Annotated in this window: 40 protein-coding genes, 1 tRNA gene and 1 pseudogene; 29 read left to right on the forward strand and 13 right to left on the reverse strand. The window is 39.8% G+C overall.

Going from position 1 to position 48,286, the window contains the following annotated elements; translation table 11 throughout:
- The 3 genes from J655_RS21895 to J655_RS21905 all read left to right on the forward strand — a co-directional run.
- Nucleotides 1-407, forward strand: a 407-nt coding sequence (locus tag J655_RS21895; protein ID WP_032053131.1) for a bifunctional ornithine acetyltransferase/N-acetylglutamate synthase, incomplete at its 5' end; no start/stop codon positions are given.
- 144 nt (nt 408-551) lie between these two features.
- On the forward strand, nt 552-1,616 hold the full coding sequence (gene nadA, locus J655_RS21900; RefSeq protein WP_002115913.1) for a quinolinate synthase NadA: 1,065 nt from the start codon (nt 552-554) through the stop codon (nt 1,614-1,616).
- A 142-nt stretch (nt 1,617-1,758) separates the two neighbouring features.
- Nucleotides 1,759-1,835, forward strand: a tRNA-Pro gene (locus J655_RS21905).
- 246 nt (nt 1,836-2,081) lie between these two features.
- Here the strand turns inward: J655_RS21905 and add are convergent.
- Complete coding sequence (add, locus tag J655_RS21910; RefSeq protein WP_032053133.1) at nt 2,082-3,077, reverse strand: adenosine deaminase; 996 nt, start codon at nt 3,075-3,077, stop codon at nt 2,082-2,084.
- Nucleotides 3,078-3,480: 403 nt separating this feature from the next.
- On the opposite strand from add, the gene J655_RS21915 reads away from it, so the two are divergent.
- Nucleotides 3,481-4,656: a zinc-binding dehydrogenase gene (locus tag J655_RS21915; protein ID WP_005071199.1), complete on the forward strand. Its 1,176-nt coding sequence runs from the start codon at nt 3,481-3,483 to the stop codon at nt 4,654-4,656.
- A gap of 102 nt (nt 4,657-4,758) precedes the next feature.
- Here J655_RS21915 and J655_RS21920 read toward each other — a convergent pair whose 3' ends face one another.
- Complete coding sequence (locus J655_RS21920; RefSeq protein ID WP_032053135.1) at nt 4,759-5,706, reverse strand: LysR substrate-binding domain-containing protein; 948 nt, start codon at nt 5,704-5,706, stop codon at nt 4,759-4,761.
- Between the two features lie 245 nt (nt 5,707-5,951).
- On the opposite strand from J655_RS21920, the gene J655_RS21925 reads away from it, so the two are divergent.
- The 3 genes from J655_RS21925 (at nt 5,952) to J655_RS21935 (ending at nt 10,003) form a co-directional block, all read left to right on the forward strand.
- Nucleotides 5,952-7,172 (forward strand): acyl-CoA dehydrogenase, encoded by a 1,221-nt coding sequence (locus J655_RS21925; protein ID WP_005071193.1) that lies wholly within the window; start codon nt 5,952-5,954, stop codon nt 7,170-7,172.
- Nucleotides 7,173-7,397: 225 nt separating this feature from the next.
- Complete coding sequence (locus J655_RS21930; RefSeq protein ID WP_032053137.1) at nt 7,398-8,744, forward strand: MFS transporter; 1,347 nt, start codon at nt 7,398-7,400, stop codon at nt 8,742-8,744.
- A 29-nt stretch (nt 8,745-8,773) separates the two neighbouring features.
- Nucleotides 8,774-10,003 carry a CaiB/BaiF CoA transferase family protein gene (locus tag J655_RS21935; protein ID WP_032053139.1) on the forward strand — a complete coding sequence of 410 codons (1,230 nt, stop codon included), beginning with the start codon at nt 8,774-8,776 and terminating at the stop codon, nt 10,001-10,003.
- Nucleotides 10,004-10,088: 85 nt separating this feature from the next.
- On the opposite strand, the gene J655_RS21940 is transcribed toward J655_RS21935, so the two are convergent.
- Entirely contained in the window at nt 10,089-10,748 is a 660-nt protein-coding gene (locus tag J655_RS21940; RefSeq protein WP_032053141.1) for a VOC family protein, read from the reverse strand.
- A gap of 14 nt (nt 10,749-10,762) precedes the next feature.
- Nucleotides 10,763-11,311 carry a TetR/AcrR family transcriptional regulator gene (locus J655_RS21945; protein WP_032048087.1) on the reverse strand — a complete coding sequence of 183 codons (549 nt, stop codon included), beginning with the start codon at nt 11,309-11,311 and terminating at the stop codon, nt 10,763-10,765.
- 98 nt (nt 11,312-11,409) lie between these two features.
- On the opposite strand from J655_RS21945, the gene J655_RS21950 reads away from it, so the two are divergent.
- Complete coding sequence (locus tag J655_RS21950; RefSeq protein ID WP_032053143.1) at nt 11,410-11,943, forward strand: HPP family protein; 534 nt, start codon at nt 11,410-11,412, stop codon at nt 11,941-11,943.
- Between the two features lie 78 nt (nt 11,944-12,021).
- On the opposite strand, the gene tcuB is transcribed toward J655_RS21950, so the two are convergent.
- The 6 genes and pseudogenes from tcuB to J655_RS21980 form a co-directional block, all read right to left on the reverse strand.
- Entirely contained in the window at nt 12,022-13,155 is a 1,134-nt protein-coding gene (gene tcuB / locus J655_RS21955; RefSeq protein ID WP_032053145.1) for a tricarballylate utilization 4Fe-4S protein TcuB, read from the reverse strand.
- Nucleotides 13,145-14,550: pseudogene (gene tcuA / locus J655_RS21960) on the reverse strand (FAD-dependent tricarballylate dehydrogenase TcuA). Before tcuA ends, tcuB begins: the two are co-directional and overlap by 11 nt.
- Nucleotides 14,551-14,653: 103 nt before the next feature.
- Nucleotides 14,654-15,583, reverse strand: coding sequence for a LysR family transcriptional regulator (locus J655_RS21965; protein ID WP_032053147.1), 930 nt, complete (start codon nt 15,581-15,583; stop codon nt 14,654-14,656).
- 132 nt (nt 15,584-15,715) lie between these two features.
- Nucleotides 15,716-16,510, reverse strand: a complete 795-nt coding sequence (locus tag J655_RS21970; protein WP_032053149.1) for a substrate-binding domain-containing protein — start codon at nt 16,508-16,510, stop codon at nt 15,716-15,718.
- Between the two features lie 91 nt (nt 16,511-16,601).
- Entirely contained in the window at nt 16,602-17,912 is a 1,311-nt protein-coding gene (locus tag J655_RS21975) for an MFS transporter (RefSeq protein ID WP_017387501.1), read from the reverse strand.
- 277 nt (nt 17,913-18,189) lie between these two features.
- Nucleotides 18,190-19,119 (reverse strand): LysR family transcriptional regulator, encoded by a 930-nt coding sequence (locus J655_RS21980; protein ID WP_002115857.1) that lies wholly within the window; start codon nt 19,117-19,119, stop codon nt 18,190-18,192.
- Between the two features lie 793 nt (nt 19,120-19,912).
- Between J655_RS21980 and J655_RS21985 the strand changes: the two genes are divergently transcribed.
- From J655_RS21985 to J655_RS22010, 6 genes are all read left to right on the forward strand, one after another.
- Nucleotides 19,913-20,965 carry a Bug family tripartite tricarboxylate transporter substrate binding protein gene (locus tag J655_RS21985; protein WP_005071167.1) on the forward strand — a complete coding sequence of 351 codons (1,053 nt, stop codon included), beginning with the start codon at nt 19,913-19,915 and terminating at the stop codon, nt 20,963-20,965.
- A 52-nt stretch (nt 20,966-21,017) separates the two neighbouring features.
- The gene (locus J655_RS21990) at nt 21,018-21,464 is read left to right on the forward strand and encodes a tripartite tricarboxylate transporter TctB family protein (RefSeq protein ID WP_080750045.1); all 447 of its coding nucleotides are present in this window, start codon (nt 21,018-21,020) and stop codon (nt 21,462-21,464) included.
- A 12-nt stretch (nt 21,465-21,476) separates the two neighbouring features.
- Nucleotides 21,477-22,976 (forward strand): tripartite tricarboxylate transporter permease, encoded by a 1,500-nt coding sequence (locus tag J655_RS21995; protein WP_032053153.1) that lies wholly within the window; start codon nt 21,477-21,479, stop codon nt 22,974-22,976.
- Between the two features lie 49 nt (nt 22,977-23,025).
- Nucleotides 23,026-24,072: an AbrB family transcriptional regulator gene (locus tag J655_RS22000; protein ID WP_032053155.1), complete on the forward strand. Its 1,047-nt coding sequence runs from the start codon at nt 23,026-23,028 to the stop codon at nt 24,070-24,072.
- Nucleotides 24,073-24,232: 160 nt separating this feature from the next.
- Nucleotides 24,233-25,618, forward strand: a complete 1,386-nt coding sequence (locus tag J655_RS22005) for an outer membrane protein transport protein (RefSeq protein ID WP_032053157.1) — start codon at nt 24,233-24,235, stop codon at nt 25,616-25,618.
- 33 nt (nt 25,619-25,651) lie between these two features.
- Nucleotides 25,652-27,019, forward strand: coding sequence for an amidohydrolase (locus J655_RS22010; protein WP_017387507.1), 1,368 nt, complete (start codon nt 25,652-25,654; stop codon nt 27,017-27,019).
- A 57-nt stretch (nt 27,020-27,076) separates the two neighbouring features.
- Here the strand turns inward: J655_RS22010 and J655_RS22015 are convergent, their stop codons facing one another.
- Nucleotides 27,077-28,084 (reverse strand): AraC family transcriptional regulator, encoded by a 1,008-nt coding sequence (locus tag J655_RS22015; protein ID WP_032053159.1) that lies wholly within the window; start codon nt 28,082-28,084, stop codon nt 27,077-27,079.
- Between the two features lie 215 nt (nt 28,085-28,299).
- Between J655_RS22015 and J655_RS22020 the strand changes: the two genes are divergently transcribed.
- Nucleotides 28,300-29,325 (forward strand): fatty acid desaturase, encoded by a 1,026-nt coding sequence (locus tag J655_RS22020; protein WP_081403816.1) that lies wholly within the window; start codon nt 28,300-28,302, stop codon nt 29,323-29,325.
- A gap of 101 nt (nt 29,326-29,426) precedes the next feature.
- Here J655_RS22020 and J655_RS22025 read toward each other — a convergent pair whose 3' ends face one another.
- Entirely contained in the window at nt 29,427-30,035 is a 609-nt protein-coding gene (locus tag J655_RS22025; RefSeq protein WP_005803295.1) for a LysE family translocator, read from the reverse strand.
- Nucleotides 30,036-30,290: 255 nt separating this feature from the next.
- Between J655_RS22025 and J655_RS22030 the strand changes: the two genes are divergently transcribed.
- The 9 genes from J655_RS22030 (at nt 30,291) to hxsA (ending at nt 39,305) form a co-directional block, all read left to right on the forward strand.
- Nucleotides 30,291-31,163 (forward strand): LysR family transcriptional regulator, encoded by an 873-nt coding sequence (locus J655_RS22030; RefSeq protein ID WP_017402932.1) that lies wholly within the window; start codon nt 30,291-30,293, stop codon nt 31,161-31,163.
- Nucleotides 31,164-31,530: 367 nt separating this feature from the next.
- Nucleotides 31,531-32,517 (forward strand): DUF1852 domain-containing protein, encoded by a 987-nt coding sequence (locus J655_RS22035; RefSeq protein ID WP_000031350.1) that lies wholly within the window; start codon nt 31,531-31,533, stop codon nt 32,515-32,517.
- A gap of 21 nt (nt 32,518-32,538) precedes the next feature.
- Nucleotides 32,539-33,582, forward strand: a complete 1,044-nt coding sequence (locus J655_RS22040) for a methionine synthase (protein WP_017400049.1) — start codon at nt 32,539-32,541, stop codon at nt 33,580-33,582.
- A gap of 185 nt (nt 33,583-33,767) precedes the next feature.
- Nucleotides 33,768-34,259, forward strand: coding sequence for a flavin reductase (locus J655_RS22045; protein ID WP_000249487.1), 492 nt, complete (start codon nt 33,768-33,770; stop codon nt 34,257-34,259).
- 674 nt (nt 34,260-34,933) lie between these two features.
- Nucleotides 34,934-35,488: a TetR/AcrR family transcriptional regulator gene (locus tag J655_RS22050; protein WP_032053166.1), complete on the forward strand. Its 555-nt coding sequence runs from the start codon at nt 34,934-34,936 to the stop codon at nt 35,486-35,488.
- Between the two features lie 189 nt (nt 35,489-35,677).
- Nucleotides 35,678-35,950 (forward strand): hypothetical protein, encoded by a 273-nt coding sequence (locus J655_RS22055; protein WP_032053168.1) that lies wholly within the window; start codon nt 35,678-35,680, stop codon nt 35,948-35,950.
- Nucleotides 35,919-37,373 carry a His-Xaa-Ser system radical SAM maturase HxsB gene (gene hxsB / locus J655_RS22060; protein ID WP_228132279.1) on the forward strand — a complete coding sequence of 485 codons (1,455 nt, stop codon included), beginning with the start codon at nt 35,919-35,921 and terminating at the stop codon, nt 37,371-37,373. Before J655_RS22055 ends, hxsB begins: the two co-directional genes overlap by 32 nt.
- Nucleotides 37,374-37,380: 7 nt before the next feature.
- The gene (hxsC, locus tag J655_RS22065; protein WP_032053172.1) at nt 37,381-38,571 is read left to right on the forward strand and encodes a His-Xaa-Ser system radical SAM maturase HxsC; all 1,191 of its coding nucleotides are present in this window, start codon (nt 37,381-37,383) and stop codon (nt 38,569-38,571) included.
- Nucleotides 38,572-38,618: 47 nt separating this feature from the next.
- Nucleotides 38,619-39,305, forward strand: coding sequence for a His-Xaa-Ser repeat protein HxsA (gene hxsA / locus J655_RS22070; RefSeq protein ID WP_000032760.1), 687 nt, complete (start codon nt 38,619-38,621; stop codon nt 39,303-39,305).
- A gap of 121 nt (nt 39,306-39,426) precedes the next feature.
- Here hxsA and J655_RS22075 read toward each other — a convergent pair whose 3' ends face one another.
- The gene (locus J655_RS22075) at nt 39,427-39,774 is read right to left on the reverse strand and encodes a darcynin family protein (protein WP_032053174.1); all 348 of its coding nucleotides are present in this window, start codon (nt 39,772-39,774) and stop codon (nt 39,427-39,429) included.
- Between the two features lie 121 nt (nt 39,775-39,895).
- On the opposite strand from J655_RS22075, the gene J655_RS22080 reads away from it, so the two are divergent.
- From J655_RS22080 to J655_RS25820, 5 genes are all read left to right on the forward strand, one after another.
- Nucleotides 39,896-40,495, forward strand: coding sequence for a TetR/AcrR family transcriptional regulator (locus tag J655_RS22080; protein WP_032053176.1), 600 nt, complete (start codon nt 39,896-39,898; stop codon nt 40,493-40,495).
- 504 nt (nt 40,496-40,999) lie between these two features.
- The gene (locus tag J655_RS22085; protein ID WP_032053178.1) at nt 41,000-42,532 is read left to right on the forward strand and encodes a TolC family outer membrane protein; all 1,533 of its coding nucleotides are present in this window, start codon (nt 41,000-41,002) and stop codon (nt 42,530-42,532) included.
- Nucleotides 42,529-44,670, forward strand: coding sequence for a type I secretion system permease/ATPase (locus J655_RS22090; RefSeq protein WP_032053180.1), 2,142 nt, complete (start codon nt 42,529-42,531; stop codon nt 44,668-44,670). The genes J655_RS22085 and J655_RS22090 overlap by 4 nt, the downstream gene beginning before the upstream one ends.
- Complete coding sequence (locus J655_RS22095) at nt 44,667-45,863, forward strand: HlyD family efflux transporter periplasmic adaptor subunit (RefSeq protein ID WP_005071130.1); 1,197 nt, start codon at nt 44,667-44,669, stop codon at nt 45,861-45,863. The genes J655_RS22090 and J655_RS22095 overlap by 4 nt, the downstream gene beginning before the upstream one ends.
- Nucleotides 45,864-46,238: 375 nt before the next feature.
- Nucleotides 46,239-48,286, forward strand: a 2,048-nt coding sequence (locus tag J655_RS25820) for a BapA/Bap/LapF family prefix-like domain-containing protein (RefSeq protein ID WP_416201986.1), incomplete at its 3' end; no start/stop codon positions are given.

The following is a 48,286-nucleotide window of genomic DNA, read 5'->3' on the forward strand; positions in this document are numbered from 1 at the left end:
TTGTCCGTGATGGTGAAGGTGCGACGAAATTTATTACTGTTGCTGTAGAAGGCGGCGCAAATACTCAAGAATGTTGTGACATTGCATATAGCATTGCGCATTCACCACTTGTCAAAACTGCACTCTTTGCATCGGACCCGAACTGGGGACGTATTTTAGCTGCGATTGGCTATGCAGGGGTTAAAGACTTAGACGTGTCTAAAATTCAAGTGTGGTTAGACGATGTACAAATCTGTAAAGATGGTGGCGCAGCTGAGGAATATACCGAAGAAGCGGGTGCGCGTGTTATGGCTCAAACCGAAATTACCATTCGTGTTGATTTAGGACGTGGTCAGGCCAAAGACACGGTATATACCTGTGACTTATCTTACGACTATGTCAAAATTAATGCTGATTACCGTTCTTAAATATCAGTTATAATCAAGCCTCGACAAAGAGGCTTTTTTATTAGCCCCATCTTTTGATATTAAATGATTCAATCCGTAAATCATTTAAGCAGTAACGTTATATGCGAGCAGGTATGCCAGCATGAAGGATAGAGAAGACGTTTTATGAGTGATGCGACTTTAATTGCCAACGATGCAAAAAACATTGTACAAGCGCATTTAGACCGTTTAGGTGAGCCAAAAGACAATCGCTTAAGTGAAGAAGCAAAACAACAAAAGTTTGCACAGATCGAAGCAGAGCTCAAAAAACGTGATGCTGTCCTTGTTGCTCATTACTATTGCGACCCTGAAGTACAAGAACTTGCCGAAAAAACAGGTGGATGCGTTTCTGACTCTTTAGAAATGGCCCGTTTCGGACGAGATCATGCTGCCTCAACACTGGTTGTTGCTGGGGTCAAATTTATGGGAGAAACAGCAAAAATTCTGTCTCCTGAAAAAACAATTTTAATGCCGACACTTGAAGCAACCTGCTCACTAGATTTGGGCTGTCCTGTCGATGAGTTCACGGCATTTTGTGATCAGCACCCTGACCATACCGTAGTTGTTTATGCCAACACATCGGCTGCTGTTAAAGCACGTGCCGATTGGGTTGTGACTTCGAGCTGTGCTGTTGAAATTGTTGAACATCTAGACAGCTTAGGCGAAAAAATTATTTGGGCGCCAGATCAGCACTTAGGTCGCTATATCCAAAAGAAAACTGGTGCAGATATGTTGCTTTGGGATGGGGCATGTATTGTGCATGAAGAATTCCGTGCACGTGGCATTGCCAACATGAAAGCACTGTACCCAGACGCTGCTGTATTAGTACATCCAGAATCGCCAGAATCGGTTGTAGAAATTGCAGATGCGGTAGGTAGTACTTCTCAACTCATTAAAGCTGCGCAGACTTTACCAAACGAAAGACTCATTGTGGCAACTGACCGCGGTATTTTCTACAAAATGCAGCAAGCAGTACCCAATAAGATTTTAGTTGAAGCGCCAACAGCGGGTGAGGGGGCAACTTGTCGTTCATGTGCCCACTGTCCGTGGATGGCAATGAATGAACTCGACGGAATTTTAGAAGTTTTACAAAAAGGTGATCAGGAAATACACGTTGATCCAGCACTTGCTGAACGTGCCAAAATGCCTTTAGATCGAATGTTAGCCTTTAGTGCATCGTTAAAACGTTAAAAAACCTCAAAATGCTTGTTAAATATACATTTGATAAGGATTTTTAACTTTTTTTGAGAATAGGTGTTGACGTCTGAGGGCGTCACGCCTAGAATGCACACCGTACCGCACGATGTGCGATACAGCAAAAGCTGAGATAGATCGGAGCATAGCACAGCCTGGTAGTGCACCTGGTTTGGGACCAGGGGGTCGTAGGTTCGAATCCTACTGCTCCGACCATATTTGAAAGCGTTCAAGCTTTGAAAATATCCCAAATATTGAAAAGAATTTCTTCTAGTCTTACAGGTGGAAGGAATTTTTTTGTTTTTATATATTTAAATTTTAATTCAAACGTCTCCAATATTTGAGCTTGTTTAAATAAGCTCTGTTCTCTGTTCTCTGTTCTCTGTTCTCTGTTCTCTGTTCTCTGTTCTCTGTTCTCTGTTCTCTGTTCTCTGTTCTCTGTTCTCTGTTCTCTGTTCTCTGTTATTGATATTTCTGCCTTAACTCATCTTTTTCTTGTTCTGATAAAAATGCGATTTTTAGGCCGTTTTTTTGAGCTGTATAAATTTGCTCAGGGCTTAAACCTGCCAGTGGGGCAGCAGTTAAATATTCATGTTGTATCTCAATGCCTTCTACCGCTGGGTCATCTGTATTAATGGTGGCAAGCACACCATGTTCTAAAAAAGTCTTTAATGGGTGCTCTGCTAAAGAAGGCACTGTGTTGGTTTGAATATTTGAGGTGAGACAAGATTCAATACCAATCTGGTGTTTTGCTAAATAATCTAAAAGTTTTAAATCTTGAACCGCTTTAACACCATGCCCAATTCGTTCAGCACCTAATTCTTCAATGGCTTGCCAAATACTTTCTGGGCCGGCAGCTTCACCTGCATGTACCGTAATGTGCCAACCTGCATCACGCGCTTTTTTAAAGTGATCAATAAATAAATTACCTGGAAAACCAAGCTCATCTCCAGCGAGATCCAACGCTTTAATATCATTTTTATGGGCAAGTAGAGCATTTAATTCTATTTCACAGGCTTCCTGACCAAAAGTACGGCTCATAATGCCAATTAAATTCGCTTTTACCCCATATGCCTGACTGCCTTCTTTTACGCCAGCAATAACTGCTTCAACAACGCCTTCAAGTGGAAGTTGATGAGTCATTCCCATATAACCCGGTGAAAAACGTAACTCTACATAGTCTAGGCCTTGGTGTGCTGCATCTTGCATATTTTCAAATGCAATACGCTTACAGGCATCTAAACTGGCTAATACTTTTACGCCCCAATCGAGCTTAGATAAAAAACTTAATAAGTCAGGTTGGTTATCCATAACTTGTACGTGTGGTCGTAAAGATTCAATGTCGTAAGCAGGCAAATCTAGATTGTATTGTTGCCCCAATTCTAAAATGGTTTGAATGCGGATGTTGCCATCAAGATGGCGGTGTATATCTGTAAGTGGAAGTGTTTTTGTAATCATGGATTTCTTCTTGTCTGTTACTATTAATTCATCATGCCTGTTTAAGACTGCTGATAAAAGTTTGGATTTGCTATGTTTTTGTGAAAAGCGTTGAGTTGAGTTTTTTGAACTTACTATATTTGTATAAGTTTTAATTTTGATGACGTTGTTCTGGCCTAAGAAGACAACGCAGTCTGTGTAAGATACAAGCACCAAGATTTTTATTGTTTTTAATTTCGCTGAGCCTGTTTTTTGGTTGACTCTTCAAGAGTGGATTGGCTGAAGAATGGTCATTGGTATTTTGCCTTTTACTTGTAAAGATGAATAAAGGCTTGCTAAAGACCAAACTGATAAAGCGATTAATTTATCTGTAGAAATCTATTTCTGGCAAGTAAATGAAAAAGAAGAAATAGGAAGCGCTCAAATGAAGTCGGTACTTTGTCATCAAGCAACATTGCAAGTCGTGGACCAACCGAACTTAACGCCTGCAAAAGGGCAGGTTTTATTGGAAGTGGTGCGATGTGGGATCTGTGGTTCAGATTTACATATGCAACACCACTGCGACCACATGCATGATTTGGCTGCACGTGTCGGGTTTAATGGTTTAGCCAAGTCTACAGATCCGTTTGTATTGGGACATGAGTTTTGCGGTAAGGTTTTAGACTATGGCCCAAAAACACGTCATAAATTTAAAGCGGATACACTCGTTTGCGCAATGCCGCTTTTAAATGTAGATCAGCATGGTTATTTGTCTACAGGGCTTTCACCAAATGCTTCGGGCGGTTATGCTGAGCAGGTACTTGCTCAGTCGAGCTTGATGTTTGAAGTACCCAACGGTCTAGATGCCGATAGTGCTGCCATGACTGAACCAATGGCAGTTGCATTGCATGCTGTTCGCCGTAGCCGTGTGAAAACTGGTGAACCTGCGATTGTGATTGGCTGCGGTCCTGTTGGGCTAGGTGTCATATTAATGCTTAAAGCGGCTGGGGTTAAAACTGTAGTTGCCAGTGATTTTTCACCAAACCGCCGTAAGCTTGCCGAGCAATGTGGTGCGGATATTGTGGTAGACCCTAAAGAGACATCGCCATTTGCCAACTGGAAAGAGTTTGGTTTGCTTGGCAATGTTTCTGATGCAATTAACATGGGTATGGGGCTGTTTGATAAGTTACAAGCAACTCGCTTACCGTGGTGGCATGGATGGCGCATGATTGACAAATTAGGCGCTCTACCAAAACGTCCTGTTATTTTTGAGTGTGTAGGCGTACCGGGTGTTTTGCAGCAAATTATTGAAGGTGCACCTTTGTTTTCCCGAATTGTTGGGGTGGGTGTCTGCATGCAAAGTGACAAAATCGAACCAGCACTTGCGATTAATAAAGAGTTAGAAATTCAGTTCGTGTTGGGCTATACACCGCTTGAGTTTCGAGATGCGCTACACATGATTGCAGAAGGTAAAGTGAATTGCTCACCGCTCATTACCGGTGTTGTTGGCCTAGAAGGGGTTACGAGTGCATTTGAAGCATTACGTGATCCTGAACAGCATGCCAAAATCTTGATTGATCCGAAGCGTAGTGGTTCAGATATTCAATTGATGAGTCATTAATTCAAAGTCATTTACGCTTAACTAAAAAGATTGTGATCTCATCAATCACAATCTTTTTTTGAGTATAGTTCGCAATATTGAGTATAAATAAAACCTGCTGAGCTAATTTGTATTGCTCTTTAGTTGTTCTAGTTCTTGGTAAATCCACTCAACAAATTTTTGAATAGTCGGTGAGATATCTTGGCTCGAATGAATGAGATAGTACTTTCGGCTGCCTTTTAGTTTCTTATTGGAAACAATCACCAGTTCCTTTTTTTGTAGTTCAGACTCAATCAACATTTGTGGAATTAGAGCCATTCCCATGTCATGACTGGCGGCAACCGCAAGCATTGAAAATAACTCATGGCGTTGTCCATCAAAAGGTTTCGGGTGCTGCATCTGATGGGTTAGAAACCATTCTTGCCAAATGCTAGGCCGAGTGGTTTGTTGTAGTAGGGGGATTTTCAGTAAATCTTCCGAGCTTAAATCATAGGTATTTTCATTAATCATCAAAGCATCTGGAAAATACTTCTCGATGAGCCTTGGTGAGCACACAGGTACAATTTCTTCATCCATTAAATAATGCGCTTGTATGCCGGGCCAGTGGTCAATTTGCTGCTGCGTACCTGCAAAAATTGCAGCGTCAAAAATATTGTCATTAAATAAAAAAGGCTTGGTACTGGTTTCTAAGTGAACTGTAATTTCAGGGTGTTTTTGATTTAAAAGATGGAGCTTGGGTAATAGCCAGCGTGTTGCAAAGGTAGGAACTACACCTAATTTTAGTGTGCCACCTAAACCTTTATGAGAAATCACATCGGCCGTACATTTCTCTAGACCTAATAGGTAGGGCTTAATACTTTTAAAATACTGCTGACCTGCAATGGTGAGTTCAACGCCATGCCGAGTACGTATAAAGAGTTCAACCCCTAGGAAATCTTCTAACTGCTGAATTTGGCGAGAGACGGCGCTTTGAGTAATACATAGCTCTTGCGCAGCATAGGTATAACTTAGATGTTTTGCTGCACTTTCAAAGCAAATCAGGCCCTGAATAGACGGGATACTTCTTCGCATAAATAAATCCTTTTATTTGTCATCATATTTCAAAACAGCATATGACCTAAATGCAGATATCTGAGTTTAGTATAAAAATAAGCCATTTTTAATGAAATACAACGAATTAAATATCTAAATTTAATACCTCTTATTTTAAATATGCGTAATTCGCATATCTGCATGAACATTTATCGTTTGATTACTGCATTTTTCACGCATAACATCGAGTTAAATAAAGAAGATCAAATCAAGCAGAGGATGCGATGAATCACATGGTGACAACAAAAAAAGCAAAAGTTCAATTTAACTGGCAAGACCCATTTTTAATTGAACAACAGCTTACCGAAGATGAGCGCATGATTCGTGATGCTGCTCACGCCTATTGCCAAGAACGTTTGCAACCACGTGTACTTGAACAATTTCGTCATGAAACAACAGATCCATCTATTTTCCGTGAAATGGGAGAGCTAGGCTTACTGGGTCCAACCATTCCTGAGCAATATGGCGGCGCGGGGTTGAACTATGTGAGTTACGGTTTGGTTGCACGTGAAATTGAATATGTCGATTCGGGTTACCGCTCTATGGCGAGCGTGCAAAGCTCATTGGTCATGGTTCCGATTCATGAATTTGGTACCGAAGAGCAAAAGCAAAAGTATTTACCTAAACTTGCCACGGGTGAATACATCGGCTGTTTTGGTTTGACTGAACCTGACCATGGCTCAGACCCAGGCAGTATGATTACTCGTGCTAAAAAAGTTGACGGTGGTTACCGTTTAAGTGGCGCAAAAATGTGGATTACCAACAGTCCAATTGCCGATGTATTTGTGGTCTGGGCAAAAGAAGTTTCTGCTGAAGGTAATGTGGGTGATATTCGAGGCTTTATTTTAGAAAAGGGTTGGGAAGGGCTATCTGCGCCTGCCATTCATGGCAAGGTTGGTTTACGTGCATCGATTACAGGTGAAATTGTAATGGATAACGTTTTTGTACCTGAAGAAAATGCGTTCCCTGAAATTCGAGGTTTAAAAGGCCCATTTACCTGTCTAAATAGCGCCCGCTATGGCATTGCATGGGGCGCAATGGGTGCTGCCGAGTTCTGCTGGCATACTGCACATCAATACACCATGGACCGCAAACAATTTGGTCGTCCGTTGGCTGCAAATCAGTTGATTCAAAAGAAACTGGCAGATATGCAAACTGAAATTGCATTAGGCTTGCAAGTAGCTTTACGTTTTGGCCGTATGAAAGATGAAGGCATTGCGTCAGTTGAAGGCACATCTCTAATTAAGCGCAACAATTGTGGAAAGGCGCTCGATATTGCTCGTATGGCGCGTGACATGATGGGTGGAAATGGGATTAGCGACGAGTTTGGCGTAGCACGTCATTTGGTTAACCTTGAAGTCGTAAATACCTATGAAGGCACACATGACGTTCATGCCTTAATTTTAGGTCGTGCACAAACGGGTATCGCAGCATTTAGTAACTAACTCATTAATTTTTAAAAGATAGAGGTGTTCTTTCGAGAGCGCCTTTAGGGATTTTTACGCAAAAATTTATGGAAAATGACAAGATTCATCGTAAGGATACTCATGTAAAGAAGGGCTTCTGTGTACTTAAAATTAACGTAAGATGATGAAAATATAGAAGATTAAGTTATACAGAAAACATAAGTAAGCTACCGATGACTCATTTGGGAAAATGAGGAACGAAAGATGAACAATGATGTTCAAGTAATATCGAAAGAGTTAAGAACCACATTTCCAAGTAACCTTGGAACATATGAAAAGATTGGCCCTCATACATGGAAATGGGCGTTGTTATTTGCCTATTTTGCGATGGTGGTCGATGGCATTGATATTATGCTGCTGTCTTATAGCTTGACCAGTTTAAAGGCAGAGTTTGGTTTAAGTACCTTTCAGGCAGGTGCCTTAGGTAGTGCTTCTTTGGCGGGTATGGGTATTGGCGGGATTTTGGGTGGTTGGGCATGTGATAAGTTTGGTCGCGTACGAACCATTGCCAACTCAGTAACCTTCTTTTCTGTAGCGACTTGCTTATTGGGTTTTACGCAAAGCTTCGAGCAATTTATGGCTCTACGTTTTATTGGTGCTTTAGGAATCGGAGCACTCTATATGGCTTGTAATACCTTAATGGCTGAATATGTGCCAACCACGTACCGGACAACGGTCTTGGGCACGCTACAGACGGGTCAGACCGTAGGTTATATTGCAGCGACACTCTTAGCTGGCGCAATTATTCCAGATCATGGCTGGCGTGTTTTATTCTTCCTGACCGTGGTGCCTGCTTTCGTTAATATTTTCCTGCAACGCTTTGTGCCAGAGCCAAAATCTTGGCAGCTCACCAAAATTGAAAGCTTACAAGGCGATAGACAACCAAAAGAAATGGTCGTGGCTGAAAAGCCTAAAAGTGGCAGTATTTATAAGCAAATTTTTAATAACTTTAAGCACCGTAAGATGTTTCTGTTGTGGATGACCACAGCATTCTTCTTACAGTTTGGTTATTACGGCATTAACAACTGGATGCCAAGTTATTTAGAAACAGAAGTGCATATGAACTTTAAAAACTTAACCAGTTATATGGTGGGTTCATATACAGCAATGATTCTAGGAAAAATTTTAGCGGGTTATCTTGCAGACAAATTTAACCGCCGTGCTGTTTTTGTGTTTGGAACAATAGCCAGCGCCGTGTTCTTGCCAATCATTATTTTCTTCAATACCCCTGACAATATTTTGTATTTATTGATCACTTTTGGCTTCTTATATGGCATTCCATATGGTGTAAATGCGACTTATATGGCTGAAAGTTTTTCAACCGATGTGCGCGGAACAGCCATTGGCGGTGCTTATAACATTGGTCGTGTCGGGGCAGCGATTGCCCCAGCCACGATTGGTTTCTTAGCATCGGGCGGGACGTTTACCATGGCCTTTATTGTGATGGGCGCTGCATATTTTGTTGCGGGTGTATTGCCAGGCTTATTTATTAAAGATCGTCAGTACGATCCGCAAAAAACAATCATAAACAATGACAGGGAGGTACGTTGAGTGCCTTCTAAAAAGATAAGGGTATCGTTATGGGTGCATTACAAGGAATTCGGGTTTTAGATTTAAGTCGTGTGCTTGCAGGGCCATGGTGCGGGCAAATCTTGGCAGACCTTGGCGCGGAAGTGATTAAAATTGAACGTCCTCGAGTAGGTGATGACACCCGTATGTGGGGGCCACCATGGATGCCCGATCAAGATGGAAACATGACCCGTGAATCTGGTTATTTCCAGTGTACGAATCGCAATAAATATTCGGTTGCGGTAGACATAACTACCCCCGAAGGTCGAGCCTTAATTTATGAAATTGCCAAGACTGCCGATGTCGTCATTGAAAATTATAAGACAGGGTCTTTGGCTAAATATGGTTTGGACTACGCGTCATTAAGTGAGCTAAACCCAAATATTATTTATTGCTCGATTACGGGTTTTGGACAAGATGGTCCACGTGCAGAAGAACCCGGCTATGATTTTATTATTCAGGGTATGTCTGGCTTAATGAGCATTACTGGTGAGCCTGATGATGTGGTAGGCGGTGGTGCACAAAAGGTTGGAGTGGCTGTTGTAGATATTCAAACTGGTCTATATTCCACCATTGCCATTCAAGCTGCCTTGATTGCACGTTCGCACACGGGACGCGGTCAGTATATTGATATGTCACTCCTTGATGTACAGGTCGCGGCACTAGCAAATCAGGGAATGAACTATTTAGCTTCGGGTAAAGCCCCACAGCGCATGGGTAATCAACACCCAAGTATTGTGCCATATCAAACTTTTAAGGCTAAAGATAAAGAATTTATTATTGCTTGCGGTAACGACAAACAGTTTAAAGATTTGTGTATTGCGATTGGTTATCCAGAGTTACTCGAAAATGAAAAGTTTGTCCGTAACCAAGACCGCGTCAAATATCGAGATGAACTAATTCCTTTATTGTCGGAGCACTTTTTGCAAAAAACTGCCAAAGAATGGGTTGAGATGATTCATGCGCTTAAAGTGCCAGTAGGTGTTATCAATTCTATTGAAGAAGCTTTGGCTGAACCACAAATCGTGCATCGCAACTTGGTGGTTAATATTCCTCATCGTTTAAATGAAAACTTCCAAACCATTGGCTCACCCATCAAACTGTCTGATACTCCAGTTGAATATCATCATGCACCGCCAGAACTTGGTGAACATACTGCTCAAATCTTATCGAGATTTAAAACAGCAGAGGAGCTGGCTACGTTAAAAGAGAAAGGCATTATTGATGGGAAAATTGCTTAAGCTATTGCCGCTTTTAATGTGATTCAATTTAAATGAAAACTGTGATTCGCAATAAATCACAGTTTCTCATTAGAAAATAAGACTCTTAATATTTAAAAATAAGCGGCAGCTCTGGTCTGAAATCATGAATCATTCCTTGAGGTTTATGATCAAAACTAATTTCCATTAAATGCTCCGGTCCATCGGTGACTTCAAAATTATCAAGTGTATTGAACAGTAATGAAGTAGGATGCTGCTTAAGGTTTGGAATAGAAACCTTAATCGCGGTGATTTCTGATAAATCTTTGCTATGCACAAGTGGTTGTTGTTTGTCTTTTACAGCAAGGTCTGGTCGTGAAGCAAATGAAAGGAAGAACCACATCGGTTCAGATACAACAGCATCTTTGGCAACATTTACTTCTAAGCTGGCTGGTAAATAGCTTGGCTTGTACACCCAGTTAGGAAATTTTGCACCGTTATCATCTTTATTTTTAGGGCGAAAACAAATACCAAAAGGGGACGCGATATTATTTTGAGTACTTAGTCGTTCAAAAAGCAGAGTCGGTTTGGTGAGATCACTTGAAGCTTCTTCTGGATTATTTAAAAAGATTAATTCGATAAAGCTATTTTTAAAGAAAAAGCGTCTGTTTTCTGTACCTTGACCCGGGTGCTTGTTGGATGAACCTTCTGTTAGACCGAATTTTTTTAAAGTTTCAGCTTCGGGAGCGCCTGATTGTACACAAATAAAAATATGGTCCACTTCCATTTTAAGTTCTCATACTAATGTTGATGAATATTAAATAATTGATTAATAGAATTTTTCATGTTTATCGCAAGTGTTTCATCGAAACCATCGACTAAAAAGCGGCTAATTAATCCTTCAATCACCGTATAGATCAGCTCAGATAAAGCTTCACCATTCGGTATATTGCAGTTTTGCGCAATCAATACTTTAATCCATTGTTTATGGGCTTTAGAAATAGAAATAATGTCTTGATCATCTTGGTTAGATTCAGCGACCGCTCTTACAAATAAACAGCCTTTAAAAAAATCTTGTCTAAACCAATTGGTGTGCCAATCCAGAATTTTATTAATGGCTTCTAACCCTGTTGCATCTCCCACATAGCCCAAAAGGCTTTGCTTGAATCGCTCATCACGTGCAACGAGCACAGACTTAACCAGTTGATTTTTATTTTTATAGTACGTGTACATGGTGGTTTTAGAGCAGCCAGATTCATCGCGAATCAGGTCAACGCCAACCCCGACAAAACTATTTTCATTAAATAACTTCTCGGCTGTATCTAATATTTTTAAGGCAGATTTTGACATGTGTCTTTTCCAAAAAATAAAATAGTACAGATCTGTACTATTTGAAATTTTATCTATATGCTTTTTGAAAAGCAAATTTTTGTTTGAGGAAAAAAACCATGTTCTCGATCTTTTATGGCAAAGAAAAACTGGCTCCATCGCCCAATAAAGTTGATGTCTTAAGAAGCCTTGTTGGGGGGACGCTCAGTATTTTTATACTGTTGTGGTTGAGTAAGCTCACACACAATGTTTTTATCATGGCGCCGTTTGGGGCAACCTGTGTATTGCTCTATACCGTGTCGCAGTCACCTTTGGCACAGCCCAGAAATATTATATTTGGACATCTTATTTCGGCTTTCGTGGGTTTGTTTTTTCTAAAATTTATCGGCGTTTCCATTTTTACAATTGCTTTTTCCGTGGGCTGTGCAATTGCGCTCATGCAAGTGTTTAAATGTGTTCATCCACCTGCTGGAGCGAATCCTTTGGTTATTTTACTCACCGCAAGAAGCATACATTATGAGTGGAATTTCTTAATTTTCCCTGTTTTGGTCGGTGCAGTGTCTTTAGTTTTAGTGGCGATGCTCATTAATAATATTAAAGCGAGTACGAAGTGGCCGATGTATGGCTTAGGAATTTTAAATAGTAAAAAGTAGGGACGGTATGAAATGTTTTGAGCTTAAAAATAATAAAAGTATTCACTATGCCAATATAGTGAATACTTTTGAATAAAATTATGACTTCTTAGAAATACGTTCTTCGATGGCAAATTTGAGTAAAGAAGCACTGCGGTAAAAACCATGTGCGAACTTTCCAAATGGCATGGTAATAAAGAATGTCATGACTGTGGCTAAATGGAAAATCAGTAAAAGTGCCATGTAAGGAGTATTGCGAAATGCCATGAGTGCTAACCCTGAAGCGCTAACGATAAGTAGAAGGAAAATAAAGCTTCGATCTACAGGTTTTTGCTCACGGTCACCATGCAACGGATGACGTTTAAGATTTAAATAGAGCAGGCCAGATGGTCCAACAACTAAGCCAATTCCACCCAAAGTGCCTAAAATCACAGGTAAGCTTAGGTAAGGATAAGGTGCGTGTAGGTCAAGAAAATAGTGATATAAAGTCGCTACACCCGTAGCTGCAAAGCAGAGCATAAAGCCATAAAAAGTCAGGTGATGGAACACACGGCGGATTTGTGTGTAACGATCATCTTGCTCATTACAGCCTTTACCATGACCGCCATCTAAATATTTAAGCGTTAATACATTTTGAGTGGCTTGAACCAGATCGGGTTTCTCAACTTTGCCATGAATGACTTTAGAGGTTTGTCGCCAGAATTTGCTAATTCCAATGCCGAGCAAAACAATCGCAACTGTAAAGGTCGCTCCAAATAATAGAGCTAAAAAGTTATGCGGGAAAATCGCATAGAAATTACCTTGATAACCTGCAAATAAGTCAGTGCCTTTCCACCACACTACGGCTAACATGCAAAAAAAGAAAATAAGTGTTAACACCGAGACAAAAGGAATACCTACAGACTTATAAAGTCGACCTAAAGGCTGAGGGGTCGCAAATTGTTGGTAAGTTTCTAAACGTACTTGTGCCATCGCTTTAGGAATGTTTACGCCAAATTCATGCGGTGGGGCATATTGGCAAGCGTGTAAACACGCACCACAGTTATGGCACAGGTTTGCTAAGTAATGGATATCGGCTTGGTTAAACTCAAGGCGTTTGGTCATCGCTGCAAAAACTGCGCAAAATGACTCACAGTAGCGACAAGCATTACAAATCTGTAGGGCTCTTTGGACTTCTTGCTCGTGGTCTGAGAGCTGAACAACTGGAATTAGGGCTTTGCTATTAGCATTCATGTTCAACTCCTTGTGAAAGTGCATAGCGGGCGGCATTTTTTCCGGCAATTCGCCCAAATGTCGTTCCGATCGACATACCAACGCCCGCGGTATAACCCTGACCAAGTACGTTACCTGCCATCATTTCACCTGCGACAAACAGGTTGTGGCTTGGCTTATTGTTAAAACGTACAGCAGCATCGTCTTCGACTTTTAAACCTAAATAGGTAAAGGTAATGCCGGGTTTAAGGGCATAGGCATAGAAGGGTGGCTGGTCAAGAGGAACGGCCCAATGAGTTTTATTGGGAACAATATTTTCGGTGGTACAGCATCTAAAACAGTATGGTTAAAGGTGCCTTGCACACAGGCTTGATTAAATTCTTCTACGGTATGGCATAAGGTTTTTGCATCCAGCCCGATTTTTTCGGCTAACTCTTGAATGCTATTTGCTTTTACACCAGCAAATACAGGTGGCATAAAGCGACCAATCGCTTTTGAATCAATAATCGAATAAGCAATTTGCTGGGGTTGTTTAGCAACAAGACGGCCCCAAATCGCATAACGTTTTGGCCAAAAGTCTTCGCCTTCATCATAAAAACGTTCAGCTTTGTTATTGACCACAATTCCCAAGGAAACGCAGTCAATACGAGTACAAATACCACCGTCATATAAGGGTGCGCGTGCATCTACGGCGACACAGTGCGATTGCGATGGGTCACCAATAATATCGGCGCCTTGATCTATCATAAATTTAAGCAAGTTGCCTTGATTAAAGCGGGTACCACGAATAATGAAATTATCGGCAGGCCATTCGCCGTTTTCATTTTGTCCCCATGCTTCTCTTAACCATTCAAGATTTGACTCAAAACCACCTGCGGCCAAGACACAGCTTTTGGCTTTAAACACACGGCCATCTTCCGCAATTGCGGCTTCAAAGTGTCCTTGGTTTAACTTTAGATCTTTAATTTTTGTGTTGTATAAAATTTCGATGCCAAGTTCTTGGGCACTACGGTAGTACGCATTAATGAGGGCTTTACCGCCGCCCATAAAAAATGCATTGGTACGTGCAACATGCAAAGCACCCGATAGCGGTGGCTGAAAATTCACACCATGTTTACGCATCCAGTCGCGGCAGGTTGCAGTGCTACGAATGACCAGACGAGCTAAATGTTCATTGGTTTTGCCCGCAGTCACTTTAAGTAGGTCTTGCCAATATTCTTCTTCGGGATAGGCATCGACCAATACATCTTGAGGAGCATCATGCATGCAGCGAAGGTTACGAGTGTGTTGTGAGTTACCACCGCGCCATTCTTTAGGTGCTGCTTCTAGCACAAGCACAGAAGCGCCACTTTCTTTTGCCGTGAGCGCGGCACACAGTGCGGCATTCCCACCACCAATTACAATCACATCATGCATGGATTTCTCCCTTTCTCAGCTAGGGCTAATGTAGCTTTAAAAGGGAAGGCGAAGTGAGAGGCTAGGCTTGAATGGGTGTTTAGTAAAAATAAACACTAACAGCTTAAGTGTTTATGAGTTTCGCACCGGGCCAGCGCTTTTCATTAATCAAGTTTGCTACACAGGCACGAATCACCACTTTCGTAGCTAAGGTGGCAGGCGAGAGTTCTTCTTCAGAGAGACTAATTAAATAGTTAATACGCTCAATGGCAGGTTCTACAACGCGTAGCAAACACAAGTCTTGCCTTGAGTTTAACGATGCACCCGCAGGTTGAATGGTTGCCATTTCCAGTTGACTGATGCTTTCCATTAACAAATGTAGTCCATCAATTTCATAAGCCACTTTAAGCTGATGAATTTTCTGTTCGAGCAATAAACGCAGTCCATGTCGTTGACTCGGTAAAATCAGAGGAAGTTCTTTAAGCTGCGAATGAGTAATGGTCTGAGTATCGATACAGCTTTCAAGATGGTATTCACTCAGCACTTCTTTAGGTGAGATTAAAAACATCTGTTCTTTGACTAAAGGCTGTATGGCCCACTGTGGGTCGACATCGTCACTGAAGATGATGGCAACATCGAGCTGCCTTGCATTAACTAATGCCTTGAGGTCACCCGATAACCCTTCAATTAAACGGACTTTAATGTCGGGATAGCGGTTTCTCATGAGTTTTAAAAAGTGCGTGCCAATAACAGCCGCAACACTTGGCGAAAAACCTACGGTGACGTGACCACTTAAACGCGAAGAATGCGCAGAGTCTACGGCATGGTCTAGGTGTCTAAGTGCCAGTTGCACTTGTTGAAAAAAAGCTAAGCCCGCAGGGGTGGGAACTGTACCCAAAGCGGTGCGTTGTAAAAGGCGAATAGAAAGCTCGCTTTCTAATTTTGAGATTTGCTGGCTTAATGCAGAAGTTCCAATATCGAGATTTTTTGCAGCTTTACCCAAGCTCCCTGACTCGATCACTGCAATAAAATACTTTAATTGTTTGAGTTCCACGGCAAATACTACATTAACCTTTATCGATTAATTCTACACTGGTTTGTCGCTATAGTTTTTACTCTATTGCTTTGAGTAAACTGGCAATAGAGTAAAGGCAACATCACCTCAAGATGTTGCCTTTTAGAGCTTTTATTCTTTAACCTGCTCAAGACCCTGTTCTTCAATAATTTGTGTTGCTTGTGACGATTTCACAAATTTAATTAACTCTTTTGCGACTTTTGCATGTTCCGAGTTTTTACCAATGCCTGCCGAAAATACCGTCACTTTTTGATACGGTGCAGGGATTGGGCCGACTAATTCAACTTGACCATATTTGCCTGTAAAAGGTTTGATTTCACTAATTTGCTGGAAACCAATATCAAACTGGCCTTCGGCGATACGTTTTGCAACGCGGTCACCAACTACTTTTTCTGCTTTACTCGAAATTACTTTGTACTCGACAGGTGGGAAGCTTGGGAAAACATCTTTTTCAAGATGTGTACCGCTCGCACTTGCTGAATAGCCGATGTGCTTGGCATTTAATAAAACTTTTTCAAATTTTTCTGCAGAACTAATATCTGGCTTTGGTGCACCTTTAGGCACAGCCATGCCAATGCTTGAATTTACTAAAGCACTTTGTGAATTTGGGTCTACATAACCCTTTTCTGCGAGCTTGCTCAGTTCAGGTGCAGCCAACACAACGACATCAAAACGTTCACCACGATCGAGACGATTTGGAATTGCAGTCGGTGATGCACCCATCGATGAACCAGACGAGAGATGCACGGTATGGCCTGTTTGCTTTTCAAATAATGGAATGAGTTTTTCCATAGATGAATAAAAACCGCCTGAGCTAATCACTTCGATTGTATCTGCGTTAGCAAGAGTTGAGCCTAAGCTAGCACCAGCTAGGCAAATGGTCGTGAAGATAGGGGACTTTTTCATAGTATCTCGCTTTAATGACAGGAGAACACAGTACGGAGATTTAAGATCTGCCGTACTGTTCATTAAAATTTCAGGTTAAGTAGTTGTTGTTTTAAGCGCTAATCTTTGCAGGCTCAGCAATCGCGTCAGTATTTTTCTGTTTAGAACCGCGGCATAGATACAAGCTTGAGATGAGGCTACAGACCGCAGCGAGCATAAGCCAGAAAGCAGGGGTACTTGGGTTACCTGTGTTTTCGACAAGGAAGGTACAAGCCATTGGGGTCATACCACCAAAAATAGCGGCTGCAAGGCTAAACGCTAAAGAGAAACCAACTGTACGTACACGTTTCGGCATGACTTCTGCAAGCGTTGCGACCATGGTTCCGTTGTACATACCAAAGAAGAACGAGAAGTAAGCAAGCGTAATTAGAAGGTTTGAGAAACTAATGTTGCTCACTAACCAACTTAAAACCGGATAACTTGTAAAGAGAGCAAGTGTGGTAATGCCGACTAGTACTGGACGGCGACCAATTTTGTCTGAAAGCAAACCACCCATTGGTAACCAGAAGAAATTAGACAAACCAACAAACACGGTTGCTAAAAGGCTGTCTGTTACTGACATTTCTAAAGTACGTTTTGCATACACTGTGGTGTAAACCGTAATAAAGTAGAAAGTGGTCGTCGTCATTGCACTCATCATCATGCCTGCAAGGACGATGCGCCAGTTGCTTGCCAGTGTGCTGAAAATTTCTTTTGTTGAAGGATGAGTCTTTTGCGATTTAAAGTCTTCAGTTTCCTCTAAAGTACGACGGAACAAGAAGATTAACGGAATAATCAAACAACCGATTAAGAACGGAATACGCCAGCCCCATTCACCCACTTGAGCAGTAGTTAAGATGGTGTTGAGCCAGTAGCCAAGTAATGCAGCAAACACAACAGCAACTTGTTGGCTGCCAGACTGCCAGCTTGTGATAAATCCACGATTTTTATCCGTTGCAATTTCTGCTAGATAAATAGAAACACCGCCAGATTCAACACCTGCCGAAAAGCCTTGTAATAGACGTCCAATGACCACCAAAATCGGCGCAATAATACCTATGGTTTCATAACCCGGTACAAAGGTAATTAAGATGGTTCCGATGGCCATAAGGCTTAAAGTAACAATGAGACCTTTACGTCGACCAACTCTGTCGACATAAGCGCCCAAGAAAATAGCGCCGAGAGGACGCATAAGAAAGCCCGCAGCAAATACGGTAAATGTCATCATTAAAGAGACATATTCATTTTCAGAGTGGAAAAATTTTGCCGCGATATAAGTGGCATAGAAACCAAAAAGAAAAAAGTCGTACTGCTCTAAAAAGTTGCCACTCGTTACATTTAATATTTTTTTAAAAGTAGCCCTACGGTTATTCACGACATCCATTGGAGACCTCCTTGGCCTGACAAAATGGAAACATTCACGATTTTCGAGGCTGGACCTAAATTGATTCAATCAATAAATCTAAAGAGCAAATGGGTTAAAGATGAGATTTAGCGAGGTCCTTTGCAGAAAATGTGATGCCTTGTTTCCAGTTCAAACTACACATCTATATTTCGATAAGCAGAAAACCACTTATCATTCGGACGAAAATGTAATCTCAAAAAGCAGGAGGGAGTGAGAGGGCAAAATTAATTAGGTATTTAATAAAATTAATGACTCTTTATAAAATAATTTCAGAACATGGCCAAATCTGGTTTTGAATCAAATCTTTCACACAAGCCTTAATGGCTGACTTTGCAGCAAGTGCAGCAGGTGATAATTCTTCTTCGGCAAGGCTCACCAAATAATTGATTCGTTCAACTTCAGGGTCTACTAACTTGAGTAATTGAAGCTTATGTTTGTACTCTTGCAGACAAGCGCTGCCTGGGCGGACACTGGCAAGGTCGAGGTGAATTAGACTGTCCATGAGTAAGTGTAGGCCATCAATTTCATAGACGACGTTAAGCTGACCAATCTTGTGCTCAAGTAACTTTCTTAAACTATGGCGCTGGCGTGGTAATACTAAAGGAAGGTCTCCAATTTGTTGAGATTGAATCACACCACTTTTGATGCATTCGGCAAGACCATATTTTTCTAGTACTTCCTTGCGTGCCATTAAATACATTTGCTCGCGTACCAAAGGCTGTATTGACCACTGTTTATCAATTTCATTGGTAAAAATAATCGCGATATCGAGCTGACGCGAGTTAATGGATTGAATTAGATTGCCCGATAGCGTTTCCACAATCTCTAAACGAATGTCTGGGTAACGTTCAGACATTAGTTTCATTAAAGGGATACCAATCAAAGCCGTAATGGTCGGTGGAAAGCCAAGGCTGACATGTCCAGATAGTCGTGCAGAATGGGCAGCATCTACCGCGAAGTTCACTTGACGTAAAATAAGTTGAGAATGTTTTAAAAAGGCGAGACCTGCTGGAGTAGGGGTGACACCAAAGGCATTACGCTGTAATAGGCGAATGCTTAGCTCTTGTTCTAATTTACTAATTTGCTGGCTAATTGCTGAAGCGCCCACATCAAGTTTTTGGGCAGCTTTACCAATACTGCCCGCTTCAACCACAGTCAAAAAATACTTTATTTGTTTGATTTCCATAATAAATGTGTTCGCTCATCATCCTTGATTTAATTTGTACAGATATGAAGGATTGGGAAATCTATCATGCGCTTTAATATTAACAGCAATCCATAAAAAAGATCTTTAATTTGATATTCTAAAAACAATAAAACGATCTTTTTCAACTTTAATATTAAAATTTATTCTCTAACTTTTATTTATTATTACGATAAATTTACCGCTAGATTTTCAGTCTTTCACATTCCCTTTTCTTAGAATTTTAACCTATTTAATTTTACTAATGCCCCCTTTAATTTATTGGTATCACGATGTTTTCTTGATCTGTGCTTTAATCTTTTCAAATGAAAAAGGGAGCACATTAAATGCATGATGCATTAAAAAATATGATGGATTTTCAAATTATGAAGAAGAGTAATTGATTAAATAACTATTGGAAAAATATATGAGTATTTAGCTCATTTGATCAGAAGGGAAAATTGGGTAAATAGGTTTATTTATTTAAATATTAACGTTACCCATAGCATGGATATGCAAAAGACAACTCAATAGATTACGTTTTTACTATCTTGTTGTTATTCATCAGTATTATTTAACCGAAGCATTTTTAGATATTTTTGCAAAGGTTTTAATTCTTATTATAGATCTGGTGATTGCCCTAACGTTCCCTCTCCTTAGCTATTTCTTTCAGTCGCTTGATTCGTAATTTTTATAGTAACGCTGCATTACTGAAGTTCGCTGTGAAAAAGCGCATTTCAAAACATAAGACCAAAACTAAAAACCAATAAGCATGATCGTGCCAAGAAGGTCGATTATGGAGATTGGTAAAAATCAAAATATGAATAGAGCAAAACGTTATAAGGATGTATGTAACATGAAAAATTTAACTTTACTGGCATTAACATGCGTCAGTGTGACAATGGCTGGGTGTGGTTCAGGAAATGCTTCTAAAGAGGCGGGTCAGCCAAAACGTCCGGAATGTATAGCCCCAGCCAAGCCGGGTGGCGGGTTTGATATGACCTGTAAATTGATTCAATCTGGCTTTAAACAAACAGACCAGCTCAAAGATCCAATACGCGTAACCTATATGCCGGGTGGGGTTGGTGCCGTAGCCTATAACAAGATCGTAAACAGTGACCCTGCGAATAATAATGCCGTGGTTGCATTTTCCACTGGTTCACTTCTGAACTTAGCACAAGGAAAATTCGGACACTTCACTGAAAAAGATGTGAAATGGTTGTCTGGGGTCGCCGTCGATTATGGTCTGGTTTCGGTACATAAAGACTCGCCATTGAAAAATCTCGATGACTTGATGAAAGCACTCAGAGAAAACCCAAAAGCACTCAGCTTTGGTGGTGCTGGAAGTGTGGGCGGTCAAGACTGGATGCAAACAGCAATGTTGGCAAAAAAAGCAGGTATTAGTCCTGCCGATTTAAGATTTGTTGCACTTGAAGGTGGTGGGGAAGTGCTGACTTCATTATTGGGGCAGCATATTCAAGTTGGGGTAGGCAATATTAGTGAAGTCAGTTCATACCTAGAGTCTGGTGATATTCGGGTTTTGGCTGTTTTTGCTAACAAACGTTTAGACGGAAAGTTCTCAAAATTACCTACTGCAAAAGAGCAAGGCTATGACATTGAGTGGCCAGTCATCCGTGGTTTCTATATGGGACCAAAGGTGAGCGATGAAGCCTATGGTTGGTGGAAAAATGCCTTCGATAAAATGATGGCTAACCAGAAATTTGACGCAGTCCGTGAAAATCAGGATCTACTCCCATTTCAGCTGACAGGTGAAGAACTCAAAGCTTATGTTTATAAACAGACCGCGGAAATGCGGCAGTTATCGCAAGAATATAAATTATCACAATAACAAATTGGCTGGGTTGAGAAACTATTTTCAGCTCAGTTTTTTCTGAGGATAGATGATGAAATCTGAACGGATTCTTACCGCCATTATTACGGTTTGTGGGTTATTTTTGTTGATTTATGCGAGCAATTTTGAAGCCCCAATTTCCTACGATCCAGTGGGTCCTAAAGCTTTTCCTATTTTATTAATGGGCTTAATTACAGCGAGTGCAGCTTATCTCACTATTCGACCGGCCATTATGTTCGAACCCGTTGAGTTGGGGTGGACAAAACATCTAGTCGTTAAGTTAGCGTTATGTGCGGTGGCTTTAACGCTATATGCATTAGTTTTTGAATGGTTAGGCTTTATTGTTGCAACCCTGTTGATGACCATTGCAGTGGGCAAACTTTTCCATGGCAAAACCATACTGGTTTTGGTGACAGGTTTGGTACTTAGCATGAGTACCTACTATATGTTTGACCGTTTCTTGGATGTGCCATTACCACTTGGATTTTTTGGTTAAGGATGACCCGATATGGATGTATTAAGTTTTTTAATGATGGGGTTTGAGGTTGCCTTGCAGCCGCAGAATCTTTTAATTGCTTTGATTGGCGCATTTATTGGAACGATTGTTGGCTTATTACCGGGTTTAGGTCCAATTAATGGTGTGGCAATCTTATTGCCGTTTGCTTACGCTTTGGGTTTACCCGTAGATAGTGCCTTGATTTTATTGGCAGCAGTGTATTTGGGCTGTGAATATGGCGGACGTATTTCAGCGATTCTGTTAAACGTACCCGGAGATGCCGGAGCCATTATGACCACGTTAGATGGTTATCCATTGGCACAGCAAGGAAAGGCAGGAATTGCATTGTCTTTGTCATCGGTTAGTTCCTTTGTTGGGAGTACGGTCGCCTTTATTGGGATTGTATTGTTTGCACCTATATTGGCGAAATGGGCAATTGCATTTGGTCCTGCTGAATATTTTGCGCTGATGGTCTTTGCCATTGTTTGTTTAACTGGTCTGGTCAGTACGCAGCCTTTTAAAACCTTAATTATGGCACTCATGGGCCTAGCACTTTCAACTGTGGGAATGGATGCAATTACAGGTGTATATCGCTTTACCTTTAACAGTGTGGGTTTAAGTGACGGTATTGCTTTTACTACTTTGGTTATTGGCCTATTTAGTGTAAGCGAAATCCTATTAATGCTCGAACGCACGACAATTGGTCAAGTTGCCTTAAAACAAGGAAAGCGTTCTCTTTTTAATCTTAAAGAGTTCTTTTTCTCGTTGGTTGCTATTATCCGCAGTTCAGTGATTGGTTTCTTCTTGGGCATTCTTCCTGGAGCAGGCGCAACCGTTGCAAGTGCCATGGCCTATACCACTGAACGGAAGATGGCAAAGGATAGTAGCAAGTTTGGTAAAGGTGACTTACGTGGGCTTGCTGCACCAGAAAGTGCGAATAATGCAGCGGCTTGTGGTTCATTTGTACCTATGCTCACATTAGGTGTGCCGGGCTCGGGGACGACTGCGGTCATGATGGGCGCGTTGCTTATGTACAACATTGCACCAGGTCCACAGTTATTTGTTCAGCAACCTGTATTGGTGTGGTCGCTGATTGCATCACTTATGGTGGGTAATATCATTCTATTGGTATTGAACTTGCCATTGGTAGGCTTCTTTGCCCGCATGCTGAGTATTCCTAATTATATTTTGATCCCGATCATCGCAAGTGTGAGTTTTGTTGGTGTGTATGCTATTCATAGCAATATCTTTGACTTGCTGTTATGTATGGGCTTAGGTGTATGTGGATATATTCTCAGAAAATTTGATTTTCCTTTAGCTCCATTGATTCTTGGTTTTGTACTTGGCGAATTAATGGAATCGAATCTGCGCCGTGCACTTTCAATTTCTCAAGGGGAACTTGATGTCTTATGGAGCAGTAACATTAGTATAGGACTTTGGACCATGTCAGGATTATTATTGATCTTGCCGATCGTTCGTAAATACTTGTTTATCAAAAAACAGCAAGCTTAATAGGACAGCAATAATAGTCAGCATTGGTTGGCTATTATTGCTCTGAATTATGGAAAAAATAAGCTCAAATCTCAAAGGATTAGCAATTGCTCTGGTCGGAGCTTTAATTGCCAAATATCTGCATATTCCCTTGCCTTGGTTGCTTGGACCCTTATTGACGGCTTTATTGTTCGGTAGTGTTGGTCATCCACTTGCCTGTGATCCCCAGTGGCGACGCATAGGGCAGGTTATTATTGGTATGGCTTTAGGCCTATACTTTTCACCAGCTTTGGTACAGGCAGTGGCAGCATATTGGGGCTTTATCCTCATAGGTTTGGCGTGGTCACTTGTGTTGGGTACATTACTGGCTGGATTGCAATATCGAGTTAATGCCTTGGATTGGGCAACTGCATGGTTTTCTTCGGCCATTGGTAGCGCCAGTGAAATGGTGAATATTGCAGAGCGGTACCAAGCTCAAGTCGATAAAGTCGTTGCTGCTCATAGCCTGAGAATTGTGATTCTTGTTGTGCTGGTTCCAATTTTTATGGAACTTTATTTTCAAGTCGAATGGACTGGTTTAAAGATACCAGTGTCGGATCAATTTAGCTTTTTTCAGGTTGTATTGCTGTTTTGTCTAGCTCTGTTTTTTGGTCAGGTTTTTCAATTTTTTAATCTTTTGAATGCTTGGATTTTGGGGCCACTCGCCATTATTGGGTTATTGTCATTTTGTGGAATACTTCAGATGAAATTGCCTGAATGGTTTACTGCCTTTGGTCAAGTCTGTATTGGTTGGTCACTAGGTAGCAAATTCCCATTTAGCTTTTTAAGAAAAAATAAAAAATTTATTGGAATCACACTGATATTCAATTTACTGGCTTTAGTGCTATCAATAAGCGTTGCTTTATTACTGGTCAATTTAAGTCATACAGAAAAACAAATCTTGATTTTAGGCCTTTCACCCGGAGGCATCGCAGAAATGTCACTGATGGCTAAAGCTCTCGGACTCGCAGTACCCATCGTCGTTTCCTTTCAACTATCAAGATTAATTTTCGTAATTCTCACTACACGCTTTTTTTATCAATACAGTCTGCGATTGTTTTTTAAATCTAAAAAGTAAGCCCTTTTTTAATATAAAAACTTTGTTGTACTTACCGCTACACAACCATAACTTTTCAATATGGCATCTACGGTCAACTCATTGGCGTTTGGAGCTAAGCAGAAGCATTCAAATCTACATAAAGTGAGGAATCAAAATAAAAAATATCCAGGATGGATCCATGAGTTTTGTTGTGAATAAAAAAATATTGATCTTAGGAATAACTTCAATTTGCACAAGCACTTTACATGCGGCTGCATTTGATCAAACAGGGCAGTCTGTAGCGGCATTTTTACAACCGGGTAACTATTTTGAAGCAAGTTTAGGAATCACAGATGCCGATTTAAGTGGTGTAGAGTCGGGCACAAACCCGTCACATCATTCAATTTCAGATATCGCTAACACCGATTATCGACCTACCGCAGCGTTAAAATTACAGTTAGCACCGCAGTATTCATTTGGCTTGCTTTACGATCAACCATTTGGTGCCGACACAGAATATTCAGGCCTAAATGGCTTTGTTGCCACGCCAAAAGACACGGTTATGTTACCCGGCATTACAACAGCAGGACTTGCCAATGCTACTTCTGGTCAGGCTCCTACAGGAAATGCAAAATCAGAATTTGATATACAAAATTTAAGCTTTATTTTGGGGTATCAACCCACAAAAAACTGGAATCTTTATGCGGGGCCAGTCTATCAAACCTTTAAAAGTCAGGTTGAATTAAGGGGAAATGTATTTAGTCTTTACAACGGCTATGACTTTCACACCAAAACTGTAGGTGACTTGGGATGGTTAGCAGGGCTGGCCTACCAGATTCCGGAAAAAGCTGTGAAAGTCTCATTAACCTACCGTTCAGCCATTACTCACAAACTAAACGCGACTGAAAATGCCCCACTCATTGAGATGTTAAGCACTCAACAAGGTCGTGATTTAGTTAATCAGCATCTAGACTACATGATTTCTATTGGTCAGATGACTTCACAAAAGAAAGCTTACTTAAACCAGATTATTGCCAATTTGCCTGAACAAGAAGATACAGGTACAACAAAATTTAAATCTCCTGATTCAGTGAATTTGGAGTTCCAGACAGGACTTCGTCAGGGAACGTTACTGTTTGGTAGTTTACGCTGGGTAAATTGGAGTGATCTTGCTCTACAGCCTTATCGCTTTGGTGAGATCTCAAAAGTTGTTGGCGTACTATCAACGCCAAGCCGTCCGGAAGGTTTTAATTTGGTTCGTTATTATGATGACCAATGGTCTTTAAATTTAGGGGTTGGACAACGCTTTTCACCTAAATGGTTAGGTTCTGTGTCGGTTGGATGGGACTCGGGAGCAGGTGATAAAGTGTCAACGGGTGGCCCAAGCAAGGGATATTACAACTTGGGCGTGGGTGCTCAATATAGCCCGACATCGCAATACTTTATTTCTGGTGGCGTGAAGTATTACTGGTTAGGTGATGCAAAAGCTCAACTTGGCGCACAGGCGGGTAGTGACTATTATGTAGGTGAGTTTAAGGATAACCACTCAGTCAGCTATGGCTTAAAAATAGGATATAAATTTTAAAATTAAATCAGTCATTTATAAGGTTTTAATTACATGAATAAAATCATTAAAAACAGCCTATTTTTAGGATTATCGACTTTCATTGGAGGTTATGGAACTCTCCTTCATGCAGAAGCAAGTCCAACAACTTTGCCGGCGGTTTCGCAAAAAGCGTTAACCATTATTGATGGGCAAACAGAGTGGTTAAATAAGGTCTATAAAGACATTCATGAACACCCTGAACTTGGGTTTATGGAAACGCGTACTTCAGCAATTGTTGCCAAAGAACTTAAGTCACTGGGTTTTGACGTTAAAACGGGAATAGCCAAAACAGGCGTGGTCGGCATTTTAAAAAATGGTGAAGGGCCAACAGTCATGTACCGTGCCGATATGGATGCCAACACTGTTGAAGAAGCGACTGGTTTACCATACGCGAGTAAAGTGCGTGTAAAACTTGATGATGGAACTGAAACACCTGTAGCACATATGTGCGGTCATGATGCACATGTGACATGGATGCTCAGCATGGCAAAAACATTAGTCGCTTTAAAAAAGGAATGGAGCGGAACTATTATTTTAGTCGCGCAACCTGCCGAAGAGCCGATCACAGGTGCAAAAGCTATGGTGACCGATGGCTTATGGACAAAATATAACTTGCCAAAACCTGATTATTTCTTTGCAGTGCATACCACGCCTGCCCCTGTAGGCGTAGTCATCAATGCACCGGGACCACGTATGGCGGGAACCGATCAGCTTGATGTTTTATTTAAAGGTGTGGGTGGGCATGGTTCACTACCAATGCTCACCAAAAACCCGATTAGCATGGCGGCCAATGCAGTAAATCAATATCAAACCATTATGGGTAACGCAGTTGACCCGCAGCAAGCGGCAGTGTTATCAATTGGCTCAATTCAGGCTGGAAATTCGAATAACGTGATTCCTTCTACGGCCTTGGTCAAAATGAACTTGCGCTGGTTTGATCCTAAAGTGCGTGAAACCATGTTAAATAACATTAAGTCTATGAGTGAAGGTGCGGCTCAAATGCAGGGGATGGGTAAAGATCAATTACCTACCTTTACTTTTAAAGGTTCAAGCACACCCGTAATTAACAATAAAGAATTTTCGGCACGTTTAAATGGGCCTTTAAAAGCATTATTAGGCGATAAACATGTTCTAACTGAATATCCTGCGGTTATGGGGTCAGAAGATGTTCATCATTTGTTAGGCGAACAAAAAGACATTCCTTTTAACTTTATGTTCATTGGTGTGGCAGACCCAGTTGTGTTTGCAAATGCAGTCAAGCAAGGCAAACCTGTGCCTTATATTCCACATAGTCCAAACTACATTGTTGACTTAAAAGCTTTACCAGTAGGAGCCAAAGTCACTACAGTTTCGATGCTAGAACTACTTACTAAAAAATAAGTTACTCATAAAAAAAGATGCACTTACATGCATCTTTTTTATCTAAGTTTTTAAAAGTTAAGAGCAAGCCAGATATTTTTCTCGATAATGGATGGGCGATAAATCGGTCCAGCGGCGAAACGCACGGGTAAAACTACTTACATCGGTAAAGCCAAGAATATAAGCAATCTCAGTAATATTATGGTTTGAGTTTTTAATATACGATAAGGCGAGTTCATGCCGAGTCTGATCAAGTAACTCACTATAAGAGGTGTTTTCGGCAGAAAGTTTGCGTTGCAGACTCCGTATGCTTAAGCCCAGACTTTTTGCAACGTCTTGTTGTTGAAAATCACCTGTAGATAATTTTTCGATTAATTTTACTTTCACTCGTGCCAATATATTTTCTTTATCGAGCCGTGCCAGATAACGATTAATAATTTCATCATATTCTTGGGTGAGAGTCGGATTTGCACCTTCTAGTGGTTGTTCTATGGTTGCCGTATCAAACACAATCATATCTTTGGGTGCATTAAAAACGATCGGAGCTTTTAAAATACTCTGGAATGTTTCTAGATCTTCTGGCTCTGAACGTCTTAGTTCAATCCGTAAGGGCGAAAAAACAGATCCTTGTAAAGCACGACTCGAGCGAATAAATACCGAAATAAATGCATCTATTGATTCGGGTTGAACTTCGTCGGGAACATGAATAACGAAATAATGGTTACTTCCTTGCCCATAAAAATCTAGTTCTGGAATATCTGTAACCACACGAAAATAACGAATAATTCTTAGAAACATCTCTTTTAGGGTGGTGCTGGTAATCAGTGAATGTCCTAACACATGAAAAGTATTTTGATTGACTTGGCTGGCAACTTTAAGGCCAAAACATGAATCTTGAGTTTTCTGAACTGCTAATTTCCATAAATTTGCTGTTTGTTTTAATGAATATCGTGCATCAGGATTACTCAGAGCCTGAATATCTAAACCTGCTTGTTCTAATAAAGGTTGACTATCAACACCGGCTTTTTCGAGCGCTTTTTGAATCGCTTTCACCCAGCTAGCCAGTGCCGTTGCTGTCTGTGGCATGTTATGTCCTATAACTTGTGATTCATATTCCTGTGAACAGTATAAAAGATTCAAAACTAAAAAATCTTTTGTTTGTTTTGAATCTTTTTATTTTGGCATCCATAGCCAATAGATTGGCGTTTCGAGCTAAGCACACTTAGGGTGATCTAAATAAAGTAGGGGCATGAAAAACTGAGGAATAACGGATGACTTATATTTATAAAAATCCTGCCGGAATGACCGATAGCGAAAAAACGGAACATATTAAAAAAGTAGTAACAGCAGAAGGTGTGGCTTTACGCAAACGCCATCCTATTTTGAACCATCAAAATGCCATTGGGGCGATGATTCTATTTATATCTTTGGTCGGCATGATAGCGACTGCCGTGCTCTATATAAATCATCAACTTTCAGCTTGGTTTGCAATTCCAATTATTGCTTTTTTTGCATCGCTCACCCATGAGTTAGAGCATGACCTGATTCACTGGATGTATTTTAGAAAGAAACCATGGGCACATCATTTAATGATGAGCTTAGTCTGGTTAGCTCGACCAAGTACCATTAACCCGTGGAAACGTCGTGAGCTGCATTTTAACCATCATAAAAACTCGGGCACCGAAGTTGATTTAGAAGAAAGAGCTTTAACCAATGGAGAGCAATGGAGCATACGCCGACTCATCGCGATTGGTGATAACGGCTTGGCGGGCTTGTTCCGTATTATCTCTGCAAGCAATTGGACGGGTAAAAAAGTCATTTTTAAACGTGCATTTATGGCTTATTTCCCGTTAGGAATTATTCACTGGTCGCTGTGGTATATCTTTTTAGGTTTTCATGTAGTTGATGTTGTTGCAGGTTGGGCGAATGCACCGATTGCTTGGTCAGCTACCACTTTAAATATTATGCATGTGGTTAATATTTTGACTGTTGTTTGGGTCGCACCGAATGTGCTGCGTACCTTCTGCTTGCACTTTGTGACTAGTAATATGCATTACTACGGTGATGTCGAATTGGGTAATGTCATTCAACAAACTCAAGTATTAACGCCGTGGTGGATGATGCCGTTCCAATTGTTTTGCTTTAACTTTGGTTCAACACATGCCATCCACCATTTTGTGGTGAAAGAACCATTCTACATTCGCCAAATGACGGCACCAGTTGCCCATAAAGTCATGCGTGATATGGGAGTGCGGTTTAACGATGTCGGAACCTTTAAAAGAGCAAACCGTTGGAACGTAAATGATTTATCAGAATCAAAAAGTTAAAACATAGCTTTTTATCTCACTCAAATGGACTGAGTTCTGTACGAAGCACTCAGTCCATTAACCATAATTTCACTATAGAGTTTCTTAAAAATTAAACGGCTCTACTGAAACTTAGTAAAAAGTAAAATCACGCCTAAGACACATAAAATTGAACCAATCACCTTATTAATTTGCACCTGCTTGGCTAACATTTTTTGCCTCAATAGCATGGATGAAAACAGCACAGCTACTAGTGAGAACCATACAAAATGGGCAAAAGACATAAAAAGGCCATAAGCTATAAGAACGCTTTCAGGTGTAGTTAAACTCACAATTTGCGTATAGGTACTAATTACAAATAGTGTGGTTTTAGGGTTGAGGGCATTGGTAAAAAAGCCGTATTTTATGGCTTGAAAACTGCCTATAGCGTTTAAAGCAACAGCGTCTAAAACAGGTTTTTGCGTAAAGGTTTTATAGCCAATATAGATCAGGTAAAGTGCACCAATGTACTTAACAATATTCAAAATTTGCGGCGTATAAGTCATTACAAAGGCAACGGCAACTAATGTGTAGGTCACATGCACCAACACGCCAAGTGATATTCCCAGTGAAGTGAACACACCTATTTTTCTACCGTACAGATAACTGTTTTTAGTCACAATCGCGAAGTCAGCGCCGGGGCTAACCACCGCCAAAATCGTAATAAGAATAACCGCAATAAACTCTGCCATTATCTTGCACTCTCACTGAAAACGAGGTAATTCATCTGTACTTTTTGGAATGTATTTGAGAGGTGAACTGTTTTGCTTAAAGCAGTTATTTTTTCCACGTAATAAGCTCTATCTATACGCCTGTGAAGATAGATATCGATATTCAATATGTTTTTCATCATCTAAAATGGGGTTTAATAAAGATGATTTTTATTTTGAACAGAAATCTAAAAATAAAAATCGATAAAAACGACTATATATCTATGAGTTTTTGGAATGATTGAAAGAATATCGCTGAATTCACTAAAATTTTTCTATTTTGTGGCGAAGTATGGCAGTGTGACTTTAGCTGCAAAGAAATTATTTGTGACGCAAAGTGCGGTCAGTAAACAGATTTATAATTTGGAAGAAGCTTTAAATACGACTTTATTCGATCGTAAAAATAAAACACTTGTGATGACCGAGCAGGGCGAAATTTTATTGAGTTGTTGCCATCAAGTTTTTGGTCAACTCGATGAATGTTTAATAGAACTCAGCCAGCCTAAAACTCACAACAAGCAACTGGTCTTGTCGTGTGAACCGACGCTTTCCATGAAATGGCTCATTCCTCGGTTATCAAAATTTAAAAAGCTCGGTCATGATTTTGAGGTTGTGTTACTTACCGCAGGTGGCGTGGTCGATTTTGAAAAAGATAATATTGATATCGCAATTCGCAGAAATGACTTTGATTGGGGAGAGCATATTTATAGCGAAAAGATTGCTGATGAATATATCGCTCTAGTTCAAGCAATCAAGCCATCGGAAACAAACGACTTACTCATTTCGACCTCTAGACCGAATTTTTTCAAAAGCATGAGTCGCATTGCTGAGTTAAAGCAAAATTTGAAAGGCTACACCAAAGTTGAACTCGAACATTTTTATCTATGTTTAGAAGGTTGTTTGGCAGGACTTGGCGCAACTGTGATCTCAATTTACATGATTGAAAAAGAGCTTGAATGGAACTTACTGAAAAGAATTTCACCTGTTGTGCAAGATAATTCAGCCTATTTTTTACTTTCTCATAGCGCTTTTGAGGAAGATTCACGTAAAACCATATTTTTAGAATGGCTAAAAGCAGAGATGAATGAGAGTCAGCACACATTACTTTAGTTTGATTCTTTTTAACTTAATTAATTGTTTATAAGTATTTGAAAAAATAATGAATATTTAAAATAATTAAGGTGCCGTGTGAGCGCTGTATATTGAATTTCTGCTGTCTAAAATTTCCTAAGATGAAAAATATTTAACTTCATACTTATTTGTTAAACCCTAAACATGAATTTCACTCAGTTTGTAATGAGACTAAATCATTTTTATTCATGTTCTGATTGCGGTATAAATCTATTCATGCTCTGAAGCGCTCCAGTAATTCACTTTGATAAGACCATAAGGCACAAATCTGACAAGTCTGGAAAGTTTAAAAAGAGCAAAAAGTTTTTATTTAGGTTTTATCTCAGAAATTAGGGTACTGATCACAATGAGTAAAGAATTTACATTTACGATTAAGAGTATTTGTTTCGATGAGAACTATCGTCCAGCAGACAATACACGTATTACAACCAACTTTGCTAACTTGGCAAGAGGGATGAGCCGCGAAGAAAATTTGCGCAATACATTGCAGATGATCGACAATCGTTTCAATGCCTTAGCTCATTGGGACAACCCTAAAGGCGACCGCTATGGCGTTGAACTTGAAATCATTTCAGTTGAAATGAATATTGATGCCGAAAATCGTACCAGCGGGCTTCCTTTAATCGAAATATTGAAAACCAATATTGTTGATAAGAAAACCAATGAACGCATCGAAGGTATTGTGGGCAACAACTTCTCGTCTTATGTACGTGACTATGACTTTAGTGTGCTGTTGTTAGATCACAACAAAAACAAGTCGACTTTTAGCACGCCAGAGAAGTTTGGTGAATTGCACGGTAACTTGTTTAAGAGCTTTATTAACTCTGAAACTTATAAAGCCAACTTTAAAAAGGCGCCTGTGATTTGCTTAAGCGTTTCGACGACTAAAGAGTACCACCGTACTGAAAACGAACATCCAGTTTTAGGTGTTGAATACAAGCAAGAAGACTATTCACTCACTGATGAATATTTTCAAAAAATGGGCTTAAAAGTTCGCTACTTCATGCCGCCAAATAGCGTTGCGCCGTTAGCGTTCTATTTTACAGGCGATTTGTTGAGTGATTACACCAACCTTGAGTTGATTAGTACGATTAGTACGATGGAAACATTCCAAAAGATTTACCGTCCTGAAATTTACAACGCAAATTCAGTGGCTGGAAAATCTTATCAACCAAGCTTGAAACACGAAGATTATTCACTTACTCGAATTGTGTATGACCGTGAAGAACGTAGCCGTTTGGCTATTGAGCAGGGGAAGTTTGTTGAAGAGCAATTTATCAAACCATACCAAGCGATTCTTGAGCAGTGGTCTGCTAATTACGCTCCTAATTAATCAACATACGGGTTATTGATCATGAAAAAATTATTACCAACTTCAACTGCTGGCAGCTTACCTAAACCGTCTTGGCTTGCAGAACCTGAAAAGCTTTGGTCGCCTTGGAAACTTGAAAACGAAGGTTTAGCCGAAGGTAAAAAAGACGCGTTACGTTTGGCGTTGCACGAACAACAACTTGCTGGCATCGACATTGTGAGCGATGGCGAACAAACCCGCCAACACTTTGTGACCACGTTTATTGAACACTTAAATGGCGTAGATTTTGAGAAGCGCGAAACAGTTCGTATTCGTGACCGTTACGATGCAAGCGTGCCATCTGTTGTAGGTGCGGTGTCTCGTCAAAAGCCTGTGTTTGTTGAAGATGCGAAGTTTTTACGTCAGCAAACCAATCAACCAATTAAGTGGGCATTACCTGGCCCAATGACTATGATTGATACGCTTTACGATGGCCACTACAAGAGCCGTGAAAAACTTGCTTGGGAATTTGCAAAAATCTTGAACCAAGAAGCGCGTGAGCTAGAAGCTGCTGGTGTAGATATTATTCAGTTTGATGAACCTGCATTTAACGTATTCTTTGACGAAGTAAATGACTGGGGCATTGCGACTTTAGAGCGTGCAATTGAAGGTCTAAAATGTGAAACTGCGGTCCACATTTGCTATGGTTACGGCATTAAAGCCAACACTGACTGGAAAAAGACACTTGGTTCAGAATGGCGTCAATACGAAGAAGCTTTCCCGAAACTTCAAACGTCTAACATTGATATCATCTCGTTAGAATGTCACAACTCACATGTGCCTATCGATTTACTTGAACTCATTCGCGGTAAAAAAGTGATGGTCGGTGCAATTGATGTTGCATCTAACCAGATTGAAACACCAGAAGAAGTAGCCAACACACTACGTAAAGCGCTTCAATTTGTAGATGCTGACAAGCTTTACCCTTGCACAAACTGCGGTATGGCACCTCTTTCTCGTGAAGTGGCACGCGGCAAGTTAAATGCTTTAAGTGCAGGTGCAGAAATCGTTCGCCGAGAACTGACGGGTTATGATCTTACTGCTTAATATTTACCAATAAGTGGTATAAAGGGTTACTTTTTTGATGGCAGTTGATAATCAAACGAGTAACCCTCATTTTACTTACTACATGTCGCTCTAATCAGATCGCATGTCGATAGTACCTTCCTGATGGAGTTGGGCGGTATAGCAAACACACAGGACAAGGTACGGTTCAATTTAGGAATAATGTCATGGTTCAAGCAACAGACTTTAGAAATGCAATGTCTTTACTCACAAGTGCAGTTAGTGTTGTGACTACGGCAGGCATGTCTGGCCGTTTTGGATTTACTGCCTCTGCTGTTTGTAGTGTGACCGACACACCTCCGACATTATTGGTATGTATGAACCAATCTGCGAGTTCGCATGCACATTTCCTAGATAACAAAATCTTAACTGTGAACGTGTTAGGCGCGCACCACGAACATATTTCAAAAGCATTTTCATCTAAACTTACACCAGAAGAGCGCTTTAAACATGGCGCATGGATTGAGTTAGAAACGGGTTCACCTGTGTTGGATGATGCTTTGGTAAGTTTCGATTGTGAGATTGAGCAAATTCAACAAGTCGGCACACACACAATTTTTATATGTCCGATCGTGGCGATTAAACAAAGCCAACATGACCAAAGTTTGGTTTATTTTAACCGTGCTTATCACCAAGTGGGGCAGACGGAAATTGTCTAAACTGACTTTTCGCTGTGCACTCTTACACTAAAAGTTAAAAGATAGAAATCAATAAGCATGGATCGCTTCACTCAACTTAAAAATATAATTAAATATAATATCTTAAATAATAATTAAGTTAATCTAATGAAAAATAATAAGAAATTTAAATGCTTGTCATAAAAGCTACATTGACACCTCTAAACTCTCAGATTATGCTTTGCGTGCTGGCCACATTGCCAGCCGGCTTTGACAGGCCGCGCTCAAGAACATTGAAAAAATTCATTTTTTTGATGTAGACTCACTCGTCCCCCTTTTTGTAGCGGTAGGACGGAAGGGGGACACCTTCGGGTGTGCTGGGTCTTGAGCCAGTCTGTCAACCCTCTTTCGTTCTGCCACCATAATTCCAAATGAATGCCTTGGCAGAACTCCCAAAATCAGGAGTTGGCTATGCACATCCATCATTTCTTGGTACTCCGTGCCAAAAGCTATAACGACACAGCTTAAAAATTTACAGCAGCTTGAACGCCATAAGGTTTTCAGGCTTTAAGTCATTTTTACTTAAAACTTAGCAAAACAAAACTTGAGATGTGCCAAGCACCGTCTTACGGCTTTGCTGTGCCTTTTTTTCTCCCAAAAAGGCCACAGGCTTTTTATCTCATTTAGAAACAACAAGAATTTATAACGGTAAAACTATGCCAACTTTAGAAAGATCTTCCAAAAAATTACAGGTTGTTCAAACCGCCATCCAACTCTTTACCACGCATGGATTTCATAGTGCAGGCGTAGACCTGATTATTAAAAAATCTAAAATTCAAAAAGCCACGTTTTATAACTACTTTCACTCAAAAGAACGCCTTGTTGAAATGTGTCTAATCTTTCAAAAAAGCCGACTTAAAGAAGAAGTTCTGGCAATTGTCTACTCACATCGCTACCCAACCGCAGCCGATAAACTCAAAGAAATTGTCCGCTTACATGTCGATGTGAATAGCCTTTACCACCTGTTGTTTAAAGCCATTTTTGAATTAAAACTGCTTTATCCACGGGCTTACCGCATGGCAGTTGAATATCGAAAATGGCTACTAAAAGAAATTTTTGATTTGGTCTTTAGTCTGGAAACTAACAAACCCAAACCCGATGCCAACATGGTTTTAAACTTAATTGATGGCTTGATGCTACAGGTTTTAAGCTCAAATCGTGTGGATGAAAGGGATGTGGTGTTGGAGAGGTTTTGGGGGAGGGGAGAATAATATATATGGGAATGGTAATCTTAAAATATTGTCTATTAAGCGATAAAATTTAAAAAATATTATGAATAATTTATAAATAAAAAATAAAGTTAATATTTTTATGAGCTTGATATGATTATAATTGTTTAATTAAACTACAATATATTATATGACTGGTTTATCTAAAATACTCTTAGAAATGAGGCAATAGTGACTCAAAAATTAATTAAATTTGGCTTTGACTTTCATAGCGAACTATTAATGGATGAAATTTTGCAGGCATTGAAGTTTTGTCCAGTTCAATACGATATTGAGCAAATTAGTGAGAAACATTACTTTTTTGAAGTCAGTGACTCAAAAGCAAAGTTACTTATACTTAATTTTATCAATGATTTTTATTTGCGAAAAGAACTCAATGCAAAGATAGCACCTGAGCAAAAATCATTTGTCGATGCCATTATTAGAGCGAGTATTAGTAAATAAAATGCTTTTTAGTAATTCTGAATTAATGCCATTTAATTTTAAAAGAATGGCAAATGACAATTACCTCATAACGAGTGTTACGGGTGATTTTGAATTTATTTCTCATGAAAATTTAAGGAAATTAATTGCGAAAGATGAGTCATTAGATATTGAACTCTATCTCAAATTAAAATCAAAATTTTTTTTAATAAGTAAAAATGCTATTGGAACAAAAAGGGCTTTATCCTCAAGGTTACATTCAAAAAAATCGACAGTTTTAAATGGCCCAGCACTGCATATTATTGTGGTAACTATTCAATGTATGCATTCGTGTTCATACTGCCAAGTAAGTCGCCAGCAAGAAGGAGATGAATTTACCATATCAAAGGAAGACTTGTTTTTAGCTTGCGATACTATATTTGAAAGTACTTCAGAAACATTGACGGTTGAGTTTCAAGGGGGAGATCCCTTAATAAGATATAATCTTGTGAAAGTTGCTATTGAGTACATTAGTGAAAAAAATAAGCTACACAATAGATCAATTCGTTTTGTAGTAACCACTACATTACATCAATTAACTTCTGAAATGTGCTCATTTTTTAAAGAACATCAAGTTGTATTATCAACAAGTATAGATGGTGTTGCCGATTTGCATAATAAGAATAGACCAATTGCTAATCGAGATGCTTATGAAAGAACTCTCGAGGGTTTAGAACTAGCACGTAAAGAGTTAGGACAAGATTCTGTTTCTGCATTAATGACGACTACACGTAAAAGTTTGGACTACCCTCATGAAATTGTAGATGCATACGTTAAATTAGGTTTTAAAGACATTTTTATTCGTGGTTTAAGTGATTATGGGTTTGCCAAAAAGAACTCAAAACGACTTGCTCCAAGTCATAGTGAATTTTTGAATTTTTATTCAAAAGCATTGGAGCGAGTTCTTTATTGGAATAATCACGGATATGAACTTATAGAGGTACATACTGCAATTTTATTAAATAAAATCTTATCTCCTTTTGATCAAGGCTATATTGATTTGCAGAGTCCTTCAGGAGCTGGGCTTGGTTGCATGGTTTATAATTACGATGGATATGTTTATCCAAGTGATGAAGCTCGCATGCTTAAAGAAACAGGGAATATCTCCTTACGTTTAGGCAAGATCGGAGAGCCATTATCTCAATTATTATCATCTAACTTACAAAGAAATATTATTGCATCAAGCCTTAATTTTAATGATCCAAGTTGTAGAGAGTGTGCTTATTTACCTTATTGTGGGCCCGATCCAATTAGTGCTTATAATGAATTTAGCATGATGACTCCACCTACTCATCTAACTAGTCACTGCAAGCGATACATGGGTTTATTTGATTTAATTTTTAATAAATATCAAGATTCTGAAAGTTTCAGAAAAATAGCCAACCGATGGGCTTTTAGTAAGTAGATATGTAATGAGAAAAATAAAACTAGAGTCAGTTACACAGCATACGCCACAAATCTTTAGGGTTCTTAATCTTAATAACTTATATGTAGAGTGGTTACCTGATCAATCAATTCTTGTGCCAATTACTACTATTCAAGAGGTCGAAGTTTTTGATCGATATATTAGATCTGGTTTAGATAATCTATATCCAATTTATAGTTCAGATTTAATGAATATTGTTGGTGAAAAAAATCTCTTTATTCCAGAAAACCAAGTATTAGAAGCTAATGATGTGGTTGCTATTGATTTAAATAAAAAGAATCTAAATGTGCTTTTGAGAGCAAGTGATACCCATCATACTTTATTCCTAACTAATAGATGCAATAACTATTGCATCATGTGTTCACAGCCGCCAACAAAGCATGACGATTCATGGTTAATAGAACAGGCGTTAGAAATTATTGATCACCTAAGTTATGTACCAATGAATATTGGCTTAACAGGTGGTGAGCCATTATTGCTAGATAAAAATTTAAGATTGATCATTGATATTATTCACCATAAATTCCCTTCGACTAAGATTGACGTATTAACAAATGGTCGTTTATTTAGTAATTCCGAAGTAGCTGAATCGATATTATCTAATCTCGAAACTCAAGTGAATTGGCTCATTCCTTTATATGGACACGCAGATCTCTTACATGATTTTGTGGTGCAACAACATTCAGCTTTTGAAGAGACCTTAGAAGGCTTCTATGTTCTTCAAAATTATGAGCAGCCGATACAATTACGAATTGTCCTAGTTAAGCCAGTGTTAGAGAACTTGCTCAATCTTTGCAATTATATCCGCTCCAATCTTCCTTTTATTAACGAAGTCGCATTTATAGGATGTGAGCCTATTGGTTTTGCATTAGCAAATAGAGAACTTAGTCAAGTTGATATTAAGGAGTGGTGGAAAGAGTTAGAAAATGCTGCTGATATTTTAATAAACTCCAAAATCCGCTTTATTTTTATGAATATTCCTTTATGTTGTTTGCCTGAAAATCTATGGGATTTTGCCGCGCAAAGTATTTCAGATTGGAAAAATACTTATGATCCAGTATGTCTGGAATGTGATTTAAAAGGAAAATGCTGTGGTTTATTTAGTTGGTATAAAAATGGTTGGATGCCATCTACTATAAAACCAATAAAATTGTTGAAACCAAGTATGAATAATTAGCATAATATAAATATTAAATAAAAAATTATATTTTTGGGAGTTGAAGTGTGAGTAAATTTATAAAGTCTTTAGCAATTTTTGCAGCTTCTGCTCCAATCATTAATAATAAAGCCACTGCTGCTATTGGGGTAAATGTAGATACTTATGATAACTTAGAGCCAGTTTCGATTCGACCTCTTAACTATGAGTATGAGAATATGTTCGCTGGTCATAGAAGTCACTCTAGTCACAGAAGTCATTCCAGCCATTCTAGCCACTATTCTGGATCTGGTTATTCAGGTTACTCTGGTTCTAGAAATCCTGTTTATTCTGTTCCTACTTATACTCCACCTAGTTATGCTAGTTCGAGTAGTTCTGTAAAAAAAGTGACTACACCTTCATCTAAACCTACTACTTTAAGATCTAATTCTAATATTGTAGTTAAAAATTATTCTAATATTCCAACTAGTAGTAATACAACAAGTCAATCCTATTATGATAATAGTGAGAATTTAAATAATATTGCAGAAGAAAATGATCCAGTTCTAATGCGTGTTTTACAAGTTAAGCGTGTACAAATGGCTCTAGTAAACCGTGGATATTATTCAGGGAAAATTGATGGTGATTTAGGTAAAAATACACGTAAAGCTATCGCTAATTATCAAATAGATAAGAATTTAGCTATTAATGGTCGAATGACTACAGAATTGTTAAATAGCTTGGGTATTTTAGCCGTTAATTATTATGAAGAGTAATTTTTAATCAGTATGTTATTAGATAGAGCCAATTGGTAATATTATTTATAATTGGAAGTTGGAACATTTCTTATTGATCAAATAAGCTTACGACCAGATTATATGCTGGTCGTGAATCTAATTAGATTGTCCACAACTTCTCTAAAGAACTTTCATATTCCACATACCCATCTTCAATTGCAGGAATAATCTCTACAAACTCAAAGTAGGGCACTGTACAAAACTCAGAGTCTCGAATCGCATCAATCACAAAATAATAATCTTGCAAAGATATCGTCTCAAACACAGCAATATCACTGGCTTTAGTACTAAACGCTTCAACGTCATACCAGCGAACTTTTACAGTAGAGTACTTTTCAAAAATCGGTTCAAGCTTTTGTGTACTAAACTCAGCCCGCTTTTCACGAGCTAAAGCCAACCAAGCAGGTAAAGCTCTTAAATGAATAAAAAAAGTATAGGTTCTAGACATAACCACTCCATGACTGGGCCGAGTTGTAGCTCAATTGAAAAGACAGCATTTACTTGTCATATCAACATGACTCAGTCAGTATATGAGTGATTACTCACATTAAATACTCGCATTCCGGCTCATGTCAGAAACCCTCCCAGACCCACGCAAACGCCCGCGTCAAGCACGCTCAGTGGCTACCTTTGAAGCAATTCTAGAAGCGGCTGCTCGCATTTTAGAGTCTTTAGGCTTTGCTGGATTTAACACAAATGCCGTGGCTGAACTTGCTGGCGTAAGCATTGGTAGCCTATATCAGTACTTTCCATCTAAAGAGGCTTTAATCGTTGAGTTAATTCGACGTGAGCGCGCCAAGCTTTCAACGCATATCGTTGAAGCCATACAGCAACACGATGCCGCAGACTTAAAAGAAAAGCTAAAACTGATCATTCAGGCTGCTGTGCAACATCAATTGATCCGTCCACAGTTGGCACGAACACTAGAGTTTGCTTCAGAACTGATTGGAAAAGATGTTGAGGAAAGCGTACTTCAACACGAACTTGAAACCATAATTTCTGACTTGTTTATATGTTCTGGTATTTCACATGAGCAGACAGCCGCACAAGATGTAATTGCGTTAAGTAAAGGAATGATTAACGCAGCAGGCATAGCAGGGGAAAGTGATTTAAACCATTTACAGCAGCGAGTTGAAAAGGCTGTATTTGGTTATTTGGATCTGACGTAATATTATTAATTTATGAATCTGTAGATATAAAAAAGGGCTGTTATTGGTATCCTTTTTCGCAAAATATATATTGTGTTTATAAAATAGATGGGGGAGTGTTTTTATTAATTTTATATGTTTTTAATCATGTGTTTTAATTTTATTTAAATTAATCGTTATTGCTGCTTTTAAATAAATGATATATCTTTAATAATATGATTTTTTAGAGTTTATAGCCTACCACTTCCCCAAGGGGTAGGTTTTTTTTATTTAAAAATTTTACTCTAATTGCTGGATTGTATAGCTTTGATAGGTTTTAAATGTATGTGTTTAAAACCTATTTTTATAATTTAAATTTTAAAAAAATTAATTGTTTAGTTAATGTTTTTAAAAAATAATCATTTTTCACTTTATTTTTTTTAAAAGAAAATTATTCTGAAAATTATTTGTTTAATGTGTGGGGATTAATAATTTTTAAATAAGTTTTGGATTGTTTTAAAATATTTCAAGAGATTAGATCTTCTAATGAGTAAATTGCCTCTTCCCCCCAATGATTTACAACTTATAATCAAATCAGGTACGAAGTTTTTTTTATATTTTTGTATTGCTTCAAGTTTATCAATATCACTCACAAAAGCAGAGACCGCGTCTGCTAACTCGGGAAAAAACTTAACAAAGAAGGTTTCTCAGCTCTTTAAACCCACGCCGGATGAAAGCTATCGATCTATCGACTTCCAAAAATTAAGTAATTTAGGCTTTGATCAGAACCAATTTCAACGGTTTGGAAATGATGGGAATTATTTACCGACTTCTACTGCGATGTGGAATAATCAAGTCAGTTTAGTTGATGCTGTTCAATATGCAGTTCAACGAAATCCTAACATTTCTCAAGCCATTTCAACTTTAGCTGGCCAAAACGCCGGTATTGATGTTGCGAGGGCAGGTTATTATCCTCAAATTTCAGGTGGTATTACCACAGGTGACTTGAGTAGTGGTGAGCGGGGAAGGCAGTTACTCACATTATCTGCAACTCAAATGCTTTTTGATTTTGGTAAAGTCAAATCAGGTGTATCGGTTGAGAAGGCTAAACTCCAAGTCGAGCAGGCGAATGTGTTGGTCAGTATTGACGATATTGCACTTGATGTGGCTCAGTCGATTATCAATATTCAGCGCTATCTCCAATTAAATAAAATTGCCGAGCAGCAAATTGCGGGTATTCAGCGAATTCAGGAAATCGCTAATTTACGTGCAAATGCTGGTATTAGTAGCCAAGCTGATCCAGTTCAGGCACAAACATATTTAGAATCTGCGCAGTCAACACTTATTGCACAGCAATCTTTACTACGTCAGTACCAACAACATTTAAGAACTCTGGTAGGCGTAGATGTTTTTAATAAATCATGGATCATTCCGGATGATTTGGTAAAGCAATCTGGCCTCTATAATGAGCCTGAGTTTAATACCATTCCAAAAATGATTGCGGCGCAAGCTGGTGTTGAAGTTGCCAAAGCTCAAAAAGAACAGACCCGACTGAGTCGTTATCCGACTTTGGCAGTGAAAGGCTCGGTGAGTCAGGCCATTAATGGAAAAAACCCAAACAATGATAAAGACGATGGTTTATATAGTTCCATCATGCTTGAAGCCACCAGTCAGTTTTATCAAGGTGGGGCAGTTTCTTCTCAGGTCAAAATGGCAAGTTATGCAGAAGAAGCCGCTAAATCTAAAGTGAATTCTGTGTATCTGGATGTGCTCGATCAGATCAGAACTAGTCGTGAACAAATTGAAAATAAACAACGTCAAATGCAGGTTTTAGCCAACCGCCAAGCAACAACAGTTCGTACACGCGAACTTTATCAAGAGCAGTACAAACTCGGTACCCGTTCATTGGTTGACTTACTGAATGCTGAACAGGCGATTCATAGTGCCAATTCGGAACTTGAAACTGCACGTTATGACATCTATAGCAGTATTGTTCAGTACATTGCAGCAACAGGACGTTCCCGCCAAGCTTATGACTTAAATAATATTTCAATTCAGGGGTTCGAAGTACAACCATGATGACAAAAATAAATTACCAGCCCTGGTTACAGGCGGTCTTAACGATTGCTAAACATTATAGAATTGAGCCTTCAGAAGAAAGAATTCGTTTACAACTTGACTGGAACCAAAATCAAAACCTTGATGATGTTTTGCAGTTAATGACCCGTCAGGTTGGTCTCAATTTACGTAAAGTACCTTTTTCATTAGATTTACTTAATCCATGGCGTTTACCGGTCATGGTTGAGTTTAGTGACGGACAAGTCGGTGTAATTGATAAGGCCGATACTCAAGGAAATGTCAGTATCCAGTTTAGTGGAGATCAGGGACTTTCGCAAAATGCGTCTTTAAGTGCTTTGAAAGATACGGTCAAAAATATTTATATTTTGCGCCCTGAAACTTCAATTCCCGATGCGCGTATTGATGAATATATCAAACCATACGAAGCAAGCTGGTTCTGGTCAATTGTTTTAAGAGACTGGAAACGCTACGTTGACATTATGTTTGCCTCACTGATTGCCAATGTCTTGGCACTGGCAACCATTATTTTCTCAATGCAAGTGTATGACCGTGTTGTACCATCTCAGTCTATCCCGACTTTATGGGTGTTGGCAGGTGGTGTACTGATTGCTGCTATTTTTGAGTTTACTTTACGTGTAGCTAGAGTTTATTTATCCGATATTATTGGTAAACGTGCTGACTTACGGGTGTCTGACCGTGTATTTGGTCATGCCTTACGCATCAGAAATAAAGACCGTTCAAAGTCTACCGGTAGTTTTATTTCCCAGATTCGTGAACTCGAAGGTGTTCGTGAACTGGTGACTTCAACCACCATTAGTGCAATTGCCGATTTCCCGTTCTTTTTCCTGTTCCTGATCATTTTTGCGATTATCGGTGGAAAACTGTTTTGGGTGATGTTGCTGGTTGTGCCACTTATGCTTTTGCCGGGTGTTCTCGTCCAGAAAAAGCTAGCGCAACTCGCACAAGAGGGCATGAGAGAATCTTCAATCCGTAACGCCATTCTTGTTGAAGCGGTGCAGGGCATTGAAGACATTAAGCTATTACGTGCTGAGTCCCGCTTCCAAAACCAATGGAACCACATGAACGAAGTTTCAGCCGATATCGGGATGAGACAGCGTAAAATTGTGGGTACCTTAATGGCATGGACCCAAAAGATTCAAGGTTTGACCTACGCACTTGTGGTTTTGGTGGGATGTTTTGCCGTAATGGACGGTGAAATGACTACAGGTGCGTTAGTGGCTTGTTCAATTCTATCTTCACGTATGTTGGCGCCGATTAGTCATATCACAGGTGTTTTAGGTCGTTTACAGCAAGCAAAAGTCGCAAAACAAAGCCTTGATGAGCTCATGCAACGTCCGATCGATCAGGCTGACCGTTCGCATCTGGTACACAAAGCAGTTTTAAATGGCGACTACGAACTAAAAAATGTCTTGTTCCAATATGGCGAAGAAGACCCAAAACCAAGTTTGGCAATCCGTCATTTAAAAATTCGTGCTGGTGAAAAAATTGCCATATTAGGGCGTAACGGTGCGGGTAAATCAACACTGCTCCAGCTTCTATCTGGTATGCAAGTTCCAACTCAAGGCGCAGTGCATTTAGATGGTCTGGATCTTTCATTAATTGATCCGTCTGATGTACGTCGTGATATGGGTTTACTTAACCAGAATGCGCATCTTTTTTACGGTACGATTCGTGAAAACCTCACTTTAGGTGCACCGCTTGCAACGGATGAAGAGATTCTTCGTGCGTTAGTAGTGACTGGTGCATTACCTTTTGTTCAAGAGAAAAAAGAAGGGCTAGATCACCTGATTTTAGAAGGTGGTGTTGGTTTCTCTGGTGGTCAGAAACAAGCGTTGTTACTGGCTCGTTTGTTGATTCGTCAACCTAACATTTTATTGTTAGACGAACCGACAGCAGCCATTGATGACGTGGCAGAGAAACAACTGATTGATCATTTAAAAGGTTGGCTGGCACATCGTACTTTGGTCGTTGCGACCCACCGCCGCGCTGTATTAGAACTGGTGGACCGCATTATTGTCGTGAATGAAGGCAAAATCGTGATGGACGGTCCAAGAGATCAGGTACTCAATCAATCAACAGCCCAACAAAAACAAGTGAGCCAAGGGGGTAATTCATGAGCGAACCACAACAAGAACAACAACTCACCCGTTCAATGAATGTCTCTTATAGTGAGCCACCCTTACCACGTGCCAGTCTAGTGATCTGGATTGTGGGCATTGGCTTGGTTATTTTCTTTATCTGGGCGTGGGTATTTAAACTTGAAGAAGTTTCTACCGGTACAGGTAAAGTCATTCCATCTTCTAAAGAACAGGTCATCCAGTCTTTAGAAGGCGGTATCTTAACTAAGCTGAATGTACAAGAAGGTGACATTGTTCAAAAGGGCGAAATTCTTGCACAGCTCGATCCAACCCGTTTTGCATCAAATGTTGGTGAATCAAGATCTTTGCTGATCTCTGCTCAAGCGACAGCAGCGCGTTTGCGTGCGGAAGTAAACGGTACACCTTTGGTTTTTCCTGAAATTGTGATGAAAGAACCAAAGTTAGTACAAGAAGAAACTGCATTATATACATCTCGCAGAGCCAATCTTGAAGAAACCCTTGCGGGTTTTAGGCAAGCTTTACAGTTAGTACAACAAGAACTGGCGATGACAGAGCCTTTGGTTGCTAAAGGTGCAGCAAGTGAGGTTGAGGTTTTACGTTTACGTCGTGAAGCAAATGATTTGCAAAATAAAATGAATGATGCGCAGAACCAGTACTATGTGAAAGCGCGTGAAGAGTTATCTAAAGCGAATACGGATAGCGAAACGCAACAACAAATCGTACTGGGTCGTAGTGACAGTTTAGACCGTGCAGTGTTCAGAGCACCAGTGCGTGGTGTCGTCAAAGAAATTGCGGTGACTACCCATGGTGGTGTTGTTCCACAAAACGGTAAATTGATGACGATTGTACCGATTGATGAGCAACTGCTGATTGAAGCGCGTATTTTACCGCGTGACATTGCCTTTATTCGTCCGGGACAAGAAGCACTGGTTAAAATCACTGCCTATGACTACTCAATTTATGGTGGTTTAAAAGGTAAGGTTACGGTTATTTCACCAGACACCATTCGTGATGAAGTGAAACAGGACCAATTCTATTATCGTGTTTATATCCGCACTGATTCCGACAAACTTTACAATAAAGAAGGTAAAGCGTTTGGTATTACACCGGGTATGGTGGCAACAGTAGATATTCGTACTGGTCAAAAAACAATACTCGATTACTTACTTAAACCATTTAATAAAGCCAAAGAAGCTTTGAGAGAAAGATAAAAAATTAAATCTATATAGCTTTTAAATATTTAAAAGCTATATAGATATTAATAATAAAAATTTTTGTTTTAAATATGTGGTTTTTATTATTTATGTTTTAAAACATAAGAAAATTAAAACACTATTGTGAGTATTATTTATTTATAAGTTTTTGAAAAACAATATTTATTATTTTAATTTTTTATTTGGTTAATAAACAAACTTATTTTTGTCACATTTTTCGTGACGTGATTCATGTTTATAATTGGTTTTTGCGTTGAGGTTGGCTTTTGTTTTCTCTAGTTTATTCCTTAATTTGGGCTCTTCTTATTTCAAAAAATAAGGGCTTTAAATTGGATTGGTTTAATTAAATAATCCTGTACAAGGGGAATAAATATGTCAGAGATAAGGGTAGTTTCTAAGGAGAGTCATGAAACCTTAGAAATTACGACAAAGGATACAGTCTCTCTTTCCGAAGCATCTGTTATTTTAATAAAAGTAAATAAAGATGATGTTTCCGAAATTAGACAAGATGGTCGAAATGCAATTATTACTTTAAAAAATGGTGAACAAATAGTAATAGTTGATTTTTTTAACGGTAGTAATTATTCAACTGATAATAGCTTAGTTTTTGAGGATAACAATCATAAATTAATTTGGGTACAATTTACTGATGCCAACGGGGCATTATTAGAAAATATTACTTATAGTTATATTGATAGTATAGAACCGCTTCTTTATCACGATGGAGTTGCATCTCCATGGGCGTGGTTATCTGTACCGCTAACCGCCGCAGGAATTTTGTGGTGGGCACATGATAGTGATGATAAAAATAATAATTTAAATAACGATTCAGACTCTGACAGCGACTCAGATTCCGACAGCGACTCTGATTCCGACAGTGACTCAGACAGTGACTCAGATTCCGACAGTGACTCAGACAGTGACTCAGATTCCGACAGTGACTCTGATTCCGACAGCGACTCAGACTCTGACAGTGACTCGGATTCTGACAGCGATTCTGATTCTGACAGCGACTCTGATTCCGACAGCGATTCTGACTCTGACAGCGATTCTGACAGTGACTCGGATTCTGACTCTGATAGCGACAGCGACTCAGACTCTGACAGCGACTCTGATAGCGATTCTGACAGTGACTCAGACTCTGACAGTGACTCGGATTCTGACAGCGATTCTGATTCTGACAGCGACTCTGATTCCGACAGCGATTCTGACTCTGACAGCGATTCTGACAGTGACTCGGATTCTGACTCTGATAGCGACAGCGACTCAGACTCTGACAGCGACTCTGATAGCGATTCTGACAGTGACTCAGACTCTGACAGTGACTCGGATTCTGACAGCGATTCTGATTCTGACAGCGACTCTGATTCCGACAGCGATTCTGACTCTGACAGCGATTCTGACAGTGACTCAGACTCTGACAGTGACTCGGATTCTGACTCTGATAGCGACAGCGACTCAGACTCTGACAGCGACTCTGATTCTGACAGCGATTCTGACAGTGACTCAGACTCTGATAGCGACAGCGATTCTGACTCTGACAGCGACAGCGATTCTGACTCTGACAGCGATTCTGATTCTGACAGCGACTCTGATTCTGATAGCGACTCTGACAGCGATTCTGACAGTGACTCAGACTCTGATAGCGACAGCGATTCTGACTCTGACAGCGACTCTGATTCCGACAGTGACTCTGACTCTGACAGCGACTCTGATTCTGATTCCGACAGCGACTCTGATAGCGACAGCGATTCTGACTCTGACAGCGATTCTGACAGTGACTCAGACTCTGACAGCGACAGCGATTCTGACTCTGACAGCGATTCTGATTCTGACAGTGACTCAGACTCTGATAGCGACAGCGATTCTGACTCTGACAGCGACTCTGATAGCGACAGCGATTCTGACTCTGACAGCGACTCTGATTCTGACAGTGACTCAGACTCTGATAGCGACAGCGATTCTGACTCTGACAGCGACTCTGATTCCGATAGCGACTCTGACTCTGACAGCGATTCTGACAGCGATTCTGACTCTGACAGTGACTCGGATTCTGACAGCGATTCTGACTCTGACAGTGACTCAGACTCTGATAGCGACAGTGACTCAGACTCTGACAGCGACAGCGATTCTGACTCTGACAGCGATTCAGACTCCGATAGCGACTCTGACTCTGACAGCGATTCTGACAGCGATTCTGACTCTGACAGTGACTCGGATTCTGACAGCGATTCTGACTCTGACAGTGACTCGGATTCTGACAGCGATTCTGACTCTGACAGTGACTCGGATTCTGACAGCGATTCTGACTCTGACAGTGACTCGGATTCTGACAGCGATTCTGACTCTGACAGTGACTCGGATTCTGACAGCGATTCTGACTCTGACAGCGACTCGGATTCTGACAGCGATTCTGATTA

Origin of the sequence: Acinetobacter sp. 1294243 (assembly GCF_000588015.1) — a bacterium.
Lineage (GTDB): Bacteria > Pseudomonadota > Gammaproteobacteria > Pseudomonadales > Moraxellaceae > Acinetobacter > Acinetobacter pittii.

What these genes read in the sequence shown, in the direction of transcription:
- J655_RS21950 (WP_032053143.1), top strand. Translation starts at nt 11,410, where the DNA reads ATGTTCTCGATCTTTTATGGCAAAGAAAAACTGGCTCCATCGCCCAAT.
- J655_RS21975 (WP_017387501.1), bottom strand. Translation starts at nt 17,912, where the DNA reads ATGGATGTCGTGAATAACCGTAGGGCTACTTTTAAAAAAATATTAAAT.
- J655_RS22050 (WP_032053166.1), top strand. Translation starts at nt 34,934, where the DNA reads ATGCCAACTTTAGAAAGATCTTCCAAAAAATTACAGGTTGTTCAAACC.
- add (WP_032053133.1), bottom strand. Translation starts at nt 3,077, where the DNA reads ATGATTACAAAAACACTTCCACTTACAGATATACACCGCCATCTTGAT.
- J655_RS22030 (WP_017402932.1), top strand. Translation starts at nt 30,291, where the DNA reads ATGATTGAAAGAATATCGCTGAATTCACTAAAATTTTTCTATTTTGTG.
- tcuB (WP_032053145.1), bottom strand. Translation starts at nt 13,155, where the DNA reads ATGAATGCTAATAGCAAAGCCCTAATTCCAGTTGTTCAGCTCTCAGAC.
- J655_RS22075 (WP_032053174.1), bottom strand. Translation starts at nt 39,774, where the DNA reads ATGTCTAGAACCTATACTTTTTTTATTCATTTAAGAGCTTTACCTGCT.
- J655_RS22085 (WP_032053178.1), top strand. Translation starts at nt 41,000, where the DNA reads ATGAGTAAATTGCCTCTTCCCCCCAATGATTTACAACTTATAATCAAA.
- J655_RS22000 (WP_032053155.1), top strand. Translation starts at nt 23,026, where the DNA reads ATGGAAAAAATAAGCTCAAATCTCAAAGGATTAGCAATTGCTCTGGTC.
- J655_RS21980 (WP_002115857.1), bottom strand. Translation starts at nt 19,119, where the DNA reads ATGGAAATCAAACAAATAAAGTATTTTTTGACTGTGGTTGAAGCGGGC.
- nadA (WP_002115913.1), top strand. Translation starts at nt 552, where the DNA reads ATGAGTGATGCGACTTTAATTGCCAACGATGCAAAAAACATTGTACAA.
- J655_RS21990 (WP_080750045.1), top strand. Translation starts at nt 21,018, where the DNA reads ATGATGAAATCTGAACGGATTCTTACCGCCATTATTACGGTTTGTGGG.
- J655_RS21940 (WP_032053141.1), bottom strand. Translation starts at nt 10,748, where the DNA reads ATGGAAGTGGACCATATTTTTATTTGTGTACAATCAGGCGCTCCCGAA.
- J655_RS21915 (WP_005071199.1), top strand. Translation starts at nt 3,481, where the DNA reads ATGAAGTCGGTACTTTGTCATCAAGCAACATTGCAAGTCGTGGACCAA.
- J655_RS22090 (WP_032053180.1), top strand. Translation starts at nt 42,529, where the DNA reads ATGATGACAAAAATAAATTACCAGCCCTGGTTACAGGCGGTCTTAACG.
- J655_RS22040 (WP_017400049.1), top strand. Translation starts at nt 32,539, where the DNA reads ATGAAAAAATTATTACCAACTTCAACTGCTGGCAGCTTACCTAAACCG.
- J655_RS21985 (WP_005071167.1), top strand. Translation starts at nt 19,913, where the DNA reads ATGGAGATTGGTAAAAATCAAAATATGAATAGAGCAAAACGTTATAAG.
- J655_RS21925 (WP_005071193.1), top strand. Translation starts at nt 5,952, where the DNA reads ATGAATCACATGGTGACAACAAAAAAAGCAAAAGTTCAATTTAACTGG.
- J655_RS22095 (WP_005071130.1), top strand. Translation starts at nt 44,667, where the DNA reads ATGAGCGAACCACAACAAGAACAACAACTCACCCGTTCAATGAATGTC.
- hxsC (WP_032053172.1), top strand. Translation starts at nt 37,381, where the DNA reads ATGAGAAAAATAAAACTAGAGTCAGTTACACAGCATACGCCACAAATC.
- J655_RS21995 (WP_032053153.1), top strand. Translation starts at nt 21,477, where the DNA reads ATGGATGTATTAAGTTTTTTAATGATGGGGTTTGAGGTTGCCTTGCAG.
- J655_RS22025 (WP_005803295.1), bottom strand. Translation starts at nt 30,035, where the DNA reads ATGGCAGAGTTTATTGCGGTTATTCTTATTACGATTTTGGCGGTGGTT.
- J655_RS21930 (WP_032053137.1), top strand. Translation starts at nt 7,398, where the DNA reads ATGAACAATGATGTTCAAGTAATATCGAAAGAGTTAAGAACCACATTT.
- J655_RS21945 (WP_032048087.1), bottom strand. Translation starts at nt 11,311, where the DNA reads ATGTCAAAATCTGCCTTAAAAATATTAGATACAGCCGAGAAGTTATTT.
- J655_RS22045 (WP_000249487.1), top strand. Translation starts at nt 33,768, where the DNA reads ATGGTTCAAGCAACAGACTTTAGAAATGCAATGTCTTTACTCACAAGT.
- J655_RS21970 (WP_032053149.1), bottom strand. Translation starts at nt 16,510, where the DNA reads ATGAAAAAGTCCCCTATCTTCACGACCATTTGCCTAGCTGGTGCTAGC.
- J655_RS22005 (WP_032053157.1), top strand. Translation starts at nt 24,233, where the DNA reads ATGAGTTTTGTTGTGAATAAAAAAATATTGATCTTAGGAATAACTTCA.
- J655_RS22020 (WP_081403816.1), top strand. Translation starts at nt 28,300, where the DNA reads ATGACCGATAGCGAAAAAACGGAACATATTAAAAAAGTAGTAACAGCA.
- J655_RS22015 (WP_032053159.1), bottom strand. Translation starts at nt 28,084, where the DNA reads ATGCCACAGACAGCAACGGCACTGGCTAGCTGGGTGAAAGCGATTCAA.
- J655_RS21920 (WP_032053135.1), bottom strand. Translation starts at nt 5,706, where the DNA reads ATGCGAAGAAGTATCCCGTCTATTCAGGGCCTGATTTGCTTTGAAAGT.
- J655_RS22035 (WP_000031350.1), top strand. Translation starts at nt 31,531, where the DNA reads ATGAGTAAAGAATTTACATTTACGATTAAGAGTATTTGTTTCGATGAG.
- J655_RS21935 (WP_032053139.1), top strand. Translation starts at nt 8,774, where the DNA reads ATGGGTGCATTACAAGGAATTCGGGTTTTAGATTTAAGTCGTGTGCTT.
- J655_RS22080 (WP_032053176.1), top strand. Translation starts at nt 39,896, where the DNA reads ATGTCAGAAACCCTCCCAGACCCACGCAAACGCCCGCGTCAAGCACGC.
- J655_RS22010 (WP_017387507.1), top strand. Translation starts at nt 25,652, where the DNA reads ATGAATAAAATCATTAAAAACAGCCTATTTTTAGGATTATCGACTTTC.
- hxsB (WP_228132279.1), top strand. Translation starts at nt 35,919, where the DNA reads ATGCCATTATTAGAGCGAGTATTAGTAAATAAAATGCTTTTTAGTAAT.